The following is a 57,671-nucleotide window of genomic DNA, read 5'->3' as shown; positions in this document are numbered from 1 at the left end:
CCGGGACGCAGCTCGTGTTTCAGCCATTCGCTCTGCGGATTGACGAATCCCTGTTTATCTTTTCGCCAGGTAATTTCGGGGGGTAGAAACGGCGCCATGGCCTGGCGAAAAATATACTTGGTCCAGCCGTGCCGTAGTTTGTAGCGGGGCGGCAGAGGGATTATTTTCTCTATCAGGCGGTAATCAAGGAAAGGCTCCCGTAATTCGCGGGCCCAAGCCATGGACATGCGATCCTCAAAGTGGGTGAGGATTGGTATGGAAAATCGCTGGTAGTCAAGGGCCTGCCGTTCCTGCAGGGTCATATTGTTTGACAGTCCGAGTATTTCCGGTTGAAAGTCTTTTAATTTCTCCCCGGCAATATTCAGTTCCTGGGGCCGCAGGAAAGAGGGGAGGTACCTTTTGGCCTCCATTATGGAGAACTGCCCGAGAACCGTATCCTGACGCCAGAAAGACCAGAAGGTCTTCAAAGCCGTGGGAATATGTCCCTGGCGTAATAAAGATTGGATATAGAAACCGAGGTATTTCTTATAGCCGCACAGCAGTTCATCGCCGCCCTGGCCGCTCAAGACGACGGTTATGCCCAACTCTTTGGCTTTTTGCATAAGGAGATACTGGGACACCACGGCAAAGCTATAGACCGGTTCGTCGTTAAACCAGCACACTTTTTCGAGATAATCAAAAGCCTGGGAGGGCTGGAAGTCCAGCATGACCTTATGTACCGGCTGATCCAAACGTCGGGCGACGATATCGATATATTGCGACTCATCAAACCGGTGGTCCCGGCTGACCGCCGACAGCAGATTCAGGTTCGCCCCCGGGCCCAAAACCTGCTGCATGGCTACTGCAATGGCCGAAGAATCCACCCCGCCGGAGAGGAGGATCCCCAAAGGTACATCACTGCGCAACCGCAGGCGCACCGCGTCAAAGAACAGGTCTTGCACCTCCTTTAGGATTCCCTCTCCGGCATCGTTCGGAGGTTCTGCGAAATGCAGCCGCCAATATGGTTTAAAAGTAAGGGAGAGGGAGGGGGAGGCAAGGTCGATTTCAACCAGATGCGCGGCCGGAACTTTTGCGATACCGGCAAAAAAAGTCTGATTATCCGTCTCCAGGAGTGATTGCAGGAGGTATTTGCCAATGACTTGATAATTGAGGGAGAACCTACCCCCGACCATGGTTAGAATAGTTTTTATTTCGGAAGCGAAATACAGTTGCCGTTCCGAGAAGAAATAGTAGAGCGGTTTCACTCCGACACGATCACGGGACAGGATCAGCCGGTTGTGGGGTCCATCGAGATAGGCAAAGGCCCACATGCCATTGAATTTGGGCAAGGCCTTTTCCGGCCCCCAGTACTGCAGGGCCGCCAAAATGACCTCTGTGTCGGAAGTGCTGTGGAATTGAAGCCCCGCCTGCTCCAACTCGGCGCGAATTTCCAGATAATTATAGACTTCGCCGTTATAAATGATCCAGGACTGTCCGTCGGCGGCAGCCATGGGTTGATTGCCGGCGTCGGATAAGTCTATGATTGACAACCGCTGATGGGCCAAGCCGATATGCCAGTCGCCGACCTGGAGATACAGGCACCCACTGGCATCCGGTCCCCGATGTTTTTGAATTGACTCGGCTTGGGACAATTCCAAGTTGTTATTATTATTTGAGATAAATCCAGCAATTCCACACATTAACATAGCCCTGTCTGATAATCGGCGAAAATAGAAAATTGAATCCTTAATCAATTAGCTGATTGTTTTAAATTATTTCCATACTTCAATAATTTTGAAATACCCAACAATGCGACCGGATGGTCTCGATTAATGTTTTTTATATGGTTTGTTAAATAATTAAAACCAATATTAAATACTTCCGGATTAACGGTACTTAAATCAAGCCATCTTGCTGATGTTAAACTATAATCTGGTTTATCCCCCTCACCGGAAACATAGGTTGAGAATCTGCCATTTTTATACATATTTATGTAGGTATGTGAAAATAGTTTAATATCATCGATATTAAAAACAATATCAGCATTGTAGGCATCGTAAGCAAAGGTTATATCGGTTCCACCATGAGAAATATCTTCATAAACTTTAGAAAGTCCCTGATCTTCTGCATACCTATATTTCCATATATAATAATTACCTTTAACAACGAGTTGCTTTTTAAATTTATTTGCCAATGCTTTAGCTTTTAGATAATATTCTGTATTATTTGTAACCTGATATAATATTATAAAAACTTTTCCCAATGCCAAGTCACTATTTATAGACGATCTATATTCTTTAGTAATTTTATTTTCAGGCAAACCCGATGTCGGGTTACCATATACTGGTTCATTGTCAAATACATAATATCCTTCCTGTAAGTTATCGTTATATCTCCATTTGTAATTAAATTCTTGCATTGCTTTTTCTACAAATGAAACTATCTTATCAGATTCCCTACTATATTTATTCGGTAAATTATCATATTTTGCCAACAGGCTAAATTTTATTAAAGGGTAGCAAATCATTCCGGAATGGACCCAAAATACAACGCGTGGTTTGTTAACTAAAGTTAAATCTATTTTATTCCCCGGTTTCCAGCCAATTGGGTGAACGGGCCTTTGGGCGCTCCAGCCGTATAAGCTTCTACCTTTATAATCTTTAATCCCTCTGGCATAATCGTTAGAGTTAAGCACGCGTTTGGCATGATTAAGAAATTTATCCAGCCATAAGAAATTACCCGTTGCCTGGTACATCTCAATATAGGCTTCAAGCAGGTGACTTTCCGCCCAAGCAAGTTTTCCTTCCTCATTAGTATCTTTGCTAAATCCCTCACCATTATTTAAAGCCAAATCCAGTTCAGTAAATTTTGCAATTAACCAAGACCTGTCGAAGTTTTCACAATAGCCTTTTTGCGGAAGAAATACCCAATAAATATTTAATAGTATTATTGGGATTGATATGGATAAATAAATACTTTTGATTGGTATCATTAAGTGGTCAACTATATTGGAACTTTATGCATATTATTTAACCATGCAAGTGTTTTTTATTATTTAACAAATCGTAATAGAAATTAAGAAATTTCTGCTCTTCTAGTTCCCAACAGTATTTTTCCAAAAAGGCTTTCCTGCCTTTATTTCCCATCAGGTCGGCTTCTCCGGGATGGTCGAGTAAATAAGTTATAGTATTAGCCACTTGGAAATTGTTGGTGGTGTCTACCAATATGCCGCATCCTTCTTTTTGCACGATGAGCCCGATTTCCCCTAAAGTTGGCGCGATAATTGGAATGCCGGCCTGCATATAAGTGATAAACTTACGGCCCGTGCCGCACGAAACGTATTGATAATTTCGGCCCGGTTGGTGAAGGGCTATACCTATCAGGCTATGCGCCAGATAAGCCAACATTTTACGATAAGGCAACCAATTTATAAAGCGGGTGTTATTCTCAAGCTCAAAGCGTTGTACCAAAGAATTTATCTCGTCCGGGTCGTCTTGCATCGAACCAATAAACAAAAACAGGGCATCGGGATGTTTTTGCTTTGCCAGAGCAGCGACCTCTAGAGCGGCCCTCAAACCCTTGTCGCGTGCCAATCCACCAACGTAGGTGATGACTTTTTTCCCAAAAAATTCATCTCTAAGGGAATTCACTTCACCAAGGTCGGGTTCGTCTATTTTAGATGGTACATTCCAAATAACCTGTACCCGATCATTCCATTTTTTATAAAAATTTTCCAGCCAGCTTTGCCGAGAATCCAAAGTATAAACGCCGTCAAATTTCTTCACCAACAAACCTTCAAGAGTTTGCCAGAATGGCAATACTTTCTGAGCATGGGCTCCAAAATAAAAGGACATTTCCAAGGCATACATTTCATAGGCGTCATAGATTTTGGTGCCTGATAATATAAATACCAGGGGTAATAAGAAAATATGGGTAAGAATAGAAACTTGAGGTTTCCCTAAGGATTTATAGGCTTGCCAGACCCTGGCATAAAAATGCGGGAGCTTGGGAATTAATTTGAACCCCCAATCCTTGACCGGGAGGTGGATCCAGATCCATCGATCAATTATATCGTTGTATTCTTTGGGACTAGCAGCATTTCCTTTCCTGTCCCAGGCAATGACTGATATTTGCCAGCCTCGAGCTTTAAGCGATTTCAACATTAAAACATGCCGGGGCGCCAATAAAGGAGCGAAGATTATCAGAAGTACCTGTTTATCGAGCAAACCCATTATATTAAAAACCCCTTATACATAAAACAAATATATGAGCATCCGGTAATAGATTATTTCAATGTTATTTTTGCAATTTCTAACTCCCCGTCCATTCATCAATTTTTTTGCCTTGGCAGACATCGACGATACGTTTGGCTGCTTTGCCGTCGCCGTATGGGTTAAGCCAATCTTTTTTCTTGCTAAGACTCTGCTGGACCGCTGCCAATACATGATCACTGCCAGTGCCAGCAATGATGTTCGAACCGACGGCAATGGTCTCCTGGCGTTCAGTGTTTTCTCTTAACGTGATACAAGGGACTTTCAAAACGCAACTTTCTTCCTGGATGCCGCCGCTGTCTGTCATAACAAAACTGGCGTTATTTAACAATGACAAAAAGTCTAGATAGCCGAATGGGTCGGTTAATCGCAGGCTTGGAGAAGAATTTATTTTTAACCATAGATCGAAGTGTTGTAAACGATTTTTCGTCCTTGGATGCACCGGAAATATTAATGGCATTTTGATGTCTTGGGCTGTTAATAGGAGGCTCTCGATGATATTATTCATATTCGCCAGGTCATCAACGTTCTCTTCACGATGGCAGGTAATTACCCCATAATTATTTTCCTGAATATTTAATTCCTGCAAGATATTACTTTTGCGTCGGGCTAGGTCAATATGCTCGCTGAGGGCATCGACAATAGTATTGCCGGTTATGTAGATACTTCCTTTCACATTATCTTGTATAAGATTATCCTTGGTCTGTTTGGTCGGAGCAAACAGATATTCAGAAATATGGTCGATAATAATTCGATTATGTTCCTCTGGCATCCTCCAGTCATTACTACGCAATCCCGATTCTACATGCCCCACTTCGATTTGGAGTTTGCGGGCGGCCAGGGCCCCTGCAAGGTTCGTGTTGGCGTCTCCGCAAACGAGAACAATTTTTGGTTTTTCTTGTACTAGGACCGCTTCAATTCCCTTGAGCATATGTGCTGTTTGCTCACCATGGAGGCTACCCGGAGGAGATGAGGTCAGGTGGTGACGCGGTTGAGATAACTCCAAATCCTCGAAAAATTTTCGATCCATCTCATAGGAGTAATGTTGACCGGTGTGAATAGTAAATCCTGGGATGTTTTGCTTTTCTATTTCTTTAATTATAGGGCTCATTTTTATAATTCCCGGTCTAGTGCCGACAATCACACAGATCTCGTCAGTTAAATTTCTTTTCGATAAAATTTTTAATTTGTTATTAGACATTATTTAACCTCCGAATATTTTCTATGACCGTATACAGCCAGGCTTTGATAAAAATAGTTCGCATCCGAATCACCTGCACATCAGCGGTTTTTATTCTTAAGGTAGTTAAGGGTATTAACATTATAATATCGATAGATTACTCGCCATGCTTAGAATGGCAACCGGGAGAAATTTTAATTTTACAAGAGTCTCACCTTATCAGGTTATTCTAGATACTTGTAACACTTATCAGGATCAAAAAAATAATATCTTTAAAAATATATTTTTTCAGTTGAAATAACACCAAGTCGATTACCAGCTTATTATTGGGACCAATACATTTTTCGCCTTAACAATCATCAAAACCCTCTTCCACCAAACTGGAAGAGGTCTCTTAATTGCACTCTACTTTATGTCCGTGATAATAATTCTTTATTATAAATAATACTTTTCCTCTATGTTCTTATTTTAATATAATGTCCAATATATAAAATTATGTAACAAGAGAATACAAACAATATAATGGATATTATTTGAAATAATCCATAATATATACTTCCTCGAAATAAGTAAACTAAGTACATTCCAGAAGTTGCACCAGCGATAATTTCTATTATCTTATTTGTTTTTCCTGCTAAATATAATATTCCATAAATTATACCCCATATAAATGCAGGAATAAAAAAGAAATATCCAAAATTTATATAACAATCGCCAGGAAAGGAAGGATGCATACTTATTCTATCAATATATGAATTAGTTATACCTAAAACTGCATCTGCAAAATAATAAATGGTATCAATTTTAAAACCGGGTAATGTTCCTGAAGGCAGCCAGAAAAATAATATATTAATATAAGTATTTCCGTAAAGCCAATCATAACTTGCCGGGTACAGGTTTACTGCATTATATAATGAAAAAACATAGTTGTTTATTTCAGAAACTGGATAAGACATAAACAATTCAAAATCTAATTTACTTAATACATCAAAAAGAGATTTAATATTTCTTACTTCTGAATACCTCCATTGTCTTATAATTTCCGAAACAAAAGGGGCAAAGATGAAAAAACCAAATAATAAAAACAATTGATTATTAGTTAATTTATAATTTTTAATGTAATAATAGAAAAATGGACCTAAAAAAAATAAAAAATAACTCCTAGTTCCTGTCGAGGCTATAATGGCAAATACTAAAAAAACCCCGATAATGAAATATATTCTTCTTTTTTCATACAAAGATATGTAATTGTACACCATAAGAAAAGATAATAATTGTGCACCTAATACAGCCCCAATCCAGGATTCCGGGATTTTATGTTGCATACGCATCTTTGCAGAAAATAGGGTGCTTACTTCTGAAAAAGAAACTCCTTTAGCTGAAAATAATAAGACAAAGCCAATAATTGCAAAGAATAGAGAGAGCCATTTAAGAATCGAAATAAATTTGATATTGTATGAAAAAGCAAAATTGGGCATTTTTATGCCAAATATATTTCGCTTAACCATCAATTGTTCGCCAAAATAAAAAGATAATAGTACTATAATATTTATAATATTTGCAAATATCCTTGTATTTATATCAAATACATAATAAGTTATTCCTGAGGATAAAAACCATTTATAATCTATATTAAAATAATCTGAAAAAAGATTTGGGATTCCGAGGAAAAATAAATTTAGACCGTAATATAAGAAAGTTATATTACCCTGCCTGACCCGTTTCAGGGCAAAGTATGCACTGAGCACACAATTTAAAATAATAATCAATAAATCAAAAAATAACATAAACATTAGGTAAATTAAGTTACTTATTTAATGATAGATGTAAAAAATATTATTAAAAAATAGATTACAAAACCCATTAGACTAGATACCCCGGCGCCGTTTAAACCGAAAGAAGGAACTAAAAAAAAGATTCCAAAGACCATGACAATCACACCTACGAGAGATGCAAAAACAAATATTAAAGTATCTTTTTCAAATTCAAAGCGTTTTCCCAATAGTTGTGCCAATCCTGAAAAAAAGCCCATACCAATACTAAATAATAGTAAATGAGAATGAGAAGTGTACTGTATATCTGCTTTGATATATTCGTAAAAATATGGGAGACAAAATGATATTAATAGCAAAAAGGGACCCAGTATAAATATATATATCAATGACATAAATCTTACATAGGAATTAGTTTTAGATGGTTTTGTATGGTATATTTGGAAAAGACGTGGATTAATAATCATAAAAATAAATCCATATAGGCTTCTGCTAATTTGTAATCCAATACTCATCCAAAAAGAATAAATACCAATATCCTTTAAGCTTAGTAATGCTGATAAGATATATCTATCACCACTTTGCAAGAACAATATTATGAAATATGATAGCGATAGTGGGATACCATAATTAAAACTTTTATTTATTAAAGTTCGTTTGGTAATTGATATGTTATTAATATTATTGTAATAGGATAACTTTATTAAATTATAATATTGCCATATTATTAAAGGTAAATGACTTAAAGCAAGTATGATAAATGTTATTTTAAGTCGATTGTTGAAAAATTGGAATAAAATTACTAATAATATTAATTTAATAGATATTAAAAAAAAAGCGTTTGTACTATATATGACTTGATTGAATAATCCGCGCAAAATTCCTTGGAAAAGCTGATATAAAGATGAAAGGCACAGGAGCAATGCTGTCCAAAATAAATAATTAAATTGAAAATAGTCTCTCAATAGAATTAATGTAATGGGAATTATAACCAAACACATAAATCCTAATAATATAATAGTGCTTAAAGAGATGTTGATAAAATATCTTAGATAATATGGATTTTCCGGAAGAAAGCGGATGATGGAGTTTAGTAACCACCCGGTTGATAGAGCTGATATCTGGGTTTGGGCAATCCATAACAATGTGTATATACCCATAGACTCTGGAGATAAATATTTCACCAATAATGTGGAAAGAATAAAACCGCCGAGTAATTCAGATAGTATACCTGGAAATAAGCGATAGAAATCGCTTAATATTAATTTATTAAAAGATAAATGTGGCTTAGTATATAAAGAGGTCATTTTTAGAGCAAAAGGTAAACCATTAAAGTCCGGCGGACATTATTTATAAAACGGCTGGATATACCTTAAAATCACGGCGTGCGCTTATGGGGATATTATATATATATATATATATATATAAAACTATTATTCATATTATAATAGTTGATAAAAAACCACTAATTCCATTTAACACCTCTAAATATTGTATCAACATTTATGGCATTTTGATAATTTGAAACTATATTAAACAAATCAATCAACACCTCCTCGGTAAGATAATGCGGCTCTAAACCTATCTCTAATAATCCGGTATATGTAGGATTATAATAGTGTTTTTCTTTTTCGACTCTCGGGTTTTCGATGTGGGCAATTTCAACATTATAGCCCAATGTTAACCCCGTATTTTTTACTTTATCAGCCAACTGGTTGATTGAAAAGGTTTCGGTCACCTGGTTGAAGATTCTCAGTTCACCGCTTGCCGCAGGATTGGCGGCCGCCAGATAGACGCACTGCATGGTATCCTTGATATTGATAAAACCTCGGATCTGTTCGCCTTTGCCGAAAACAGTGAGGGGATACCCGGCAATGGCCTGGACGATAAATCTGTTTAAAACAGTTCCAAAAACTTCGTCGTAGTTAAAAATGGTCAGCAGATTTTCATCAAGCTCGCTCTCTTCAGTCTTGATGCCGTAGACGGGGCCCTGCATGAGATCGGTGACCCGGAGACCCCAGGTTCGGACGTAAAACCATAAGAGATCGGTGTCTTGAATTTTGGTAGTGTGATACAGGGAGCTGGCCTGCCGGGGGAAAAGAAACCTGTCCTTTCGCCCTTTGTGTTCAATCTCTAGCCATCCTTCTTCGATATCGATGTCGGGGGTGCCGTATTCCCCCATGGTCCCGATTTTGATCAGATGGCAATCGAGGTTGACTGCCTTAATGGCATAAGCGATATTCAGGGTGCTGATGAGGTTATTCTGGACTGTGAACACCGCCTTCTCGTGATCGATCATGGAGTAGGGAGCGGAGGGCTGCTCGGCGTAATGGATAACGACGTCCGGGGTATACTGGCGCATCAGAGACAGTAGAAAGGGATAATGCGTTACATCGCCAATCTGTATATCTATCTTTTTACCGGTGAGTTCCTGCCAGATTTTGGCCCGGCGGTTTAGATTGGGGGTGGGGATCAAGGATTCGCAATCCAATTCCATGCCAGCCTGGCGGCGGAAATAATTATCAACGCCGATAACCTCGTGGTTGCGCTGAGAAAAGTACATACAGGTGGGCCATCCCAGATAGCCATCCGCACCCAAGATCAATACTTTCATATCGTCCCCCGATACAATCCTGATTCGACCGCTTCCAGAACCTGATTAGTGACCAGATAATCTTTTATCGCCTCTTTTATTAAGGCTGATTCACCGGATGAGGCATATGGCTTGCGGACCTGCGGCGATATGGTATCCGGATACTCAAAGGTAATCTGATACACGGATTTAAAGGCCGGAGTAACCACGAACATGTCTTTCAGCTCCAGGGAGCGGTGCATTTCTTCTTCGCTCATAAGCTCTTCATATAATTTTTCACCGGGTTTGATGCCTATTTCGATGATTTTAATGTCTTCAGGGGCATAACCGTATTTCGGGGCCAGGAGTTCGATTAGGACTTCGGCCAGGTCAGGGATACGGGCTACCGGCATCTTGGTAACGAATACCTCGCCGCCGCGGGCCAGGGTAAGGGATTGCAGGACTAAGTTGGCGGACTCGGCCACGGTCATAATAAACCGGGTCATGCGCTTATCGGTAAGGGTGACCGGCCCCCCCTGCCGTATCTGTTTCATAAAAAGCGGCACCACCGAGCCGCGGGAGCCCAGGACATTGCCAAACCTGGTGCTGGAGAACACAGCCGTCCTGGGGGAATCGAAGGCATTGGCGGCGGTGATGAGGCGTTCGCCCATGAGCTTGGAAGTTCCCATGACATTGGTAGGATTGACCGCCTTATCGCTGCTGGTAAACAGGACGTATTTGACTTTTCTGGCCGAGGCGGCCTTGATAATATTCTGCACGCCCATAATATTCGTCTGCACGGCATCGAAGGGGTTTATTTCGGAGAGAATGACGTGTTTAAAGGCGGCCGTATGAATGATGATATCGACGTCTTTGGCCAACTTTTCGATTTTATCGCGGTCTCGAATGTCGCCCAGGAAGCAGAAGATATTTGAGGTTCGGTATTCCTCCATGAGGAAGAACATTTCCGATTCATTGTTATCCATCAGTCTGAGTTCGCCAGGCTGGTAGTTGATCAACTGCCTGATAAGCTCGCGGCCCACGGTGCCGGCGGCGCCGGTGATAAGAATATTCTTATTTTTATAGAAATCCGCAATGTTCATGGGTTTAACCTAAAAAGTTTTTTCGGGGTTGTGGATAGCCGCCTTAATGGGGGAAAAAGTTTCCGGCTTCAGGTGTTTAGTCAGAAAACACATTCCGCCCAGGTTAGAAAGCCTGTGCTGCACTAGAAATCATGTGCTGCCGGCAAATGATTGTCGGATTTTGCTGGTGACTTAGCTGGACGATGTTTCGCATTGCAATCCGGGCAGGACGACGTCTTTCATCTGTAAAAATTCTTCTGAGGCCTGGGCGTAGTCGTCGTGTCGGCCGATATCCATCCAGTAGCCCTGGAAAGGGTAGGATTTTATGGGCAGGCCGGCTTTGAGGAGCGTTTTGACCAAGTCGGGGAAATCCAGGTAGCCTTTTCCCCGGATGAAATCGAGGACCCGGGGTTCAAAAATATAGACACCCATACTAACTTGATAATCGGTGGTGGGTTTCTCGATGTAATCCTGGATAGTGTGTAAGCCGTTGGTAACAATTACCCCGAGGTCGATTTTTACATGCTTTTTATTGGTGCCGATGGTAGCAATTCCGCCATGGGACCGGTGGAAATTGATTAAATCGAGATAATCGAGGGAGGTGAGCACGTCTGCGTTCATCACCAGGAAGGTCTCGTTAAGGTCGTCGATGAGGGCCAGGGGGCCGGCGGTGCCGAGGGGAGTAGCTTCCCGGGAGTAAGTGATTGACACTCCCCACTTTGATCCATCTTGGAAATAGGCCTGGATTAAATCGGCCAGATAGCCTACGGCCAGGGTTATCCGGGTAAATCCATGGAATTTTAGCTGCCGGATGACAATTTCCATGATGGGCATGCCGCCGACGGGTACCAAAGGCTTGGGAAAAACTTCGGTTAAAGGGGCCAACCGGATGCCTTTGCCGCCGGCCAGGATAACTGCACGCATAGTCTCTCCTTTGTTTCTATGACTTACTTGCGGTTGCCAGACGGTCGAAAGAAGGAACAGCACGAGTAAAGGTATTATTATGATTGACGATGAAGAAATCGGGTTTGGCGACCACCTTGGCATCGAGTCGAAACCACCTGGTTTTTAATCCGAGATTTTGGCAGGTGGCGTAAATCCGCTGTAGTTCGTAAGGATCAGCGGCGTAGATGGCGACGATGACCTCCTGGACCTGATACAATTGTCGTAGGATATCTAGGTGATGGCGGTCTCCCAATACGGGGACTCCTCGGATTTTTTTGCCCCTTTTCTTGAGATCGTCATCAATAAAACCAACGATGTCATAGGTGGGATTGATTTCATTTAAAAGATAGCGCAGGCACAGTTCCCCGGCATCCCCGGCGCCCCAGATTAGAATATGTTTCCGGTTATTGCCGGAGGCCTCGCTTTTGGCCTTATTTCCCTGATATAACATCTTTAGCAGCAGTCTGTAAGCGATCATCAGGGTGGTGAGACAGAACCAGTCGATGAGAAAGACACCGCGGGCGTAACCGTTGTTGGCCAGTCCGGCGAAGAACGCAAACGTCGCCAGCAGGATGCTGGAGACAACCAGGCCGGTAAAGACTTTTTTCAGATCAAAAATGGTCAAATACCTGACCAGGGTATGGTAAAAACCGAAATAGATAAATACCGGCAGGCGCAGGACAACTACCCAGGGAAGGAGTTTTAGGAGTTGGTTGTAGTTGCTGCCGAGGGAAAAACCTTCATAGCGCAAAAGATGAGCCAGAAAGAAAGAGCAGAGGCAGAGGCAGACGTCGGTAATCAACATGCAGAGCTGGCAGCGATTGTCAGCCAGATGTTGGCGCCGGAGAGCTCCGGTCATGGTTGCCATGAGCCCGAGAAAGATATATTTCAGGTCCTTGAAAAAGGATTTATCATTAATGTACTGCAGATCCAGAGGAAGTTTCTTAGGCAAAATATGGTCGATATAATACCGCTTATGGTCCACGCCGGGAGGATACCACTCTTCCTCATTGCGCCCCAGTATCTGGTTTGGCCCCACCAGACCAGGTTTTACCGAAAATATTTTTCTGGCCTCCCTCGGATAGGCCTCTGCCAGATCCGGGGATTCCGGACGGGGGCCAACCAAGGTCATTTCCCCTTTGAAGACATTAATGAATTGAGGGAACTCATTTAATTTGAGGCGGCGGAGAATTCGCCCCACGGTCGTGACCCGGGGATCGCCGTGGGCGGATACGCTCGGCCCCAATTGTACCGGAGTTTCATGCATGGTGCGAAACTTGAACATCTTGAATATCTTGCCGTCTTTCCCGACCCGGTTACAGAGATAGAAGACCGGACCCGGGGTATCAAGTTTGATCATAATCGCCAACCACGGCAGCATCAGCAGCAGCAGCAGGATGCCTACCAAAGACAGGATAATATCTAAACATCTGGTCATCATATGCGTGCCCATTATCTCTTGATCCGTAAAAATGACAAAATCCGGTTTACTTTCTGCCGCCAGGGTTGAAGACAGGAAGATAACTCATGCAGGCGGGCAGATTCCATCTGTGAAGCCTTTTGCCAATATTCTCTTCCAAAAGCCACGAACACCATGATGATAAATGTGATAATGCCGACCAAGATTGAAGTCAGCAACCTTTTGGGTTTGGATTTCAGGTCGGGTGGTTTGGCTCGGTCGACGAAATGGACGGTGCTCACCACGGTGTTGCGGGCGGCGTCCATGCGGGCCAATTCCACCATTTTGGAGAACATTTGATAGAGGGCTTCCTGGTATTTTACCTCTCGATAGAGTCGGAAGTATTCCAGGCCCAGGTTCGGCATCTTGCCGGCGGTGATGCAGATATCCCCCTCGCATTTTTTTTCGGCGTTGATTTCGGCAGCCCGTAGTTTTTCCTTCAACCCCGCCAACTCGGTTTCCAAACGGATCAGATCATAATTGGATGGGGTCGCACTCTGGCGGACGACTTGAATCTGGACTTCTTTGGCATCGATAGCCGCCCGTAATTGGGTGATATATTCGATGACGCCCTTGGCCTGGGTATCTATCTGGACGATACTGGAGCTTTCGCTGAAGGTCCGGAGCTCCTCCTCGGCGCGAGTCAGATTGAGACTGGCCTGGACCCTTTCCTTTTCCAGGAAGGCAAATTGATTTCGGGCGTCGTTGATAGACATTTCCTGCTGCAACTTATCCAATTCCTCAACAAAGGCGTTGGCCATTTCAGCGGCTTTTTGGGGACTTTCGTCGGTAGCGCTGATGGTAATGAGGCCTTCTTTGCCGGCTTTGATATCCGTCCGGGCCGCCAATTGTCTTCTGGTACCCTCGATATATTTCTGTTCGTACACTTCTCTGAGATTAAACCTGGCAATGATCCGGTCGCTAATGGTAAGGCCCTTTAACATGCCGACATACAGATCACCAGGTGATTTAAGGCCTAAAATGGCGCTCATGCGGCCGAAGCCTCCAACCGCACTGGCCGGGTTACTAGAAATCCCCAAACTGTCCAAGACATGGGCACTGAGGGTGGAATTCTGTTGAGGCGGAAGGATAGTAGCCGTCGCAGTATATTGATTGGGCTGAGTTAACAGATACCCCAAGGTGAGGATAGACATGATGGCGCTGGTATAGATGATCATGCGGCTGTATTTAGCCAGCACAATAATATAATCCAATAAATGTACTTCTTCATCGGCATTTGGGGGATTTTTGATTAATTCATTCATGGAATTTAGTTTCGAGTTTCAAATTTGAGTTTTGAGATTAACTGAGCCTCTAACAAAATCTGCCGGGGTCGCAGCAAACAGTGACCTGCTAGAGGCGATCTTCGCGGTTCGCAGGTACTTTTGAAAACAAGACAATCAGTTATCCGATAGATATGGATGACGCTAATGTTTTTCTAAACCAGGATGAAAAACTTTTAAATATATTAAATTAAAAAATTATAATAATAAATAAAACATCATTATATATGGAGCTTTTCTTAATAAATGTCAATTTTAATCTATAAAATTCCAACACCTAATGGGCTGGCAAAAAGTCATTTCCCGGAATTTAAGGAAGACGCCGGGAAGATTAGCAAGCATGTTTTCCGGACCATACTGACATACAGGCAAGGACCTTTTTGCCTGCGTCGCCATTTCCATAGGGTTGGTAATGTTGATCAAGATTGCGAGGTTTCAAGGCCAGGGAAACAATCATCTCGGTATCCGCTCCAGCCAAGACATTAAACCCGCCCGTGACGGTTTCCAGCCATTCTGTTTCCGGCCGCAGGGTGATGCAAGGGACGCGGGCAAAGAAAGCTTCTTTTTGGACGCCGCCGGAATCGGTCAGGATGGCTCGGGCGTGGCGCTCCAAGTTGAGCATCTCAAAGTAGCCTAAAGGTTTGATGAGGTGTAAACGGGAAAATTGTTTATTTATATCATTCAGGCCCGATTCAAGCAAGGACTTCTTCGTGCGTGGATGAACCGGCCAGATTACCGGAAAATGTTGGCTCAGGATGCAGAAGGCATTAATAATATGTTCCAACAAGGTGGGGTCGTCAGTATTTTCCGCCCGATGGACTGTAGCCAGGAAGTACTCCTGCGGAATGAGGTCAAATTGCTCCAGAGCATTGTCGTGTTGGGCAGCGATCTCCCGGCAGAGAAGATAGGCATCGTACATAACGTCCCCGGTATTGGCGACTGCGGGGGCAGCAGGTATCGAGGCGCCGTTCGGGAAAGAAGCGGGAATAAGGTGCCCCTCATTGATAATATTGGTAAATCCTTCCGCCCTCAGGTTGTTTACTGCCGTTTCGGTAGGGCAGGAAAGCAGGGTCGAGATATGATCGGTAAGCAGACGATTAATCTCTTCGGGCATGCGCCGGTTGAAACTGCGCAGCCCGGCCTCTATATGGATCAGGGGAAGATGGAGTTTGACTGCCGCCAGGGAACCGGCCAGGGTCGAGTTGGTGTCTCCATAGACCAGGACCCAGTCCGGTTTCTCCTGAATGAGGACAGCTTCAGTGCGTTTCAGTATTTCGCCGGTTTGGCTCCCGTGACTGCCTGATCCTACCCCCAGATGGTAGGCCGGTTCGGGCAGGCCCAGTTCATCAAAGAAGATCTTGGACATCTCATAATCATAGTGTTGTCCGGTATGTACCAGTTGATGATTGAGCCCCGTTTGAGCGAGGACGGGCACCAGAGGTGCGACTTTGATAAACTGGGGACGGGCGCCGATGATAGAAATCAATTTCACGGGATTTGATCCACTTTATTAACAAATGAACTTGTATAAAAACAGAATGTATTTGTAGGGTGGGCAATGCCTACCCTACGCCTCTACGCCTCTACGTCTCTGTTTTTGTGCTTCGTTGTGTTCGGGAGAACATGTGAACTCGTAAAAAAAGTCCGTCTCCCCCCTCGCCTTGAGTCTCTCCCCTCAAGACGGGGGGATTTGCAGGGTAATGCTAGCATGATATACATTAATGGTAGAGTGAACTCATCGCAAGACCTTGGAATTTATGTCTTGTGCGAATCTTTCATCCTTTAAAGGCCGAAATGATCCGGTCCTGAATGGTATCGCTCAGGTAGGGGTGCATGGGCAGACTGAAGATCAATCTGGAGGATTCTTCACTTACCGGAAAATCGCCGGGCTGACATCCGAGATGGGCAAAGGCGCCTTGTAAATGCAGGGGCAAAGGGTAATAGACGGCGGTAGGCACGCCGGCGTCTTTGAGTTTTTGCTGTAACTGGGCCTTGCGATCGCTCAAGACCGAGTACTGAGCCCAGACCGAGGTACACTCAGGCGCCACAAAGGGAACTTTTACTATATCTTGAAGCAACCGGCTATATCGTTCGGCCACTTTCTGGCGGTCGATTACTTCCTGCGCGAATACTTCCATCTTTGCCAGGACAATAGCGGCCTGCAGGGTATCCATCCGGCCATTGAGACCGATGCGGATATTGTCATACTTATCCTTGCCTTTGCCGTGCACCCTAATGGAACGCAGGGTATCGGCGAGCTCAGCACTATCAGTAAAGACCACACCGCCATCGCCATAGCAGCCCAGGGGCTTGGCCGGGAAAAAGGAGGTTGCCGCACAGTCCGCCAGGGAGCACGCTTTTCGGCCCTTATAGGTAGCACCGAAAGATTGGGCGGCGTCTTCGAGGACAAAGAGGCCGTGTTGCCGGGCGATGGCATTTATCTGGTCATAATCGGCAGGCTGGCCGAAGAGATCCACCGGCATGACGCCTTTGGGTTTGAGATGGGCGGTTCCGGGGTTCTTTGCCAGGTTCGCGATAGCCTGGGCCAATAACTCAGGATTCATATTAAAGGTTCGGGGATCGATATCAACAAAAACCGGGGTGGCCCCGAGTATCTGAATGACTTCGGCGGTAGCGATAAAGGTAAAAGGTGAGGTAAAAATCGCATCACCCGGCCCCACACCATAAGCCATGAGGGGCATTAGCAGGGCATCGGTGCCGGAGGAACAGGTAACGGCATGCTTGACTCCCACATAGGCCGCCAGCTTCTCTTCCAATTCCTTGATCTCGGGGCCCATGATATACTGGCCATGTTCCAGGACCCGCTGAATCCGGTTCATTAAAGAGGGATAGATCTTCTGTTGTTGGGTCTTCAGGTCGATAAAGTCAATTTTATCTGACATAGTCTCACAAAACTCCTTGTGCCTATATAGTTGTGGGTTTCAAGTTTCGAGAAGAAATTAGATTGCCAAGAAGTTAAGATACTTCACGGCATTCAAGATGACAGCAGCCGCTATCCGGTAAAACCTCATTTCAGCCTCGCTCCCTGAAACTCTCGTTGGTATAGATTTAGCGCCACCAAGTTTAGACCGGGTTGCCCTCCTCCTCAAGGTTATCCGGTGTATCTTGAGATAGCCAAGCGTTGGCGCCTAAAAGCCACGTTATCCGTTGACAAGGACACAAACAATGGCACCCTGGTTGTCTTTCCTGGCGTCGGTTCTTAAATGAATAAACACACCTTGAAAAACAGAGTATCTTTCCTAGTTATTCTGAGCTGATTAATATATGGGGGGAATCAACGGCTTGCTTTATTTGAGTGTAATTATAATCTCCAATCCTGTCTGTGTCAATATCAGGACGTCATCCTTCTGATTTGAGAAGTTCAAGGATTGCCCTGGTGGCCGGACTGCGATATCATTTCTGCCCGACTGCTTATTAAAATAGGACGCCGAAGCGTCCTTTGGCAGTGTTTGGATTTTAGATCCGTTAGCAGGCTTTTTTACACTTGCACAGACCGCGGGCAGATTTGGCCACTTTTATGATCTTCATGATCTTTTCTCCTTCTTGGAGTATTTGAGGTTAAAAAGCCGGTAACTGTTACTTCGTGCAACAGATTGCCTATATGATAAGGTTTCGTAAAGGCCCTGTCAAGATATTTTGGACTAATCCGAGGGATAGAATTCTTGGGCTATTCCGGTTCGTACACGCAATCCTCCACCTGTTCTTCCCACAGGTCATAATGAGGCATTTCGTTGCTGAGGATGATAAAGGGAATGCCATCCGGGAACGCTTTGCAGGTCATGGTGTCCATCTCAAGGGTATGCTTATGGAAATTCTTACAAAAAACACATAAGGGGATATTAATCATAACGGCCTCGACGCGGCAGAGAGTTCCACCGCCAGGATGATCGTATGCCAGGATTGCAGCGATAGTTAAGTATAACATTTTCGTTATTGACTTTTCATGTTCTTTTAGGTTTATAATCCCCTTTTAATGAAGATGTATTCAATCAATGATTATGACTATCATCTGCCACCGCAGCTCATCGCCCAAGAGCCCTTGCCGCAGCGGGATCAGGCCCGGATGCTGGTGCTGGAGCGGGCTGCCGGGGTTATCCGGCACTGCCGCTTTACACAATTGCCCGAATTTTTGAGCGACCGGGACGTCCTGGTGGTCAACAATACCCAGGTCTTTCCGGCCCGTCTGCGGGGTTGCAAGGCCAGCGGCGGCCGGGTGGAGGTTCTGTTATTACAGCCGCCAACTCCTGAGGGTAATGGGGATGTTCCCCGGCAGGCCCGGGTGCCGGCCTGGTACCGCGCTTCCAAACCGCCTAAGGTCGGGCAGATGTTGAACTTCGGCCTGGAACTGGAGGGGGAGATCACTGCTGTAGGTCCTGCCGGAGAAATCACCCTATTGCTCCAGAGCCAGGGCCGGGATATTCGCCAGGTCGTAGCCGAGGCGGGTGCTATGCCCTTGCCGCCGTATATCCGACGGTTGGCGGGGCCAGAGGATACTCTGAGGTATCAGACCATCTTCGCGCATCGGCTCGGGGCGATAGCGGCTCCCACCGCCGGTCTGCATTTTACTCCGGCGCTGTTGCACCAGCTTGAGGCTGGCGGGGTGGAAGTCGTTTCTCTGACGTTGCATGTCGGCCCCGGCACTTTTCAGCCGGTCCGGGAAGAGGATTATTCCCGCCACCGATTGGCCCCGGAATATTTTCTCCTGTCGGCCGAGAGCGCTGCGGCTATCAACCGGGCGCGAGCGGGCGGAAAACATATTGTTGCCGTGGGTACCACCACCGTTCGGGTCTTGGAGTCGCAATATTGTCAAGGCCAGGTGTTTGCCGGAGAAGGATACTGCGACCTGTTTATTTATCCGAGATACCGATTTAACGTGGTCGACCGGCTTATCACCAATTTTCATCTGCCGAAATCCACCCTGCTGCTTTTGGTGAGCGCCTTTGCCGGGCGGGAATTTGTCCTGCGGGCATACCAGGAGGCGATTGCGGCGCGCTATCGTTTCTACAGTTACGGCGATTGTATGTTGATCATTTGAATCGCAGGAGGTTTTGGCAAAAGAGCTGGCTTGCCAGGGCTGGACGCCGGGACTGAAGCGATATCTTTGTTTTATATTGCCTTTATGCCCCCGATACCGGATGAATATTAACTTTGAGATATTAGCGACGGACCCGCACTGCGGCGCCAGGCGGGGTCGACTTAGCCTTCCGCGCGGCGAGGTGGAAACCCCGGTATTTATGCCGGTAGGCACCCAGGCCACGGTCAAGACCATGACCCCGGAGGAGCTTCAGAGCTTAGGGGTTAGTATCATCCTGGCCAACGCCTATCACCTCTACTTGCGTCCCGGGGCTGAGATTGTCCAGGCCATGGGCGGTTTGCACCAGTTCATGAACTGGGATCGGCCGATCCTGACCGACTCCGGCGGTTTTCAAATCTTCAGTCTGGCGGCACTGCGCCACCTCAGCGACGAAGGGGTCACTTTCCGGTCGCATCTCAACGGCGCCACTCACTTTTTAACGCCGGAGAAGGTTATTGCTTTACAAGAGACCCTGGACGCTGATATCCTTATATGTCTTGATGAATGTCCGGCGTATGGGGTCAGCGAAGAGTATGTTGTACGTTCCGGGGAGTTGACCTGGCGGTGGGCCAGGCGTTGTCAGCAGGCCCGCAGCCGCTGGGATAAGCCCTTGTTTGCCGTGGTTCAGGGCGGCATGTGGTCTAAGCGGCGCCGGGAGCAGGCCCAGGCCCTCGTAGCGGAAGGGTTTGACGGCTATGCCATCGGCGGCCTGAGCGTCGGTGAGGACAAGGCAACCCGCGAGGCTATGCTGGAGGTTACGGTTCCGGAACTGCCGCACCACCAGCCCCGTTATCTGATGGGTGTCGGGACGCCGGAGGATCTGGTGGAAGGGGTGGCTCGCGGCATCGACATGTTCGACTGTGTCCTGCCTACCCGCAACGCCCGTAACGGGATGGCCCTGACCCGGTTCGGGCGGGTGGTGATTAAGAATGCCGAACACGCCAGGAGTTCCCGGCCGCTGGATGAGGCCTGCGGTTGTTATACTTGCAGGAATTATACCCGAGCCTATCTCCGGCATCTCTACGTGGCCCGGGAGATCTTGGCTTATCGTCTCCTGACGATGCACAATTTGTATTATTATCTGGAGCTAATGGCTGGTATGCGGCAGTCATTGGCCCAGGGGAATTTTCAGGAATTTCGCCAGGCTTTTTATAGCCAGAGAGAATATGGAGGTGCATACAGTGGTTGATCTTGCCTATGCCATGGCCGGAGCGTCCGGCGAGGCCGGGGGGAGCAGCGGTCTTTTGACGATTCTACCCCTGATTTTGATGTTTGGTATTTTCTATGTCCTGCTCATCCGTCCGCAGCAAAAAAAGGCCAAAGAACATCGCAGTTTTCTGGAAAACTTGAAAAAAGGTGATAAAGTGGTTACGGCTGGCGGACTCTATGGGGAAATTACCGGCATGACCGATCAGTCTGTAACCCTGGAAATCGCCGACCGGATCAGGGTCAAAGTGGGACGGGGCTATATTGCCAATTTCGCCCCGAAAGAATGAGTCGAAGGTGCTGCTGGCAACTGTTCGTTAAATCAATAGACAATTCCTCAACCTCAGGTGCGGAAAGCTGACCGTGCACGATCCCCGAACAATTGATGTGAAGACAAACCTTAGCGGCCAGGTCGAGGTGTTGAGCGCGCTCATCCTGGAGTTGGCCGCTCTTTTCCCCGGCGGTACCCAGCAGGCGGAACATTGGCGCCGGATTCTGGAGAATCTGCAGACTCATTTCAGCGAAGACCGTTGCCGAGTGGCGGTGGTGGGGACGGTCAAATCGGGGAAGAGCACATTGATCAATTCCCTGCTGGGTCGGGACCTGCTCAAGCGAGGAGCGGGCATCGTCACGGCGATGATCACCCGGGTCGAATCGGGCAGCCGTCTCCAGGCCTTGCTGCTCTTCAAGAATTGGGAGGAGGTTAATGGCGAACTCAACAGCGCCCTGAGCTTCTTTCCCAGCCCTATGCTGCTGGAGAGAAAGGGGGCTTTCGATATCCGACGTCAGGCGGACCGGGAACTGTTGGTCGGCGTCCTGGCCCAGGTCAATCAAGACCAGCTCCTCAGCCAGGATATGATGGATAAGAATTATGTCCTGGTGCAATCTTTTCTGGAAGGCTATTCCTCTATCCAGGAATTTTTGGATGAAGGCAGACAGAGGCTGGAGCTCAGCGAAGACCAGGTGGTTAGGCACCAGCAGATGGTGGCCCACGAAGCTTTAGCGGTGTATCTCCGGGATGCCCGCCTGACGGCGCCATTTCCCTGGCCGGCCCAGGGAATGGAGTTGGGAGATTGTCAGGGCAGCGACTCCCCGATCCCCCAGCATTTGGCCCAGGTGCAGAACTATCTCATCGGCGCTGACCTGGTCATTTACGTCATCAGCTCGCGGGTGGGGCTGCGTCAGGCGGATTACAAGTTCCTGACCGACTTGAAGCGGATGCGTTTGTGGGATAACTGTGTTTTTGTGATCAACCTGGACCTGAACGAACTGGAAGATGCAACGGCGGCTCAGAAGTTGGTTCAGCGCTGGCAGCGGGAACTGGCGGCCTTTCAAGCCGAACCGCCAGTCTTTGCTTTTTCTGCTTTGGATAATCTGTTAAATCGCCTGAAGCAACAGGGTGTATCCCTCACTCCCAAGGACTTGGGCAAGCTCCTGACCTGGGAAAGCGACGCCGCTAGCACGGAATTTTCCCGGAACGAGGCGGCCCGATTTGAAGGGTATCTTCGGGAGATGTTGGCCAACCGGCAGACGAGGCTGCTCCTCTCCGGCAGTCTGGGACAACTGCAAACCGTCTCCCAAGGAGTGAGAGAATGGATTGCGCTGCAGAATGCTTTTCTCAGTGACAACGTCGCCGCCTTCCAGACGGCCCGTGAGCGCCTGGAACGGCGGCGGTGGCCACTGGAAAGCCTGATGTCCAGCCTGGGATCAGCGATGCAGGGGGGGGTGCAAGAACTTAAACTTGAGCTGCGGCAGCGGTTGGATAGATTTTTTGACTTCCGGCATGGGGATATTGGTCCTATTATAACCCGTTTTATTGAGAACTATGAGGGCAGCCTGGAGACCCTGGAGATCGGTGAGCAGGTTTCCGCCTTTATGTCCGGGGTTTATCTGGTTTATCAAACTTTTCAGCAGCGCTTGCTATTGTTTTTGACGGAAGAGATTAACCTGAAAATCCTGGATTTTATCAGATTGCAAGAAGAGTGGCTGCAAAAGCGGCTGACCCAGGTTTTGGAGCCGCTCTTGAGTCCCCTGCAAGACGCCCTCAACCTCTATTATCAGGAGATCGAGGGCTTGGGCATCCCGGCCACGGCTCCGCGAGTTGCAACAAGTCCGTGGACCAAACCCGAAGCCCTCCAGCCCAAGTTGTTTTCTCTGGAGATCAGCCTCAGTTGGCGGATCCGCAGCGAAGCCCTGCTGCGCTTCGGGATCAACCTGGTGGGCGAAGCCCTCGGGCGTCTGAAAAAACTCTGGCGCAAGCAGGCGTCCAAACCGAAGCCGGACCGCCTCCGGGCCTCTCTGGCGGATGCGCTGCAAACCATCAAAACTCAGACCCTGGGGGAAATGGCAGCCAGCCTCCTGGATTATAACGAGGGATTAAAATTCCGCTACTTCTTTCCCTTGCTGGAGCATCTGGCCCAGAGTCAGGAAAGTGCCCTGAAATCATCGCTGACGGCGCTGTTGTTGGATTTTGAGGGTTTCCAGGAGGCTCTCACGGAACAAAGCCATCAGAAAGCGGAGCGGCGTCAGCAGTTAGTTGATCTAGCCCGGCGCCTGGAGCAGCTTGAAACTGCCAGCGCCGCCCTGGCGGCTGCCGCCTCTCAGGTCGGTTGACTATGGTGGAACCGGCCAGCACGGTAATCTGGATGGCCCTCCGTTCCATACCAGGACTAGGGGTAGTGATCTTTCACCGCCTGCTCAAGCGCTTTACTTCCCCGGACCTGGTGTTTCAAGCGCCTTATGAGGAGCTGATTCAGGTCAAGGGGGTCAGTCCGGCCATAGCTCAGGCCATTTGCGACTTCAACGATTGGCCTCGCTGGGATGCCGCCCTGGAGCACTTGGTCAGATTGGGCGGGGAGGTAATAACCTTTTCGGACGTGCGGTTTCCGGTGCTGCTGCGGGATATTCCTTATGCCCCGCCGTTTATTTACGTCAGAGGGTCTCTCAGCCCGGCCGATGAGACAGGCATAGCCATCATCGGCAGCCGCAAACCGAGTTATTATGGCCGCCGCACCAGCCATCGGCTGGCTGTTGAACTCAGCCGACATCAGGTTACCATTGTCAGCGGTCTGGCTCGGGGGATCGATACTGCCGCCCATCAGGGGGCTTTAGACTCCGGCGGCCGCACGCTGGCGGTTTTGGGCTGTGGTTTAGACGTTATTTATCCACAAGAAAATAAAGCATTATATCAGCAGATTAGCGAGAACGGGGCTTTGGTTAGCGAATTTCCTCTGGGGGCGGCGCCCGAAGGGAGAAATTTTCCGATTCGCAACCGGATCATCAGCGGCCTGTCTCGCGGCGTGGTGGTGGTGGAGGCCGGCAGCCAGAGCGGTGCTCATATTACGGCTCATTATGCGCTGGAACAGGGACGAGAGGTCTTTGCCGTTCCGGGTCCCATCGACTCGCCGGGGAGTATCGGACCGCATCGTTGGATTCAACAGGGCGCCAAATTAGTTCAGTCGGCAGCGGATATCCTTGATGAGTTTACTACCTTGCACCGGAGCAGCCCTATGATGGCCGAGGCCAAGGTCCCGACCCCGTCCGCCCGGATTGAAGACCCGATCATTGCCCACTTAAGCAACGCTCCGGTGCAGTTGGATGACCTTATTCGAACCTCGGGGCTGGCCGCCGGAGAGGTTATGAGCCGCCTGACCCTGTTGGAACTTCAGGGATTGGTGCGGGAACTGCCCGGGAAGTTTTTTCTCCTGGCCGACTAAGAGCCATATAATCCGCCGTTTTCGGTTAAATAATAGTGGAGGCATCCGGGCGTCGGGATACCGGCGGGAGCACCGGTGCTTCATAAATGTTTAAAATTTAAGTGATACTATATGACCAAATCATTACTCATCGTTGAATCCCCGGCCAAGGCCAGGACTCTGCAGAAATATCTAGGCAAAGACTTCGAGGTGCGCGCTTCGGTGGGACACATCAAGGACCTGCCCAAAAAAGAGCTGGGCGTGGATGTGGAGAAAAATTTTATTCCCAAGTACGTCACCATTGACGGGAAGACTAAGACGATTCAGGATTTAAAGCGAGCGGCGCATGATGTTGAAGATATCTACTTAGGGCCGGACCCCGACCGTGAGGGTGAGGCTATCGCCTGGCACATTGCCGAGGTATTAAAAAGCGGCAAACATCGATTCCACCGAGTCTTGTTCTATGAGTTGACCCCCAGGGCCATTCAGGAGGCCCTGGCCAAGCCGATGGAGCTCAATCGGCCCCGGTATGAAGCCCAACAGGCCCGCCGCATCCTGGATCGATTGGTAGGCTATCAGATTTCACCCCTGCTGTGGGAGAAGGTCAAGCGGGGATTGAGCGCCGGCCGCGTGCAATCCGTGGCCCTGCGGTTGATCTGTGACCGGGAGCGGGAGATTTTGGCCTTCGTTTCGCAGGAATACTGGTCTCTGACGGCCCATCTCAAGGCCGAGCAGCCGCCTCCGTTCCAGGCTAAGCTTATTAGGTACAAGGGCAAGAAGCTTGAACTGGCCAAAGCCGAACAGACCCAAGCGGTGGTAGCCGCCCTCGAGGGAGCGCAGTACACGGTAACCGCCGTCGAACAGAAGGAGCGCCAGAAAAAACCCTTGCCGCCTTTTATTACCAGCACCATGCAACAGGAGGCCAGCCGCAAGCTGCGGTTTGCGGCCAAGAAGACCATGCAGGTGGCGCAACGGTTGTATGAAGGGAAGGATTTAGGTGCGGCCGGACCGGTGGGTCTGATCACGTATATGCGCACCGATTCCACCCGGGTGGCGGGTGAGGCTGTTGCCGCAGTGCGGGATTTTATCCGGCAGGAATTCGGTCCGGATTATCTTCCGGCCAAACCCAATGCTTACAAGAGTCGGAAGACGGCGCAAGAGGCCCATGAGGCCATCCGCCCCACCGATGTCAGCCGCACGCCGGCTGCGGTGGCGCCGTTTTTGGAGAAAGACGAACTGCGACTCTACGAACTCATCTGGAAGCGGTTCGTCGCCAGTCAGATGGAGCCGGCCCGGCTGCTGGTTACTACTGCCGACATTTCGGCAAATCATTACACTTTTCGGGCCACCGGCACCGTCGTAAAGTTCCCCGGCTTCACCGTGCTCTATGAGGAAACTCCTGACGCGGCGGGAGAAGAAGAAGATATCAAACTGCCGCCCTTGAAAGTCGGCGAGCTGTTGGAATTGCTACAACTCGAACCAAAACAGCATTTTACCCAACCGCCGCCGCGCTATACTGAAGCTACCCTGATTAAGGAGCTGGAAAAACAAGGGATCGGCCGACCCAGCACTTATGCTACGATCCTCAGCGTTATTCTGGGGCGGCTCTATGTCGCCAAGATCAAGGCTGGGTTTAAGCCTACGGAACTCGGTTTAATGATTAACGACCTGTTGGTGGCCAGTTTTCCGAAGATTATGAATGTCGGTTTTACCGCCAATCTGGAGGACCGCCTGGACGCCGTTGCTGAGGGGGAGGTTATCTGGCAGGAGGTCCTGCGGGATTTTTATGGCTCCTTTTCCCAGGAGTTGCAGGAGGCCAAACAGGTCATGCCTCGGGTCAAGAGCCTGGCCACCGGCCTGACATGTCCGCAATGCGGCGCCGAGCTGCTGATCAAGTGGGGCAAGACGGGAGAATTCCTGGGATGTTCAGGGTACCCGGAATGCCGCTACACCCGGAATTTCAGTCGTGATGAGCAGGGGCGGATTGTTCCGGAAGAAAAAAATAACGTCCCCGCCCCCGATCTGCCGGAGATAACCGAGGTCTGTCCGAAATGCGGGCAGACCCTGGTGGCCAAGCAGGGCCGCTTCGGCCCGTTCCTGGCCTGTCCGGGGTATCCCAAATGCCGTTATACCCGCAGTTTACAGGAGGAGGAAGGAGAGGTGGAGGCAGTTCCCTGTCCGCAACCGGATTGTACCGGAGTCCTGCGGGCCAGGAAATCTAAGCGGGGAGTCTTTTACGGTTGCAGCAACTATCCGGAATGTACCTATGCCCTCAATTACCCCCCGGTGGCCAAGGCCTGCCCGCAATGTGGCTTTCCGGTCATGGTTCGCAAGGAATTAAAAAAACAGGGCAAGATCCTGGCCTGTCCACAGAAGAGCTGTGGCTACACGGAGCCGGACCTTGACGAACCCGGCACTGATTAATATTGTCGGCGGAGGCCTGGCGGGGGCGGAAGCGGCCTGGCAGGCGCAGCGTCAGGGTGTACGGGTGTGCCTGTTCGAGATGAAGCCGGAGAGATTTTCTCCGGCACATCAGTCACCCCTGTTGGGTGAGCTGGTCTGCAGCAACTCCCTGCGCTCGGAGGCACCTGACAGCGCCATCGGTCTGTTGAAAAATGAACTGCGCCGCTTGGGTTCGCTGATCATGGGGGCAGCAGCGGCGAGTCGGGTGCCGGCAGGCAAGGCCCTGGCCGTGGATCGGCAGGCCTTTGCCAGATTCATTACCGAGGCATTGGCAGAACAGCCGGACGTTGAGATTGTCCGGCAGGAAGTTACGGCCCTGAATTTTTCCGAACCGGCGGTTATCGCTACCGGTCCGCTCACGACCGATTCCATGGCGGAGTCATTGAGGGAGCTGACCGGCAGGGAACAGTTGCATTTCTATGACGCCATCTCTCCCATTGTCTTTGCTGATTCCATCAACCACGACATAGTCTTCCGGGCCTCCCGCTATGGGGCGGGGGACGATTATCTCAACTGTCCCCTGACGGAAGCGGATTATCAGACTTTTTATCAGGCCTTGACTACGGCTGAGCTGATGCCGCTGCGGACATTCGAAGAGGCCCGTTTTTTTGAGGGGTGTCTGCCTATCGAAGTCATGGCGGCTCGGGGATATCAGACCCTGCTCTTCGGACCCATGAAACCGGTGGGTTTGATGGACCCCCACACCGGTCGGCAGCCTTTTGCGGTAGTGCAGCTTCGCCAGGAAAACCGGGAAGGAGAACTCTATAATCTGGTAGGGTTTCAGACGCGTCTGAAATACGGGGAACAGCGGCGGGTGCTGCGGCTCCTGCCGGGATTGGAGCAGGCAGAATTTGCCCGTTTGGGGAGCGTGCACCGCAATACCTTTATCCACTCCCCTGGACTACTCACCCGCTTCCTGAATTTTGCTGCCAGACCGCAGCTCTTCCTGGGGGGGCAGATAACCGGCGTAGAGGGGTATCTGGAGTCCACCGCTATGGGCTGGCTGGCCGGGGTCAACGCCGCCCGCCTAGCCCGGCAGCAGCCGCTGCTCAGCCCGCCGCCGGAAACGGCCATGGGGGCCTTGGTGCGCCATATTACAAATACTGAGGTCAGGGATTTTCAGCCGATGAATGTGAATTTCGGCTTATTCCCTGCGTTGCCGGGCCGGGTGCCGAAGAAGGGGCGCGGCGCGGCGTATGCCCAACGGGCCCTGGAGGCCCTGGAGGCGTGGCTGGCGAGGCTTTGAGGGGTGTGGTAAGCTGGGTTTTTGGGGCAATTATTTGGTTTCGAAGTTATTGCCTGTCTCTGATTTGACCACCCGAAGCTGGGGTTTTTCGATTTTGTGGCGGACAATCTCCCCCTTGGCCAGGTAAATCACTTCTTCGGCGATATTGGTGGCGTGATCGGCGATGCGCTCCAGTTCGCTGGAGATGGCAGGAAGCTGAATCAGACAGTCCACTCTCTCGGGGTACAGGCGGATACGCTCCTGGACTTTTGAGTAAGCCTCCCGGTTCATCACGTCGACCTCATCATCTTCCTCACACACTTCCCGTCCGAGTTCGGGGTTCATCTGCACCAGGGCATCAAGGCTTTTTTTCACCATGAGCAGAACTTTTTCGGCCATACTGGTATAGTCGAACGGGATATCGATGTTGGCGCAGGAAGCCAGAGACATGGCTCGTTCGGCGATGTTGACGGCCAGATCACCGATACGCTCCAAGTCGTTGTTGATATTGAAGACGGCAATGATGAAGCGCAGGTCTCTGGCCACCGGTTGATGCAAGGCCAGGGTCTTCAGACATTCTTCTTCGATTTCCACTTCCAGGGCATCGATTTCCTCATCCGCATCAATCACTTTAGCAGCCAGGTCAGTATCGCGTTTTACCAGGGCCTTGACGGCGTCGCGGACGTTTTCTTCCACAATGGTGCAGACGGAGAGGATTTTCTTTTTCAAAAAGTTAATTTCTAGTTCGAGTGTCCTGGTCATAAGGATAATCCTTAGCTGAGGCGGGCGTCTACGGCTTTCCCTGGCCCTGCCGTGCAGATCAAGGTCAGGCTGATCATCATAACCGCTTAAAACAGCAGGCTTACGAGGTCAGATCGGGCTTTCCGCCAAGATTTTATTCTGCTGATTGTGAAAATGCAACCATTATTGTGCTGACTAAAAAACGGACTGTTTTTGGCAGCCGTTACCGGTTTTGGGGTCGGTGAGCGACCATTAGGCCTGATGTTATCCGAAGCGGCCGGTAATGTATTCTTCCGTCTGTTTGTTGGCCGGATTGGTAAAGATCTGTTTGGTGGCGCCGAATTCGATGATCCTGCCGGAGAAGAAAAATGCGGTATAGTCAGAAACACGGGCCGCCTGCTGCATATTGTGAGTGACAATCGCAATGGTGTAAATGGTTTTGAGCTCATGGATGAGTTCTTCAATTTTGTTGGTGGCAATGGGGTCGATGGCCGAACAGGGTTCATCCATGAGCAAGACTTCAGGTTCCACCACGATAGCCCGGGCAATACAGAGTCGCTGCTGCTGACCGCCGGAGAGGGCAGTTCCGGGTTTGTGCAGGGAATCTTTTACTTCATCCCAGATAGCGGCCTTGCGCAGGGCGTCCTCGACTCGGTCGGCAGTCTCGCTCCGACTCAGTTTGTAATGCAGCTTTAGGCCGAAGGCGATGTTATCGATGATACTCATGGGGAAGGGCGTCGGTTTTTGAAAGATCATACCTACCCGACGGCGCAGTTCAAGGACGTCGGTATCCGGCGCCAGGATATTTTTGCCATCGAGAATGACCTCGCCGACCGCCCGTTGGTCCCGATAGAGTTCAAAGATACGGTTATAAATTCTGATATGGGTCGATTTGCCGCAACCTGAAGGCCCGATAATGGCGGTCACCCGATTTTTGGCGATATCCAGGTTATTGTCAAAGAGGGCTTGATTGTCGCCATAGAAGAAGTTAAGAACGCGGGCCGAAATCTTGGCCCCGGTATGCGGCGCTGCCTCTCGAATGACTTCGGCGATCTCGGCGTTTTTTATGAGAGAACGTTTGTTTGGTTGTTCTTTCGGTCGGGTGGCGGTCATCGCTTTTTTTCTCCAAAAGTGAGGCGGGCCAGCAGGTTCAGGACCAGAATGGAGGCGGTGATTAAGAGGGAGGCACCCCAGGCCAGCCTCTGCCAGTCTTCATACGGAGACATGGCATAATTGAAGATAGTAACAGTCAGGTTGGGGGTTGGCTGCATTAAAGAACTTATCATGTAGGGGCTGTTGAGGGCGGTGAACAGGAGTGGTGCGGTCTCGCCGCTGACCCGCGCCACGCCAAGCAGCACCCCGGTCATAATGCCGGAGCGGGCGGCGCGGAAGACAATGGCCAGGGTTACCCGCCAACGGGGGCAGCCCATGGCTAGCGCCGATTCCCGCAGCGGATCAGGTACCAGACGGAGCATGTCCTCGGTAGTGCGAGCCACGACGGGAAGCATGATAATCGCCAGGGCCACGGCTCCGGCAAATCCCGAAAAATTGCCGGTCGTCAGGACCAACAAACCGTAGACAAACACCCCAACGATGATCGAGGGCATGCCGGTTAAGACATTGGAGGCGAAGCGGCAGACCTCGGCCAATTTGGAGTGTTGCCCAAATTCGCCCAGACAGACCCCGGCTAAAAGACCGATGGGCACGGCCATCACGGTGGCCAAAAAAGTCAACAGCAGGGTCCCGAGGATGGCATTGGCCAGACCTCCGCCGGCTACCATGGGCGGGGTGGGGTTTTTGCTAAAAAAATCCAGGTTGAGCGCCGGCAGTCCCTTATAGGCCAACATCAGCGTGATCCACAGAAGGATAAAGATACCTAGACAGGCGGCGATAGCGGCTATCATGCTGATCAGCAGATTAACGAGGCGACGTCCGGTAGCCGGCCGAGAAATCATATTTTGATACTCCACGTGCGGTACAAACGCCGCAGCATGAGTTGCGATATCATCTGAACAATAAAGGTGAAAACAAAGAGCACCAGACCTAAGGCGATGAGGGAGCTGATATAGATCGGTTCGGTGGCTTCGGCAAATTCATTGGCCAGCGAAGAGGCGATGCTGTTGCCAGGGGCAAAGAGAGAAAGGGCAATCCTGTGAGTGTTGCCGATGACGAAGGTCACGGCCATGGTTTCACCCAGCGCCCTTCCCAGACCCAGGAAGAGCGCCCCCAGGACCCCGACGGCGCCGTAGGGAATAGTAATCTTGTAGGTCACCTCCCAAGTAGTGGCGCCGACGCCGTAGCCGGATTCCTTCATTACGGCCGGCACCAAAGCGAAGACGTCCCGGCAGATGGCAGTGATAAATGGCAGGATCATAAAGGCCAGGATGATCCCGGCGGTAAGCATGCCGATCCCCATGGGTGGCCCTTCGAATAAAGGCAGGAAACCGAGGGTGCGGCCTAAAAAGGGCTGCACATAGTTGGCCATGAAGGGGGCGAAGATAAACAGCCCCCACATGCCGTAGATAATGCTGGGGATGGCCGCCAGCAATTCAATCAGGGTGCTCACCACTTTACTGACCCGAGGCGGGGCGAGTTCCACCAGAAACAGAGCGATGACGATGCTCATCGGCGCCGCCAGGGCCATGGCAATGAGGGTAGAGACTACCGTACCGTAAATACTGCTGGCAGCCCCAAAGGTCTGGGTCACCGGGTTCCAGGTTTCGGTGATGAAAAAGCGCCAGGAAAAGGTCTTGAGCGCCAGCCAGGAAAGACTGAAAAGTTCCCAAAAAATACCCGCCATGATTAAAGGGATAACCAGGGTGGCGATTACGGTTATCCACTTAAAGACGGCATCGGCGTTCACCCTTAAAGGGGTTTTTTCCTGCGCGGCTCTGGTCATCTCCAGAGGTCGAGACATATACACGATACCTTTTTGAAATCCACGGGAACGTAGTTTGGTATTCAAGGCGTAGGGGCACGGTGCACCGCGCCCCCTTTCAGACTTCTCACCCTGATTCCCAAAGGCGAGAGGATATCCATTGAACCCATGAATGGTAGATGATGCTTAGTCCCTCAAGGAGGTCCAAGAAAACATAAAGGACAAAAGTTTGAGCAATCGGTATTTGTGGCAGACTATGGCCATACAGGTTTATTGCCAGACTTAATCTCCTTGGTCCAGGCCTCTGCAATGATGCCCACGACGCTATCGGGCATAGGAACATAATGCAGTTCTTCGGCGATGGCGTCTCCATGTTTATAACACCACTCGAAGAATTTGAGCATGGTCTTGGCCTTATCGGGATCAGGCTGTTCGTTTTGCACCAGGATGAAGGTGGCGCCGACGATGGGCCAGGTCTTTTCGCCCGGCAAATCCGTGAGTACCATATAAAAACCGGGAGCTGTCTTCCAATCGGCGGCGGCTGCGGCAGCGCTAAAGCTCTCTGTTCCCGGAGCCACGGCTTTGCCGGAACGGTTGATGAGGTTGGCATGCGGAATCTTGTTGATGGTGGCATAAGCGTACTCAACGTAGCCGATGCCGCCTTCCACCTGCTTGACGTTGTTGGCGACGCCTTCATTGCCTTTGGCGCCGACGCCAGTGGGCCAGGATACGGACTTAGCGTTGCCGACCTTCTCTTTCCACTCCTTGGAGACCTTGCTCAGATAATTGGTAAAAATCCAGGTAGTTCCGGAACCATCGGCCCGATGTACGACGGTAATGGCCTGATTGGGCAATTTGACTTTGGGGTTCAGCTTGACGATAGCCGGGTCATTCCAGTTTTTGATCTTGGCGAGAAAGATATCAGCCAAGACTTCGGAAGACAGGGTAATCTGTCCGGCGTCCACTCCCTTAAGATTGATGATCGGCACCACGCCGCCCATTAAAGTGGGGAACTGCACCAGATTATCCTTCTGGAGATTTTCAGGTTTCAAAGGATCATCAGAACCGCCAAAATCCACGGTCTTGGCCTTAATCTGGGCGATGCCGCCGCCCGAACCGATCGACTGATAATTTATCTTAACTTTATTCAACTCGTAATACTTGTGCGCCCATTTGGCATAGACCGGATATGGGAAGGATGCCCCGGCGCCATTAATCGTGACCTCGGCCTGGGCTAAGAGCGGCAACCCCAGGCAGGCCAATATTGTCAGTAAACCGACCACTTTCTTCATGTACAGACTCCTCCTTTTGTTTTAGTTTGTTTTATTTTTGTTAGATTACTGTTAGCTATTCATTAATTATTGGTGATGATGGCCTGGTCTTGGAATTTTGGGTTTCGAGTTTCGAGATTAAAGGTTCAAGATTGATATGAAAGGAAATCCATTCAGGACTCGGTACACGAAACTTTGATCTTTGAATAGCTAGATTAAGGAATGGATATTTAAACGTCGTGAGCTGGGGATTAGAATTCTGTCAGAAAAATGGAGGGGTAAGACTGTCATCGTCATTCGGTTTAGGCCGACAGGGGGAGGTGCAGGGTGAAGACACTCCCCTGGCCTAAGGTGCTGTCCACCGTGACCCAGCCGTCATGGGCCTGGGCGATGTGTTTGACGATGGCAAGGCCGAGGCCGGTGCCGCCTACTTTGCGGCTGCGGCTGGTGTCGACGCGGTAAAACCGTTCAAACAGGCGGGGGAGGTGTTCTAGGGCGATGCCTCGACCCTGATCCCGCACCCGGATGAGGACTTTTTCGGTGGCCGGTTCGGCCGTTACGGCAACGGCGGTTTCCGGCGGGCTGTATTTTATGGCATTATCGATCAGATTGACCACCGCTTCCTCCAGCAACGGGGGATTGATGCGGGCCTGCAGATTGTCGGGGCAGGAGAGAGAGATGGTGATCTGCTTTTCGGCGGCTCTGACCTCGCATACCTGGATAGCCGCCTGCAGAACGGTTTTCAGCGGTTTCCAGGTTAGAGTGACTTTGCCCTCTTCCTCTTCCTGTTCGATGCGAGAGAGCGTGAGCAGGTCTTCGATAATTTGATTCAAGCGATCGGCCTGTCGCGCCATGATATTTAAAAAGTGGACGGCGTTGTCAGGTTCATAAATGGCGCCGGATTGCAAGGTTTCGACAAAGCCCTTGATAGAGGTGATCGGGGTTCGCAGTTCATGTGAGACATTGGCCACGAAATCTCGCCGGATCCGTTCCAAACGCCGCATTTTGGTGACGTCGTTCATGACCAACAGGACGCCGATGACCTTGCCCTGGGCGTCCAAGAGTTTACTGCCATGTAATTGAATAATGCGCTCACTCAGACCGTTGAGCGTTAACTCTCCTTCCACCGGTATGGTGGCGGTGCGTGTCTGCTGCAAAAACCTTTGGAGTTCCTGATTGCGGATGATTTCCTGGATGCTTTGCCCCTTGGCTACTTCAGGGTTGACCATAAGGAGGCGGCTGCCGGCCTTATTGAGGGTGATGAGGCGGTCATTCATGTCCACTGCCACGACGCCCTCGACCATGCTGGCGAGAATGGCCTCCTGTTCCTGACGCTGCCGCAGGATGGTGCGAAAGCGGTCGTCCAGCTGCGCCGCCATATTATTTAAGGCCTCGGCCAGACTGGCCAGCTCCGCGGCTTCGGGCACCGGCACCTTGCTGCTCAGGTCACCCCGGGCGAACCTTTCGGCCCCGCGGTTGATTTCGGTCAGGGGGCGGCTCAAACGCCGAGTGATGCTGTAAATAACGATTGCGGCCACTAGAATGATAACCAGGCCGCCAGCGATGATTTTTAGATAGATCTCGCGGAGAATTTTGTCCACATAGGTGACCGGCAGAGCGGCCCGCATGATGCCGGTGATGCGGTCCTTGACCCTGATGGGGAGGGCGGCATAGATCATGCGCTCCTCCAGGGTGTAGCTCTGCCGGACGGAGATGCCGACGGCGCCTTTGCGGGCCTCCTGAAATTCCGGCCGGTCGGCGTGATTTTCCATCTTTGCGGGGTCGTAAGCGGAGTCGCCTACGACTTTCCCGTCCGGGAGCATCACCGTAAACCGGATGCCGGTCTGTTGGCCCAGGTATTTAGCCGATTCATCCAGAGATGAGTACTCGTAAGCATTGAGGAGGGGATTGATCTGGGCCTCGGCCAATCGGGCCTGTTTGACCAAGTCGGTGGTAAGCTGTTCCTGATAAAGCTGGCGCCAGAACCTGGTGACGTAGACGGTGGTCACCAATAGAGATATCAGGGTAATGCCTAAAAAAGGCGGGTAGAGATGCCAGATGATTTTCTTGCGGCGCACAGGATTATTCTTTAAAGCGGTAGCCGACGCCCCGCACCGTTTCGATGTAATCTCCCAGGGCGCCTAATTTTTTTCTCAGACCGACTACCTGGACATCCACGGAGCGGTCGGAAACGGGATAATCATCGCCGTGAACGGTATTGACGATCTGGGACCGGGTAAACACCCACCCGGGACGGCGGGCCAGCATGTGGAGCAGGCGGAATTCAGTGACGGTCAAATCCACCTGTTGCCCCTGGATCAATACTTCATGTCGGCCGGGATGAATTACCAGATCATGGATGGTAAGAGGGGCGCTTTCGGACAGGGGTTCGGCCGACCGGCGCCTGAGGACCGCCCGCAGCCGGGCAATCAGGACGCGGGGACTGAAAGGTTTGGTGACGTAGTCGGCGGCACCTAACTCCAGGCCGGTGACAATATCCGCCTCCTCGCCCTTGGCGCTCAGCATAATGATCGGCACGTGGCTGGTCTTGGGGTCTTGCTTCAACTTCCGACAGACCTCCAGGCCATCTACTCCCGGCAGCATTAAATCCAGCAGGATGAGCTCTGGGTGGATCGAGTGGGCTGTTCTTAATGCCTCTTCACCGGTAGCGACGGCGGTCACCCGATAACCTTCTTTGGTGAGATTATAGCGGACCAACTCGAGGATGTCCTCTTCGTCGTCCACCACGAGAATATGTTCTTTGGCCATTAACTGCCTCCCGACAAAAAACAAGCGAAATATTAATAGTATGGCATGCGAATGTTAGGAGACAACAATTTCTTTGTTAGGATTGCACTTTTATCGTTCACGGTTTTCGGCTAAAAAATAGAGTGAAAATAAAAAGCCAGTAATACCTCAGCCATCTGAGAGCATAGACCAAGGAAGGGGTGGCCGGTGCCCACTCTAGCAGCACTGCAGCACCGACAGGCCCATCCGTAGGGGCGAATCTTATCTTCGCCCCAAACAACTGGGGTGTTACAGAAGCTTTAACCCCCCGTTGGTTGCGGTACAGGTCAGCCACGGTATTATATCCGGTAACAGGGAAGAATGGTAGAGGAATTGGCAGAAGGGAGATAGTTTGGAGCGCCGGTAAACAAATCTCACGGTTTGTGGCTGACGCAATTATAAGGATAATTGCATTGGTTTATTGTTAGATTAATGTTAGCATAATATAATATAAATCTGCTCGGGGAACGTCGTTTCCCGGTAAACATCTTCATGGCGAGGAGGATGATCTCGTCTTGCCGCGAGAACATGTCAGCCGCAAATTTGAAAATGACCTCCAAACTTTGCGAAGCAAAATTTTGAGTTTGGGGGAGATGGTAGCCAATGCCATCGCTCAGGCCTGCATCAGTCTGGAGACCTGGGAAGAAGGGCCGGCCCTGGCGACCATTGAAGGGGATCAGCAGATCAACTCTTTGGAGGTAGATATCGACGAGAGCTGTTTGACCATGATCGCCCTGTATCAGCCGGCAGCCACCGACCTGCGTTTTATCACTACCGCCATGAAGATCATCACTACTTTGGAGCGGATCGGCGATCTGGCCGGCAACATCAGCCGCTATGCCCTGGACCTGATTGCCGCTATGGAAAACTCCATCGATTTAACCCCTCAGCTCAGCATGGCAGTTAAGGTTCAAGAACTGTTAGAGAACAGTCTCAGGGCCTTTATCAATTGGGACGCGGAGCTGGCTCTGCAGACGGCCCGGAGGGATCAGGCGATAGACCGGATCTACCAGGACAGCCTTTGGGAGGCGGTGAAACGGATGCAAGGAAGGGATCTGCAGTCAATGCACAACATCATGCGGACCTTTATGATTTCTAAATTCCTGGAGCGCATTGGCGACCATGCGGTGCATATCTGTGAGATGGTGGTCTTTATGGTAAAGGGTCGAATTATCCGTCATCAGAAGGCGACGTTGGATTATCTGGATGAGGAGTTCCATTGATCGAGGGGGGGGGCGGCCTAAACCTTTGTTGGGAAGCAGGTATTGAGTTCCGAGTTGGAGGAAAATAACTTCTGCATCGGCTGGAAGCCGGTCCACCGGCTGTTGCTCCTTATGAATCGCGGGTGATTGATAGGTCGTGAATATTATCAGGAATAAGCTATTGATATCGTTTCTGCTGCTGGCCGGTCTGATCTTAGGCTGCGGCCGCAGCGAAAGACAGGGGCAAACGCTGACCATTGCCGGGTCTACTTCGGTGCAGCCCTTCGCCGAAAAGCTGGCGGAGGTCTATATGCAAAAGTGTGCCGGCTGCCTTATCAATGTTCAGGGAGGGGGGTCTAGCGCCGGCATCATGGCAGTGCAGCAGCGTGCGGCAGACATCGGGGCCTCATCTCGGGAGTTAACTCCGGCGGAAAAAAAACTCTGGGAGACAGTCATTGCTTTTGACGGCATCGCCGTTATCGTCCATCCCACCTCGGGATTGACCGACCTCTCTTTAGAGGATCTGCGGCGCATCTTTACCAGCAGCTTGCACAATTGGTCGGCCTTGGGTTTGCCGGCCCACGGCATCCATGTAATCACGCGAGAAGAAGGGTCCGGTACCCGCACTGCCTTTGAAGAGTTGGTTATGGGTAAAACCGAGATCACCCCTTCGGCCCTGGTGCAGGATTCCAATGGCGCCGTCCGGGAGATTGTGGCTACGGATCCCTATGCCATCGGTTATATCTCCTGCGGTCTCGTGAATCACCAGGTAAAGGCGTTGGCCATTGACGGGGTCAGCCCCACGAGCCAGAACATCAAGAAGGGTGAGTATAAACTTACCCGGCGGTTTCTCTTTGTGACCTTGGATCGGCCGACCGGCATTGCCAAGGAATTTAATGATTATGTTTTAAGCCGCAAAGGGCAGTTGATTTTGGAAAATGAAGGTCTGGTCAGCATCGGCGAGCAGTGAGCCAAGAATGGGTAACGAAAAACTGATCGAAAAAGTTCTCCTGCTTTTGGCTATGTCGGCCATCGGGTCCTTATTGCTCATCACTATTTTTATCTTTTTGGAAGGGATGCCGGTAATCGTTACAACCGGGATTCACAATTTTGTCTTAGGGGCTCACTGGGCGCCCACCAAAGGTCATTTCGGCATTTTGGCCATGATCCTGTCTTCCCTGTACGTGACCCTCGGGGCCATGATCTTTGGGGTGCCGCTGGCCCTGGCCTGCGCCATTGTATTGGCGGAGTTTTCACCGCCGTCTCTGACCAGGATCCTCAAACCCACGATAGAACTCTTGGCAGGCATACCGTCGGTGGTTTATGGCTTCCTGGGGGTGGTGCTGCTGGTGCCGCTTATCCGTAATTATCTGGGGGGGCCGGGCTTGTCGCTGCTGGCGGCGGCGTTGATCCTCGGGATTATGATCCTACCGACGGTGATCAGTATCTCCATTGACGCTATCAATGCGGTACCGGCCATCTATCGTGAAGGTTCTATTGCGCTGGGGGCCACCCAATGGCAGACGGTACGCAAGCTGGTGTTGCCAGCCGCCCGTTCCGGCATCATCACCGCCATTATTTTGGGCATGGGGAGAGCCATCGGCGAGACGATGGCAGTGATTATGGTGGCCGGCAACGCCTTGAAGATTCCTACCTCCATCCTGGACCCGGTGCGCACTCTGACCAGCAATATCGCTCTGGAACTGGGCTACGCCTCCGGCGCCCACCGCGAAGGGCTCTTTGCCACCGGCATCATCCTGTTTATCATTATCATGATCCTGAATACGGCAGCAACGCTCATTGCCGGGCGGAAATAAGGCCAAACCATGCGGATTGACCCGTTTCTGACGCAGCGGCTGATGAAAAGCCTGCTCTGGAGCCTCACCGGACTGACCCTCTTTTTCCTGATATTTATCATCGCCTTTATCTCAGTCAAAGGCCTACCCCAGGTCACGTTTCACTTTTTGTTCCATGATATCGAAGACATGGGACGGGCCGGGGGGATCTTCCCGACCATTGTTACTACCATCTACTTGACCTTGGTAGCCCTGGCGGTGGCCTCGCCGCTGGGAGTGGGAACCGCTATTTATCTGACGGAATACACGCGGGAAGGCTGGGTTACCCGCCTGATCCGATTTGGGGCGGAGTGTCTGGCGGGAGTACCGTCGATAATCTTGGGCCTCTTTGGTTTTGTGCTCTTTGTCATCAAGCTAAACTTGGGCTGGTCGATGTTGTCCGGGGGACTGAGTCTGGCTATTATGGTGCTGCCGACGATTATTCGCACCAGTGAGGAGGCTCTGAAGGCCGTGCCCCGAGAGTATCACGATGTCTGCTATTCTTTAGGAATAGGGAAGTGGCGGACCATCACCCGGGTGGTGCTGCCCTGCGCCCTGCCGGGAATTATGACCGGCATTGTGTTAAGTATCGGCCGGTCGATCGGGGAGACCGCCGTGGTGTTGTTTACTGCGGGGGCTTCGTTGCGGTTGCCGGCCACGCTCTTTGATTCGGGGCGTTCCATGGCGGTGCACTTTTATATTCTGGCCCGGGAGGGGTTGTCCATGCCTAATGCTTACGGGACCGCGGCCATCTTGATCATCTCCATCCTCCTGATCAACATCAGCGCCTATAGCCTGATGCAGCGGTTCATTCGCAGATATAGTTAATGATATGCTAAAAGATTCTACCTGGCCGATTAAAATTCAGGTACGCGACCTAAACTTTTATTATGGCCAGCGTCAAGCCATAGAGGACCTCCGGTTGGACATCCGGCAGGGCGAGATTCTCGGATTGATGGGTCCGTCCAAGAGCGGCAAGACAACATTTTTACGGGTGCTCAACCGGATGAGTGATCTGGTGAGCGGCGCCAGGGTAGAAGGCAGTGTCCACCTGGACGGCGAAGATATCCTCGCCAGAGATTGTAACGTCGATGAACTGCGCCGGCGGGTGGGTATGGTCTTCGCCAAGCCGACGCCTCTACCCCGTTCTATTTACGAGAACCTGGCCTTCGCCCCCCGGATGCATGGCAAAAGATCGAAAGCGGTCTTGGATGAACTGGTAGAGTTCAGTCTGAAAGCGGCGCAATTATGGCCGGAAGTTAAAGACCGTCTGCACGATTCGGCCCTGAAACTTTCGGGGGGTCAGCAGCAGCGACTCTGTCTGGCGCGGACACTGGCCATGCAACCGGAAGTGATTCTCTTGGACGAGCCGACCAGTGGCCTGGATCCGATCTCCACGGCTCGCATCGAGGAGACGCTGACAGAGTTGAAGAAAGATTTTACCATCATCCTGGTGAGCAACAACACCAAACAGATCGCCCGATGTTCGGACAAAGTGGCCTTCTTGCTGATGAGCCGCCTCATCGAATACGGCGTTACCCCGGAAGTCTTCATGGCCCCCAAAGACAAACGGACTGATGATTATATATCGGGGCGGTTTGGATAAGAAGAACGGGAAGAGGGTAGAGGGAAAAGGGAAAGCAGTGCTTATTTTTAGGCCGTTGCTGAAAAAATAATGATGAGTATGCCGAACGACATTATCACTATCCGCCACTTGGATTTATATTACGGCAGTTTTCATGCCCTGAAGAATATCGATGCCTCTTTCGTGCGGCAGAGGATTACGGCGTTGATCGGGCCGTCCGGTTGCGGCAAATCGACCCTGCTCCGGGTGTTAAACCGGATGAATGATCTGATCGATGGCGTATCGATTACCGGCCAGGTGCTGATTGACGGCGATAACATCTATCGTCGGGACACCAACCTGATCCAGTTGCGCAAGAAGGTGGGGATGGTCTTTCAGCGGCCCAACCCCTTTCCGCTCTCCATTTACGATAATATCGTCTATGGGCCGACGCTGCATGGACGGCCGCATAAGAAGGAATTGGAAGAGATCCTGGTGCGGTCGCTGGAGGCGGTGCATTTGTGGCAGGAATTACGGGACCGGTTGCAGCAATCGGCTCTGTCCCTTACCGAAGAGCAGCAGCAGCGCCTCTGTATAGCCCGTCTGCTGGCCGTAGAGCCAGAAATTTTGCTGATGGACGAACCCTGTTCGGCCCTGGACCCCCTGGCTACCCTGCAACTTGAGGAATTAATGCAGGAATTGGTCAAGGAGTATACGATTATCATCGTCACCCACAACATGCAGCAGGCGGCCCGGGTCTCCACCGATACCGGGTTCATGCTGCTGGGCGACCTGGTGGAGTTCGGCCCTACCTCCGCCATCTTCACCCGCCCCAAGGACAGCCGCACCGAGGATTACGTTTCCGGGAAGTACGGCTAGTGCCGATTTCGACCTGCCTGCAACCTGCCCGGACCACAGCCAGCTCATATTAGGATACTATTAAACCGGAAACGGTGTAAATTGCGCGCGCTAGATACTATCTGCCGGGGGCAATGGTTTCTGGCGCCAGATTCTGCAATAGTTCGATCTCTTGTTTGCGGAGTTTTCTGGCGTGTGCGGCAAGGTTATGGAGTTCTGCGGTGCTGAGTTTTTTTACTCCCGCCGCCGAAAGCAGCCAGAGATCGATCGGCCCGCCGATGCCGTAGGCCCCCACTTCGATGGCTTCCTCCACTACTTTATAGGCCAGGAGGGTGGCCTGCTCCAGTTTGAGATGCTGGGGTTGATACTTGCTAAGCAGGGCATAGGCGAAGAGATCGCCGTTGCCGGCTACAAAAGGCCGCTGAGTGATCCACTCCGGCGAACCGAAGACGCTCAGATGCAGCAGTTCGGGTTTTCTGCTGTATTCGGCAAAAATAAATTCGGCATTATGCAACTGGATCAGGCGGTCTTGATCCAGGGTCAGAAATTGGGAACGGAAGTCCATCTGTAGCAGTTCCGAAACGCAGTTTTTGATCAGCTCGCCGATCTGGTCCCTAAGATTGGCCAGGGAGGCGTCCAAAGGCAGGGCCGTCAGGCGCTCCTGCACCCTCTGAATGAGTGATAATTCCCCGGCCGCTGCCCAGAGGATACTGTTGCTTAAAGGAAAGATCTTTTTCCCCGGCGAACGCACTTCTCCCGTTGTCACCTGGCCATCGGAAGCCAGGACAATGCCGTCCACTGCCGCCAGACCCAAGATAAGCGTCATGACCCCTCCCTTCTGCAGCCCGTGATGCCTTGCAGGAAAGATGGTGGCGCCACCTTTCCAGCCGGCGCGCCCAGACACAGGCTAGAGAGCCTGTGCACCTGATTTTTTAAGCTTCGTTGTGATTGCTGAACATGAAACTTATGCGATAGTATAACGCCCGGTGCTCGTTTTTGCCCGTTTTCTTTCCCCCTGGGGCGAGATTACCATAGTACCGGTTAGCATTTTAAAAAATTATTGGAATGTAGGGGCGAACCTTGTGTTCGCCCACCGCATAGGGTCGAATACGAAGGGCAAATACAAGATTCGCCCCTACAGTGGGGATATACAAGTTCACATGTTCTCAAGAACACAACGAAGCATAAAAGAATCATTGGTGGCCTAGGCCTCCTGGCCGGTGCATCAGCGTGCCGGCTGAAAAGCTGGCACCACCTTCATTCGTACAAGATTGACCCCAAAACAAAAAACTGCATTTGACGGTGATTTGATATTAATGCTATATTTTCATTCATAAATCACTAGACCACTCCATGCCTTTCTGCAATCCGAAAAGGCCTATGGTCTTTTGATCCTCCACTGGTTCCAAACGGCGCCGCGCGCGACGAAGGCAGCCTCATGAACAAAATGAATATCCTCCTCACCTTTACCGGCTTCCATGATCCTTACACCTTGGGCCTTATTGGCGGCGAGGAGGTGCCCGGGCCCATTCTGTCCCTGCTGGCAGTCCGAAACTTTGATGAGGTCATTCTCTTTGACACGCCGAACACCCGGCAAAACACCCGACTCACTACCACGGCATTAAAAGAACAGTATCCCAATATTCGCCTGGAAGTGAGAGATCTACCGCTCAACGATCCCACGGACTACCTGGCGATCCTGACCGGCTTGCGCCGTCATTTCCAGGAGATCAGTTCGGCGCATCCCCGGGCCACCTATTTCATCTCGGTGGCCTCGGGCACCCCGCAGATGCACGCCTGCTGGCTGCTGCTGGCCGCGGCGGGGGAACTGCCGGCCACGCTGCTGCATATCCGGCCGCCGAAATTTGTCACGGCCGAGAGGCCCCTCCTGGAGGAGGTGGACCTGACCCAGCCCGGCTTTCCGGTGGTGCGCAGTTGCCTGGCGGCACCTGAGATTGCGGACGTAAAACCGCTGGACCTGGAGACGGCCATCAGGCAGAGCGGCATTGTGGGCGATCATCCGAGCGTCGTCAAGGCCCTGGAAACCGGGGCGCTGCTGGCCCCATCGGACGTTCCGGTCCTGATCCTGGGGGAGACCGGCACGGGCAAGGAGCTCTTTGCCCGGTTTCTCCACCGGCTCAGCGGCCGTCCCGCCGACCGGTTCATTGCCATCAATTTCTGTGGGATCGTGGCAACAGCTAAAGATGAACGACTGAGGGTAATTATATATAATTGAGCCGATTGCAATTACCGGGAGAAAAGTTTAGAGTTTGGAGGAGATGAGCATGATCTTTCATGTAACATTAGAGCAAGTTGAAGACGGCTGGATAGTGGCGTAATGCCCCACATTGCCGGGGTGTGTTTCCCAGGGGCGTGATGAAAAAGAAGCCCGGGACGATATCAAAGAGGCGATTACGGCGTGACTGTGGGCGGAGGTTCAGAAAGCCGGGCAGAGTTTGACAACTAATCAAGGACAATTGCCGTTTATGGTCTCTGTATGAAAATATGGTTAAATGGAGTTTAAATGTATGGAAAATGCCATGAGCTTTGGTGACCTATTAGAAGCAGTTGCTCAGTTAAGCCGAGAGGATCAAGAGGCCCTTATTGACCTCCTGAACCGTCGGCTTGCAGAACAGCGGCGGGACGAAATCGCCCGGGAAATTCAGGTGGCGAAGCAAGAATTTGCAGGTGGGAAATGTCAGGAAGTCACTCCGGATGAATTAATAAGGGAAATTTTATCGTGAAACGCCCGCTCCTTCGTTCTCCGGCTTTCGTGCGGGCGGCTCAAAAATTAGTTAAAAAGAACCCTGATATCATTAGGGAATTTCATTCAACCCTCGAGCTATTGGCTGAAAATGCTTTTCATCCCAAGCTGAAAACCCATAAGTTAAAGGGCAAATTAGAGGGCTCTTGGGCCTGCAGCGTCGATTACGATCTAAGGATACTATTTGATTTTGTTACTTTCCAGGGAAAAGAAGCAATACTATTGTTAACGCTGGGAACCCATAAAGAGGTCTATTGAGCCTGAGCGTGAATATTCTAAATACTCCTAAGAACTTCATCGCCCTCTACTTCCAGGATAAACTGACCATTGTCAATCCCGCCGGGACCATCGCCGTGCTCACCCTATGGTCCAAGGTGGACTACTTTATGGAACGCTTCCGCCAGGCCGGGGTTAACCTTGATCCTGGCTCCTCCCCAATTTCTGCGGCACCCTCTATAGCACAGACTGACGACATAAAACTCCTGGGGAAAGAGCGCAACAAAATCCGCTGGCAGCAGTATGCCGGCGATAATCCGGCTTTCGAACCGGCGGGTGAGCCGATTGCAATTACCGGGAGAAAAGTTTAGAGTCCGAGGAGATGAGCATGATCTTTCATGGAGAGTTGAATAAACTCATCAACGAAATCATCCAGAAGCTGACCGGGCAGATCGATCTGGAAAAAATTGTCCTGTTCGGGTCGCAGGTGACCGGCAGAACGGATGAGTATAGTGATATTGATATCCTGATCATTGCCCCTTCCCGGGAGCGGCCTTTGGACCGGCGTTTAAAAGTCAGGCGGTTGTTGCACGACCTGGATAAAAATATTGGTCTGGATATCCTCTTCTACACTCCAGAGGAGGTGGAACGATTCAAGGATCATCCCTCATCTTTTCTCCATCATATTTTGGCCACCGGCGTCACTGTCTATGACCGAAAACCTTCATGAAAATTGGCTGCAATTTGCCTTTGATGACTTGCGGAGCGCTGAAATTCTGCTGGCGGCTGGAATATTCACGATGACTTGCTTTCACGCCCAGCAATGTGCCGAAAAAGCCTTAAAAGCTGTCCTGGCGGCACGCCGTCAGCCAATCCCCCGGAGCCACAATCTAATCCGGCTGCGACAAAAGGCAGAAGAGGCCTTAGGATTCGGTATCGATATGGATGCCGAAGCGCTCAGGTTTTTAAACGATATCTATCTTGACAGCCGCTACCCGCAAGAAATAGGATTATTACCCGAAGGTATGCCCGGTTTGGCCGAAGCCCAAAAGGCCTTGACTGAGGCTGGAAAAATCTATTCGGAACTCAAAGCTTTGATTGATCGTAAAATAGACTCGTGAACTTCATCCCCCTCTACTTCCAGGACAAACTTACCATCGTCAATCCCGCCGGGACCATCGGCGTCCTTACCCTGTGGTCGAAGGTGGATTATGTCAGGGAGCGTTTTCGGCAGGCCGGGGTTGACCTCGATGCGGCCACTTCGCCCATTGCGGTCTTCGGCACCCTGTATGGCAATGGCCTGCGGGAGCTGCTGCGGAATCTGTTATATAATCCCCAGATTCAGACCCTGGTGGTCTGCGGCCGGAACCGGTCAGGTTCGCTGGAAGAATTGCAGAAGTTTTTTGCCGAGGGGTTGGAATATGGGGCCTCACCGCTGGTCTCCTATGAGCCCCTGACCTCCGGGGAACAAGTTTCGACGTGCCGGATAGTCGGCACGAACCGCCTGATAGACAGCCTCGTGCGAAGTGAACATTTCCTGGCAACGCCGCGCGTGTGTTGGCTGGGGGAGCCCAAGGACGACGGGACGCTCGCCCGGATACGGGAGTTTTTTAATGGCTGGCGGCCAGAGAAGCAGGCGCCGGTTACAGAAAAGGACCGGCAGGAAATTGCTTTGCCCCGGGTGAGCATTTCGCATTTTCCCAGTTGCCCCCAGGCCCATACCATCGTGCGGGACACTTTTCTGGAGGCCTGGCAGGAGCTGCTTTTTATCATCAGCCGTTTTGCCCACCCCGTCCGTCTGGCCAAAGGGGAGCGGTTGGAGCTGCAGAATGTCAAGGTGGTGATTCAGCGGCCGGTCTTTGACCCGGAGGAGGCCCTAAGGGAATTTCACTTTGATCCGGAGAAGCTGCGGACGTATCAGCGGGATTTTCTGCGGGGGGAGAAAGGGGCCGACGAAACCTACAGCTACGGCAATCGGTTGCGGGCCTATTTCGGGGCTGATAATCTTAAAGCCTGTTTGGAGCGCCTCCGAGCAGACCCAGAGGACCGCAAGGCCTACCTCACCTTGTGGGACAACAACCGTGACCTGATAAATCCTAAGGGCCAGCCTTGCTTTGTATCTTCATTTTTTCGCCGCTTTGACGAAAAGCTTACCCTCACGGCCACCTTCCGGACCCACAACGCCCTGGATGCCTGGCTGCCCAACGTCTACGGTCTCATGGCATTGCAGCAATGGGTGGCCCTAAGATTAGGTATGCCCATTGGCCCGATTACCGTGGTGAGCCATTCCATCAGCATCGATCGCAAAGAGTTGGACCGGGCCCTGGCCGTGGTCGGCCGCCGACCTTTTGGCATCCGGGAAGACCCTTGCGGTTATTTCAGGATCAGTCTGGATGAGGGCGAGATCCTGGTGGAGCATCGCTACGGCGATGTCACCTTGAAAGAATACCGTGACAGAAAGGCGGTCCGATTGCAGCATCAATTGGCTCGGGACCTGGCCCTCTCGGATCTGAATCATGCCATCTACTTGGGCCGGCAGTTGACGCGGGCGGAGGAGTGTTTGCGGACCGGCCGGGAATTTGAACAGGAATGAGTTGTTTGGGCAAATACAAGATCCTCCCCTACAGACAGATATCTGAGCTGGATAGCGTCTTGCTATGATACCGTTATACGGAAAATAACTCCTGAACAGGCTTGCAAGCCGGCGCCGCCGGTAAACCGTTTTCATGGTTCGTAGGTGGCTGATAGGTTATGACAACTGATAAGAAAGGGTTGGCTAATAATGGAAATTGTCCAGGTGAAACATCATCCCGAGATTGAACTCATCGCCCGACTGCGGCGGGTGCCGTTGCAGGAGCAGCCCGAGGTATTAATCTATCAGCCCGCCCTCATCTCCCTGGAGCAGATACATACCAACTATCTGCACCCGCCGCAGAACTATATCTGGTTGACGGAATTGCGCAAGGTGCAGGAACTGCGCTGGAGTCTCCGGGAGCACGGGATGGATATGTTTCAACTGAACGGTTTTGTTACCTATACGGTCAGAGAAAAAAATGGCGACCTGGTGGATTACGATCTGTATCCCCCGGTTGTCGAGGAGTCTTTCGAAGCCGACGGCTCGCTGGCGCATCTCATCAATGACGGTATGCACCGGGTGTATCTGGCCCGCTCGGAATGGGTGATCCCGCAGGTGGCGTATGTGCGCGGCATCCCGAAGGCATATCCTTATTATGCCTTTCCCCGCCCGCAAGGTTGGGAGGGTCTGGATTTATTGCCGGACAACCCCGATAAGAACCGCTATCTCAAGAAGTGTCACCGCATCAGGTATAATAAGAGTCTGTATCGCAACTTTCAGGCTGTGTTTAAAAACGTGGGCGGTTCTCGCAGCGCCATGCGACAGGAATAAGGTGAAACAGTAGTCAAGCATTATGACCAGGTATGGCGAGCGTAACGGCTCGGTTGTCGGAAGTCTGAAAAATATCGGTTTCGTTGTTTTATTCTTGACTAAATTAATTCTAACCTTATTATATGGGGTGAAGGGGCGTTTGGACCTAGATGATGATATTTAACAAGGAGGTAATTATGCGGCGCTTCATAAAAATCTTTTCAGTTTTAGCATTCATCGGTTTTATCGGGGTCGCTCTGGTCGCTCCGGCGGCGGCGCAGCCCCGGCAGATGGGGGATGATATCTTTACTCCGCTGTTTCAGGGGTATGAATTTATGTCCAAGGGCAAGTATGACGCTGCCCAGGTGGAATTCGAAAAAGTCATCAAGGCTGATTTTTACAACCCATATGCCAACAATAATATGGCCGTCCTGATGGAAAAACAGGGGAAGATGCAGGATGCCATGACCTATCTGACCAATGCCGAGAAATACGCCGATCAGTATTTATACAAAGTGGATCAGGTATGTCTCATCGGCGGCCTCTGTTCAGCAGTGAAACCTGAGAAGACCACTACCCCAAAAAGCACGATTTCAGGTGTGATTGCCGACAACAAAAAGAAACTGGCCGCCAAAATGGGCCCCAAACCCGCGGATATTCCCAAAGACGTGCCCAAAATGAAGTAAGAAAAACCTGTATTAGGGAGTACAGGTTTTATAGTGGTAAAGATGTAGATCCGGATTGCTTCCGCCCCTTTATAAGGACATCCTGTAAATCTTATTGCTCTTTACCGATGTTAGAGGCCGGGAAGTTAACAACTGCCGGCCTCTTATTTATTTCAGCCGGTGTTGGGAGCAATATCGGATTCGCATTACAGCGACGGTTTGCTAACCAACACTATAATTAATATCAATCAGTTATGTAAATTTTGATTCCATTTTTCAATGAACTGGTATAATATAGCATCGCCGCAGTAGTAACTCTATTTCTCTTACCACGAGCACATGCATGAACCTGTTAGATTTAGGTATTGTTGTAATCTTGCTACTCGTAGGACTCCGGGGATATTACCGGGGGCTGCTGCAGGAGATGGCCGTTATCATCGGTTTGGTGACGGGGTTGATTGTTGCTGCCAATTACTACCTGAGACTGGCCCGGCTGATCTCCCAGTGGGTACATACGCCACTCTACAGCCGGATAATCAGTTTTTTGATCATTTTTATCTTGGTGTATTGGCTGGTCAGGATTATGGGTCATCTGCTGCATCGGTTTCTGGCCTACCTCTATCTGGGACCGGTTGACCGTTTGTTGGGAGGGGTTTTCGGGCTTCTAAAAGGGGCCGTGATCCTGGGGTTTCTCTTGACGGTAATTGCTTTGATGGTCCCCAAGGACTCAAAATTATTGCAGGACTCGGTATCAGCGCCTTATTTAAAAGGTATGTACAACCAGACTCTGAAACTGTTGCCGGAAGAGTTTAAGCAGAAGGTAAAAGAGCGGGCCTTACAGTTTGAGCGGGATTGGGGTGGCAGAAAGAAATCCGGGGCCCCGGCAGAGGAGACGTAAGATGTCTGTACCACTTCCCCATGGGCTAGAAAAACAGGTAACTCCGGCGGCGGCGCTCAGCGCTTTGGTAGAGGTCATCCGCCGCTTGCGGGGACCGGGGGGCTGTCCCTGGGATGCCAAACAGACTCCGGATACCTTAAAAACCTATATGCTGGAAGAGGCCTATGAGCTGGTAGAGGCCCTGGATTCCCGCGAGCCGGATAAAATTCAGGAAGAACTGGGAGACGTCCTGCTGCACATTGTCATGCTGAGTGAAATGTATCGGGAGCACGGTGATTTTTCCCTTACCGAAGTTATTGAGGGGATTCGGGGCAAGATGATCCATCGTCATCCTCACGTCTTTGGTCAGGAAAAGGCCGAGACCCTGGAGGACTTGCGCTCCATCTGGCAGCGGGCCAAGGCGGCCGAGGGGAAAGCCGAGGCAAAATCCCTGCTGGCCGAAGTATCTCCGGGACAACCGGCCCTCAGGCAGGCCCAGCGTTTGGGCGAAGCGGCAGCCCGGGTAGGATTCGACTGGCCCGATATCCACGGGGTGCTCGACAAATTTGAAGAGGAGCTGGCTGAATTTCGCGAGGCGCTCCAGGCAGCCGATTCGGACCATCAGGAAGAAGAGCTGGGAGATCTACTATTCTGTCTGGTCAACGTAGCCCGGTTCTTGCACATTGATTCCGAGGGAGCGTTACGCCGCACCATTCACAAATTTATTAAGCGGTTTCACCTTGTGGAAAGGGCCCTGCTGAAACAGGGGAAGACACCCGAAACCGCCAGCCTGGAGGAGATGGATACCGTCTGGGAAGAGGTAAAGAACCGATTACGAGGGCGGTGAAAACGCCTCTACATCGCTCTCAGGTCTTCAGTTCTAGAGCGTCTGCCAACCGGTCGGCAAATTCCATGATCCAATGCCGCTGCGTCTCGGTAGCATAACCGATGCACGCGCAACGCATAGTACGGCGGCTGCGGATGAGAAACTCGAATTTAACAAAGTTCCGGCCTAATTCCACCGCAAAACAGTGAGGTTGACAATCCGGGTGAGCTTTCTGGATTTTACTGAGCTGCTCCTCACTCAATTCCACCCACCAGATGCCTTCCAGGCCGGAGGGCTGAGCATGTTCGTCCAGATAGGTTTTGATCCGAGAGATGTCCGGGCGGCTGATCTCATCCAAGACGTATTGTTTCATGCTGATTCCTCCAGGATACTAAAAACTTAGCGGGGATGATCAAATTTACGGGGCGCCGGCAGATATTCGACGGCTGGCTGCTGCCGGACGGGTTGGGGAAAGAGTTCCATGAGTTCCAGGACTTCTTTGGGCATGTCGCTCATTACCGGCAACCCTAAATGCCCGGCCTCCTCAAAGGAGATGGGGTGGTCATGGGTCCAGGTGCCTTCGGACATCAACCGCGCCAATTCATCGGCTTTTTCCGGAGCCATGGTATCGGAGAGGAACTTGCGGACATCTTCCCGGATCTGCCAGATGGCCTTTTCGGCCTGATCTGCCAGGATCAAGGTATTATCATCGATAGCGTGCAGGGGTTTGCGGGCTACGGCGCGCAACAGCGAGGCGGCCGGGAATTGGCCTAATTGAGGATCGACCGGCCCCAGAACCGCATCCTCGCACATAACGATCTCGTCAGCCGCCAGGGCGATGAGCGTCCCGCCGGACATGGCGTAATGCGGCACAAAGACGGTGGTTTTGCCGGGATGGCGGTGGATGGCCCGGGCAATCTGCATAGAGGCCAGGACCAATCCGCCTGGAGTATGCATGATGATGTCGAGAGGCACTTCAGGGTCGGTGAGATGTATGGCCCGCAGTACCTGTTCGGAATCGTTGACGTCGATATAGCGAAAGATGGGCACGCCCAAAAAACTCATGGTCTCCTGCCGATGGACCAGGAGGATAACCCGCGAACCTCGCGTTTTTTCCAGACGGGCAATCAGGCGCTGACGGGCAGAGTTGAGAATTTTCTGCCGGAGCATCGGTTGCAAGGCTATAATAATCAGGAACAGCCAGAAAATTTCGGTCAAGCTCGTCATTTAATCCTCCTGGGATGGCCTTCCCTGCCGCCCGGCATCAAAAATGCTGTAGAGCCAGGTGGCCAAGAGCAGCCCAAACGTGAAAAGGATGAAGGGATGCGTCATGACCCTGACCAGCATCTGCCGCAGTTGCGTTTCCGCCACGGCTTCCGGAGAGGCGGTCTGGGCCAAGATCTCGGCATAATGGTAACTGGAGATAATAAAAAACCCCAGAACCACGGCGCCCAACAATAGGGATGACGCCAGGATCAGGAACACGCCTTTCTTTACTTCATGTTTGTAGACCTGACCCAACCCCGGAAAGACAAAAGCAGACAGGAGAAGGGCAATTTTTGAGCTGCGCATAACTCACCCCTGTGTTAACTTATAGAAAACTCAATTAACGGTCAAGATTTCCCTGACGTAAAAGCTTAAAGGTGAACAGTCTAAGGTCATTAGCTGACAGTGGCAACGGTTGCTAACCAAAGGCTGGCGTTTTTTCTCCGCAGGGGATATCTTTTCCCTGATACATTGTGTAAAATAAGACTATTACGAGTGGGGAGCGACACAATCGAGATGTTTACCGGACTGGTAGAAGGGATCGGCGAAATCACCGCGATTGCCAGAGAGGCTGAAGGCCTGCGTCTCAGTCTTACTGCGCCCTTCAATCTGACCGAAGTCAAGCCGGGCGACTCGATCGCGGTCAGTGGCCCGTGTTTGACGGTAGTTGAATTGACAGCTCGAACTTTTACGGTTGAGGTCTCCCCTGAAACCGTGCGTCGGACCAGTCTGGCGGCCAAGAGAGTTGGCGACCGGGTCAATATCGAGAGGGCGCTGCGGGTTGGCGACCGTCTGGGCGGGCATATCGTCAGCGGGCATATCGATTGCGTCGGCCAACTGGTGAAAAAAATGGTCCGCCCGCAACACCTGCAGTGCGTCATCCGCCTGACGGATAATTGGAGCCGTTACGTTATTGAGAAGGGCTCTATTGCCCTGGACGGCGTCAGCCTAACGGTAAATTCCTGTACCGGAGATGAATTCAGCGTCAACATCATTCCTTTCACTGCTCGCCACACCACCCTGATCGAGGTGCGTCCAGGAGACCGGCTGAATGTCGAAACTGATATCATCGGCAAGTACGTCGAAAAACTGCTGTCACCACAGCGCCAGAGCTCGGAAGGCACTGTTACTCACGAACTATTGGCCCGCCACGGTTTTCTCTGAGTGTAAGGATGGGGCGACCCCGCCCTGATAGATTGATTATCTCTGGAAATCGAACGTTTGGAAGAGGTTGCCACTTTTGTGCGAGCCGCTTTGGCATTTTAAATTCCATGATTAGAGGTAAAGGTAATGCCGATCTCACCGATCGAAGAAGTTATTACAGATATTCAACAGGGTAAAATGATCATACTAGTGGATGACGAGGACCGGGAAAATGAGGGTGACCTCACGATGGCAGCGGAAAAGGTTACCCCCGAAGCGATAAACTTCATGGCCCGTTTTGGCCGCGGCCTCATCTGTTTGGCTTTAAATCAGGAGATTATTGAGCGGCTGCGGATTCCCATGATGGTCAGTCAGAATACCTCCCCCTTTAAGACTGCTTTTACAGTCTCTATCGAAGCCAAGCGGGGCGTTACGACCGGCATCTCCGCGGCAGACCGGGCCACTACTATTCTGACGGCGGTGAGAGACAATGCCAAACCCGAGGACATTGTCAGTCCCGGCCATGTCTTCCCGTTGCGGGCGCGCAAGGGCGGCGTGTTGGTACGCACCGGTCAGACCGAGGGCTCAGTGGACCTGGCGCGGTTGGGAGGTCTGAAAGAAGCTGCGGTCATCTGCGAAATCATGAAAGACGATGGGACGATGGCCCGCATGCCTGATCTCGAAGTTTTTGCCGCCGAACACAACCTGAAAATTGCAACGATTGCCGATCTGGTAGCCTACCGGCTGCGCCATGAATCCTTCGTGCGGCGTCGGGCCACGGCCAAGCTCCCTACCTATCACGGGGAATTCACCGTGATTGCCTATGAAAACGATGTGGATGCGGAACAGCACGTGGCCCTGGTCAAAGGCGAGATCAAACCTGAGATGCCGGTCCTGGTGCGGGTCCATTCCGAGTGTCTGACCGGTGATGTCCTGGGCTCTCTGCGGTGCGATTGCGGCGACCAATTGATCTCGGCCATGCAAAAAGTTGACGCCGAGGGAACCGGGGTCATCCTGTATATGCGCCAAGAGGGGCGGGGCATCGGTCTGGTTAACAAGCTCAGGGCTTATGAACTCCAGGACCAGGGCGCCGACACCGTTGAGGCGAATGAGGCTTTAGGATTTAAGGCGGATCTGCGAGACTATGGCATCGGGGCGCAAATCCTGCGAGATCTGGGGGTGCGTAAAATGCGTCTCATGACCAACAACCCCAAGAAGATTATCGGTCTGGAGGGATATGGCCTTACGATGGTAGAGCGGGTGCCTTTGGAAGTTCCCCCCAATCCGAAAAATCTGAAATATCTGCGTACCAAGTGCATGAAAATGGGGCACATTCTCGACTTGGTATAACCGTCGCCAAGGAAATACAGTTTCCAGTTAGTCAGAGAAATAAGTGCCGAGTGTCGAGCTGAGAGAAAAAATGCTGCACAGGCTAGAAAGCCTGCGCTAGCGGCAGGCGATTTTCATGGTTTGCGGGTAGCCGATAGGCAATGGCAATTACCCAAATAATAATCGCGGTTCGGGAGAGGAAGTCCGTGCTGCTATTCAGAGGGCGCTGCAGTGGAAAGAGGATGTGGCTATGATTAAGACCGTAGAAGGCAACCTGTTGGCCGAAGGGATGAAGTTCGCGCTGGTGGTCAGCCGTTTTAATGATATTTTTGTCGAGCGGCTTTTGGGAGGAGCGGTAGACAGCCTGATCCGCCGCGGGGCTCAGGAGGAAGATCTGGTGGTCTATAAGGTTCCAGGGGCCTTTGAGATACCTTTGGTAGCCAAACGGCTGGCACAGTCAAAAAAATTTGATGCAGTCATCTGCCTGGGCGCGGTCATTCGCGGTTCCACGCCCCATTTTGATTATGTGGCGGCAGAAGTCAGTAAAGGCATCGCTTCGGTCTCTCTGGATACTGGCGTACCAGTGCTCTTTGGGATCATAACTACCGATACCCTGGATCAGGCCATTGAGCGATCCGGGAGCAAGGCGGGCAATAAGGGTTTTGCCGCGGCTGAAGCTGCCGTGGAAATGGTTCACCTGCTGCGCCAGATCGGAGCTTAGCGCCTGGTGAGCCGCCCTGGAAAAAGTCTGGCTCGGGAACGAGCCCTGCAATGTCTGTATCAGATTGAGATTACCGGACGGGAGGTTGAGGGAGCGGCGGCGCTTTTTTGGGAGCATTTCCATTCGGAGGAACGGAACTCGGCTTATTTCCATCGGCTGGTAGCCGGGGTCAGAGGACATTGCGAAGAGCTGGATGCCTATATTTCCCGTTTTTCACAGCACTGGCGTTTGGAGCGGATGGCCAGCGTCGACCGCAATATCCTGCGTCTGGCGATCTTTGAACTGCTTCACTGTCCAGAGGTGCCGCCCAAAGTGGTAGTCAATGAAGCCGTGGAATTGGGCAAACGTTTCGGGGCGGAGAACTCCGGGGCGTTTATCAACGGTATCTTGGATAGTTTTCTGAAGGCCAGGCAGCCAGACCGAGGTCTGGGCTAGTTTCGCCTCTGAGCCGGATGTTTTACAGTTTTCAGCTGGTAGGGCGGGAAAGCGAAGCACATCCCGCCGCAATGAGAAAAAGACTGCGCACCGGCTGGAAAGCCTAAATTACCGGCGGTTGATTTCTGTGGTTTGCAGGTGCTTTTTGGAGAATGACAATTGGTTGCAGGACAGGCAGAAACTGGTATTCATTTTCTCTGCAGGAGGCGGTCATGAAACGTCAGCTTTTGATTTATACATTGGTCGTGCTTTTTGTGATCACGGGTGCTGGCTGCGCTACGAATGGTCACTATGATCCGGCCCGTTCCACCGGGGCTGGCGCCCTGGGAGGCGCCGCAGTCGGTTCAGCCCTGGGATCAATTATTGGCGCAGCCACTGGGAGCGCTGGCACCGGCGCCTGGGTTGGGGCTGCCACAGGCGCTATTGTAGGCGGCGTGGGTGGATTCCTCTATGCCAAACACAAGGAATCTCAAACCCGGGACGCCCAGATGGCGGCCGAAACCTACAATTATAGCCCGGGACGGGGAGATATCGTCTCCATCGAAAACGTGGAGTTAAAGCCGTCCAGGGTAAAGGCCGGAGACACCATTAATCTGAGCGCTACGTATACCCTGCTCTCCGGTTCTGGCCAACCCAATAACGTTACCCTCATTCGTGAGGTGCAATCGGGCAGTCAACGCGTCCTCAATCCTGACCAGGTCCGCCTGACCAAACCGAACGGCACCTTCGTTGATCAGGTAAGTCTCGCAATTCCTAAGGAATTTCCCCGAGGAGACTATTCGGTGGTTACCAAGGTGTTGACCGATCGGGCCATGGATGAGCGGGCGAGTTCCTTCACCGTGGAATGATCATTTTAGGCACTGCTGGGCGGTAAGGGGAATTTCTCCGCTAAAGATGGTCGCTAACGGTCCAGGCAGCAACTGTACAAAGGATGAAGGAGAAAAGGAATGCATCAATGCAGCATAGCGGTAACGTCTGGGAGGTATCAATGCTAAAAAGCAGGCGCCTCTGGTGCGATCCCTGGCATCTTATGATGATATTCACGCTGGTTGGGGTCGGCTGTTCCGAGACGATGCCTGCTCCTACGAGGACTCGCTCTCAGCCGGTTATGCCGGCGGCCATCGGTCGGGTGAATGTCGGCTCGGCCATGGGCGCCATCATCAGCTCTACCTGCAGCCCCTCACCGAATTTGGCTATCAAGTGTCCTTTGTACATTGATCACCAGGAATCTTTCGTCCGGAACGGACCGGAGGCCGCGCAGGAATACAGCTATACGAAAGACCGGGGAGAATTGGTCTATCTGGAAAAGGCTGCGATCAATCCGGTACGGGTCCGGCAGGGTGGACAGATCACTCTTAGTGCTACTTATACTATTTTATCTCCTCGGGACCAGGTGAACAGCCTCACTATCATCCGGGAAGTCAAATTTAGCGGCAAGCCAGCTCTGCCGGCCAGCCAGATAATGCTCAACAAACCGAATGGTACGTTTGGCGACCGCGTTACCCTTACCTTGCCCAGCCCTCTGCTGGCCGGGGTTTACACCGTGTGGACCAAAATTCTGGGAGAAAAAGCGATGGATTCGCAGGATCATAGTTTCATCCTGGAATGACCGGCAGTAGTGCCCCAAGGTCTCATACCAATTTTACCGCATTGGTATAAGAAGCGAAAAGTAATATATTTTGATGCTAAATCTTGACATTAGCCCCCTTTTTTATTTAAAATTATAACTTTGCTCCTTGCTCTGGTTTTCATCCAGGGCTAAAAATCCATAAGGAGGACAGATGAATCGGTACGAAACGATTTTTATTATCAACCCTGATCTTGGCGATGACGAGACCCATAGTGTCATCGATAAGTTTACGGGGATAGTCGGCGCTCAAAACGGCGTCCAACTCAAGTTGGAAGATTGGGGCCGACGTCGCCTGGCTTACAAGATCAAAAAATTTCACCAGGGATACTACGTTTTGCTTGATTTTGCCGGGGTGCCGGCGGGGTTGGCGGAATTCGAGCGCAACCTCAAGATCGATGATCGCATCCTCCGTTTTCTTTCCGTGAAAACCGGGGAAAATGTTGACGTTGAGGCCTTGAAGGCGGAAATAGCCGCTAAGGTCAAACCGCAGGCGGAAGCCGGGCCCACTCCTGAAGTACCTGAAGAAGCGCCAGCTCAAGAATCTGTCGCTGCCTCCCCGGCGGTTGCCGAGGAGATTCCGGTTGCGGTCGAACCTGAGACATCGGAGGAATAACAGATGGCCATCGTTCCGAAAAGAAAACGCCGCCCCATTTTTCACCGGCGGAAAGTATGCCGTTTCTGTGTGGACAGCAAACTCGTTATCGACCATAAGGACGTGAATACCTTGCGACATTTTATCACTGAGCGGGGCAAGATTATTCCCCGCCGCATATCGGGCAATTGCGCTCGCCATCAACGTAAGGTCACCCTTGCCATAAAGCGGGCCAGACATTTAGCCTTAATGCCGTATGCGGCCAGTATGATTCAAGGGTAGACAGAGCCCGGCCGTATTGCACTGGAGGCGAGACATTGTGGAGGCCTTGCGGGTCCCGATTATCATCGTCGTCAATGGTCTTTTGGCACTTCTCCTATTGTATTACGCCTCCATCCAGCTCCCCATCGCCGGCCTGATGATCGGCGCCCTGATGCCTTTGCCGACGATCCTGGTAAT

57 protein-coding genes (2 of these 57 cut by a window edge) are annotated in these 57,671 nt (G+C 51.0%); 33 read left to right on the top strand and 24 right to left on the bottom strand.

Going from position 1 to position 57,671, the window contains the following annotated elements; all coding sequences use genetic code 11:
• The 13 genes from asnB to DESAC_RS13190 form a co-directional block, all read right to left on the bottom strand.
• Nucleotides 1-1,679: the 5' portion of an asparagine synthase (glutamine-hydrolyzing) gene (gene asnB / locus DESAC_RS13250; protein ID WP_013707588.1), read on the bottom strand. The gene continues 193 nt to the left of window position 1, outside the view; only the first 1,679 of its 1,872 coding nucleotides appear in the window; it begins with the start codon at nucleotides 1,677-1,679; the stop codon falls past the left edge of the window.
• A 50-nt stretch (nucleotides 1,680-1,729) separates the two neighbouring features.
• Nucleotides 1,730-2,971 carry a hypothetical protein gene (locus tag DESAC_RS13245; RefSeq protein ID WP_013707587.1) on the bottom strand — a complete coding sequence of 414 codons (1,242 nt, stop codon included), beginning with the start codon at nucleotides 2,969-2,971 and terminating at the stop codon, nucleotides 1,730-1,732.
• 37 nt (nucleotides 2,972-3,008) lie between these two features.
• Nucleotides 3,009-4,211, bottom strand: a complete 1,203-nt coding sequence (locus DESAC_RS13240; protein ID WP_013707586.1) for a glycosyltransferase — start codon at nucleotides 4,209-4,211, stop codon at nucleotides 3,009-3,011.
• Between the two features lie 79 nt (nucleotides 4,212-4,290).
• Entirely contained in the window at nucleotides 4,291-5,451 is a 1,161-nt protein-coding gene (wecB, locus tag DESAC_RS13235; RefSeq protein ID WP_013707585.1) for a non-hydrolyzing UDP-N-acetylglucosamine 2-epimerase, read from the bottom strand.
• A gap of 434 nt (nucleotides 5,452-5,885) precedes the next feature.
• Nucleotides 5,886-7,217, bottom strand: coding sequence for an O-antigen polymerase (locus tag DESAC_RS13230; RefSeq protein ID WP_013707584.1), 1,332 nt, complete (start codon nucleotides 7,215-7,217; stop codon nucleotides 5,886-5,888).
• Nucleotides 7,218-7,240: 23 nt separating this feature from the next.
• Nucleotides 7,241-8,509, bottom strand: coding sequence for an oligosaccharide flippase family protein (locus tag DESAC_RS17050; protein ID WP_013707583.1), 1,269 nt, complete (start codon nucleotides 8,507-8,509; stop codon nucleotides 7,241-7,243).
• Nucleotides 8,510-8,667: 158 nt separating this feature from the next.
• A complete protein-coding gene (locus DESAC_RS13220; protein WP_013707582.1) occupies nucleotides 8,668-9,816 on the bottom strand; it encodes an NAD-dependent epimerase/dehydratase family protein in 1,149 nt (382 codons plus the stop codon).
• Entirely contained in the window at nucleotides 9,813-10,877 is a 1,065-nt protein-coding gene (locus tag DESAC_RS13215; RefSeq protein WP_013707581.1) for an SDR family NAD(P)-dependent oxidoreductase, read from the bottom strand. The genes DESAC_RS13220 and DESAC_RS13215 overlap by 4 nt, the downstream gene beginning before the upstream one ends.
• A 171-nt stretch (nucleotides 10,878-11,048) precedes the next feature.
• Complete coding sequence (locus DESAC_RS13210) at nucleotides 11,049-11,780, bottom strand: sugar phosphate nucleotidyltransferase (RefSeq protein WP_013707580.1); 732 nt, start codon at nucleotides 11,778-11,780, stop codon at nucleotides 11,049-11,051.
• Nucleotides 11,781-11,796: 16 nt separating this feature from the next.
• Nucleotides 11,797-13,242, bottom strand: coding sequence for a sugar transferase (locus tag DESAC_RS15455; protein WP_169311545.1), 1,446 nt, complete (start codon nucleotides 13,240-13,242; stop codon nucleotides 11,797-11,799).
• Between the two features lie 11 nt (nucleotides 13,243-13,253).
• Nucleotides 13,254-14,525: a GumC family protein gene (locus DESAC_RS13200; RefSeq protein ID WP_013707578.1), complete on the bottom strand. Its 1,272-nt coding sequence runs from the start codon at nucleotides 14,523-14,525 to the stop codon at nucleotides 13,254-13,256.
• A gap of 349 nt (nucleotides 14,526-14,874) precedes the next feature.
• Entirely contained in the window at nucleotides 14,875-16,035 is a 1,161-nt protein-coding gene (locus DESAC_RS13195; RefSeq protein WP_013707577.1) for a UDP-N-acetyl glucosamine 2-epimerase, read from the bottom strand.
• 283 nt (nucleotides 16,036-16,318) lie between these two features.
• Complete coding sequence (locus tag DESAC_RS13190) at nucleotides 16,319-17,446, bottom strand: DegT/DnrJ/EryC1/StrS family aminotransferase (RefSeq protein WP_013707575.1); 1,128 nt, start codon at nucleotides 17,444-17,446, stop codon at nucleotides 16,319-16,321.
• A gap of 1,091 nt (nucleotides 17,447-18,537) precedes the next feature.
• Here DESAC_RS13190 and queA point away from each other — a divergent pair.
• The 7 genes from queA to trmFO all read left to right on the top strand — a co-directional run bounded on the left by queA (nucleotide 18,538) and on the right by trmFO (nucleotide 28,248).
• Nucleotides 18,538-19,599 carry a tRNA preQ1(34) S-adenosylmethionine ribosyltransferase-isomerase QueA gene (gene queA, locus DESAC_RS13180; RefSeq protein ID WP_013707573.1) on the top strand — a complete coding sequence of 354 codons (1,062 nt, stop codon included), beginning with the start codon at nucleotides 18,538-18,540 and terminating at the stop codon, nucleotides 19,597-19,599.
• A gap of 100 nt (nucleotides 19,600-19,699) precedes the next feature.
• Entirely contained in the window at nucleotides 19,700-20,827 is a 1,128-nt protein-coding gene (gene tgt / locus DESAC_RS13175; RefSeq protein WP_013707572.1) for a tRNA guanosine(34) transglycosylase Tgt, read from the top strand.
• Nucleotides 20,805-21,134 (top strand): preprotein translocase subunit YajC, encoded by a 330-nt coding sequence (gene yajC, locus DESAC_RS13170; protein ID WP_013707571.1) that lies wholly within the window; start codon nucleotides 20,805-20,807, stop codon nucleotides 21,132-21,134. The genes tgt and yajC overlap by 23 nt, the downstream gene beginning before the upstream one ends.
• Nucleotides 21,135-21,231: 97 nt before the next feature.
• The gene (locus tag DESAC_RS13165) at nucleotides 21,232-23,457 is read left to right on the top strand and encodes a dynamin family protein (RefSeq protein WP_169311544.1); all 2,226 of its coding nucleotides are present in this window, start codon (nucleotides 21,232-21,234) and stop codon (nucleotides 23,455-23,457) included.
• A 2-nt stretch (nucleotides 23,458-23,459) separates the two neighbouring features.
• The gene (gene dprA, locus DESAC_RS13160) at nucleotides 23,460-24,560 is read left to right on the top strand and encodes a DNA-processing protein DprA (RefSeq protein WP_013707569.1); all 1,101 of its coding nucleotides are present in this window, start codon (nucleotides 23,460-23,462) and stop codon (nucleotides 24,558-24,560) included.
• 111 nt (nucleotides 24,561-24,671) lie between these two features.
• The gene (gene topA / locus DESAC_RS13155) at nucleotides 24,672-26,963 is read left to right on the top strand and encodes a type I DNA topoisomerase (protein ID WP_013707568.1); all 2,292 of its coding nucleotides are present in this window, start codon (nucleotides 24,672-24,674) and stop codon (nucleotides 26,961-26,963) included.
• Nucleotides 26,941-28,248, top strand: a complete 1,308-nt coding sequence (gene trmFO, locus DESAC_RS13150) for a methylenetetrahydrofolate--tRNA-(uracil(54)-C(5))-methyltransferase (FADH(2)-oxidizing) TrmFO (protein WP_013707567.1) — start codon at nucleotides 26,941-26,943, stop codon at nucleotides 28,246-28,248. The genes topA and trmFO overlap by 23 nt, the downstream gene beginning before the upstream one ends.
• 30 nt (nucleotides 28,249-28,278) lie before the next feature.
• On the opposite strand, the gene phoU (DESAC_RS13145) is transcribed toward trmFO, so the two are convergent.
• The 7 genes from phoU (DESAC_RS13145) to DESAC_RS13115 all read right to left on the bottom strand — a co-directional run bounded on the left by phoU (DESAC_RS13145) (nucleotide 28,279) and on the right by DESAC_RS13115 (nucleotide 35,886).
• Nucleotides 28,279-28,989 carry a phosphate signaling complex protein PhoU gene (phoU, locus tag DESAC_RS13145; protein ID WP_013707566.1) on the bottom strand — a complete coding sequence of 237 codons (711 nt, stop codon included), beginning with the start codon at nucleotides 28,987-28,989 and terminating at the stop codon, nucleotides 28,279-28,281.
• Nucleotides 28,990-29,232: 243 nt separating this feature from the next.
• Nucleotides 29,233-30,081: a phosphate ABC transporter ATP-binding protein PstB gene (gene pstB, locus DESAC_RS13140; protein WP_013707565.1), complete on the bottom strand. Its 849-nt coding sequence runs from the start codon at nucleotides 30,079-30,081 to the stop codon at nucleotides 29,233-29,235.
• Nucleotides 30,078-30,923, bottom strand: coding sequence for a phosphate ABC transporter permease PstA (gene pstA / locus DESAC_RS13135; protein WP_013707564.1), 846 nt, complete (start codon nucleotides 30,921-30,923; stop codon nucleotides 30,078-30,080). Before pstA (DESAC_RS13135) ends, pstB (DESAC_RS13140) begins: the two co-directional genes overlap by 4 nt.
• Complete coding sequence (gene pstC / locus DESAC_RS13130) at nucleotides 30,920-31,885, bottom strand: phosphate ABC transporter permease subunit PstC (protein ID WP_013707563.1); 966 nt, start codon at nucleotides 31,883-31,885, stop codon at nucleotides 30,920-30,922. Before pstC (DESAC_RS13130) ends, pstA (DESAC_RS13135) begins: the two co-directional genes overlap by 4 nt.
• Nucleotides 31,886-32,100: 215 nt before the next feature.
• The gene (gene pstS / locus DESAC_RS13125) at nucleotides 32,101-33,138 is read right to left on the bottom strand and encodes a phosphate ABC transporter substrate-binding protein PstS (protein WP_013707562.1); all 1,038 of its coding nucleotides are present in this window, start codon (nucleotides 33,136-33,138) and stop codon (nucleotides 32,101-32,103) included.
• Between the two features lie 281 nt (nucleotides 33,139-33,419).
• The gene (locus DESAC_RS13120) at nucleotides 33,420-35,195 is read right to left on the bottom strand and encodes an ATP-binding protein (protein ID WP_013707561.1); all 1,776 of its coding nucleotides are present in this window, start codon (nucleotides 35,193-35,195) and stop codon (nucleotides 33,420-33,422) included.
• Between the two features lie 4 nt (nucleotides 35,196-35,199).
• A complete protein-coding gene (locus tag DESAC_RS13115) occupies nucleotides 35,200-35,886 on the bottom strand; it encodes a response regulator (RefSeq protein WP_013707560.1) in 687 nt (228 codons plus the stop codon).
• 533 nt (nucleotides 35,887-36,419) lie between these two features.
• On the opposite strand from DESAC_RS13115, the gene phoU (DESAC_RS13110) reads away from it, so the two are divergent.
• The 6 genes from phoU (DESAC_RS13110) (at nucleotide 36,420) to pstB (DESAC_RS13085) (ending at nucleotide 41,384) form a co-directional block, all read left to right on the top strand.
• Nucleotides 36,420-37,127, top strand: coding sequence for a phosphate signaling complex protein PhoU (gene phoU / locus DESAC_RS13110; RefSeq protein ID WP_013707559.1), 708 nt, complete (start codon nucleotides 36,420-36,422; stop codon nucleotides 37,125-37,127).
• A 160-nt stretch (nucleotides 37,128-37,287) separates the two neighbouring features.
• Nucleotides 37,288-38,076 (top strand): phosphate ABC transporter substrate-binding protein, encoded by a 789-nt coding sequence (locus DESAC_RS13105; protein ID WP_013707558.1) that lies wholly within the window; start codon nucleotides 37,288-37,290, stop codon nucleotides 38,074-38,076.
• A gap of 7 nt (nucleotides 38,077-38,083) precedes the next feature.
• Complete coding sequence (gene pstC / locus DESAC_RS13100; RefSeq protein WP_013707557.1) at nucleotides 38,084-38,923, top strand: phosphate ABC transporter permease subunit PstC; 840 nt, start codon at nucleotides 38,084-38,086, stop codon at nucleotides 38,921-38,923.
• Between the two features lie 9 nt (nucleotides 38,924-38,932).
• Nucleotides 38,933-39,769: a phosphate ABC transporter permease PstA gene (gene pstA / locus DESAC_RS13095; RefSeq protein WP_013707556.1), complete on the top strand. Its 837-nt coding sequence runs from the start codon at nucleotides 38,933-38,935 to the stop codon at nucleotides 39,767-39,769.
• A gap of 4 nt (nucleotides 39,770-39,773) precedes the next feature.
• Nucleotides 39,774-40,547 (top strand): phosphate ABC transporter ATP-binding protein PstB, encoded by a 774-nt coding sequence (pstB, locus tag DESAC_RS13090; protein WP_013707555.1) that lies wholly within the window; start codon nucleotides 39,774-39,776, stop codon nucleotides 40,545-40,547.
• A gap of 78 nt (nucleotides 40,548-40,625) precedes the next feature.
• Nucleotides 40,626-41,384: a phosphate ABC transporter ATP-binding protein PstB gene (pstB, locus tag DESAC_RS13085; RefSeq protein WP_041284610.1), complete on the top strand. Its 759-nt coding sequence runs from the start codon at nucleotides 40,626-40,628 to the stop codon at nucleotides 41,382-41,384.
• 97 nt (nucleotides 41,385-41,481) lie between these two features.
• Here pstB (DESAC_RS13085) and DESAC_RS13080 read toward each other — a convergent pair whose 3' ends face one another.
• Complete coding sequence (locus tag DESAC_RS13080) at nucleotides 41,482-42,189, bottom strand: Ntn hydrolase family protein (RefSeq protein WP_013707553.1); 708 nt, start codon at nucleotides 42,187-42,189, stop codon at nucleotides 41,482-41,484.
• Nucleotides 42,190-42,801: 612 nt separating this feature from the next.
• Between DESAC_RS13080 and DESAC_RS16885 the strand changes: the two genes are divergently transcribed.
• The 11 genes from DESAC_RS16885 (at nucleotide 42,802) to mazG (ending at nucleotide 50,117) form a co-directional block, all read left to right on the top strand.
• A complete protein-coding gene (locus DESAC_RS16885) occupies nucleotides 42,802-43,599 on the top strand; it encodes an RNA repair transcriptional activator RtcR family protein (protein ID WP_041283982.1) in 798 nt (265 codons plus the stop codon).
• A gap of 292 nt (nucleotides 43,600-43,891) precedes the next feature.
• Nucleotides 43,892-44,107 (top strand): hypothetical protein, encoded by a 216-nt coding sequence (locus DESAC_RS13070; RefSeq protein WP_013707552.1) that lies wholly within the window; start codon nucleotides 43,892-43,894, stop codon nucleotides 44,105-44,107.
• Complete coding sequence (locus DESAC_RS13065; protein ID WP_013707551.1) at nucleotides 44,104-44,385, top strand: type II toxin-antitoxin system RelE/ParE family toxin; 282 nt, start codon at nucleotides 44,104-44,106, stop codon at nucleotides 44,383-44,385. The genes DESAC_RS13070 and DESAC_RS13065 overlap by 4 nt, the downstream gene beginning before the upstream one ends.
• An 8-nt stretch (nucleotides 44,386-44,393) precedes the next feature.
• Nucleotides 44,394-44,714, top strand: a complete 321-nt coding sequence (locus tag DESAC_RS13060; RefSeq protein ID WP_013707550.1) for a hypothetical protein — start codon at nucleotides 44,394-44,396, stop codon at nucleotides 44,712-44,714.
• A 17-nt stretch (nucleotides 44,715-44,731) separates the two neighbouring features.
• Complete coding sequence (locus tag DESAC_RS13055) at nucleotides 44,732-45,073, top strand: nucleotidyltransferase domain-containing protein (RefSeq protein WP_013707549.1); 342 nt, start codon at nucleotides 44,732-44,734, stop codon at nucleotides 45,071-45,073.
• Nucleotides 45,054-45,464 (top strand): HEPN domain-containing protein, encoded by a 411-nt coding sequence (locus DESAC_RS13050; protein ID WP_013707548.1) that lies wholly within the window; start codon nucleotides 45,054-45,056, stop codon nucleotides 45,462-45,464. The genes DESAC_RS13055 and DESAC_RS13050 overlap by 20 nt, the downstream gene beginning before the upstream one ends.
• Entirely contained in the window at nucleotides 45,461-46,936 is a 1,476-nt protein-coding gene (locus tag DESAC_RS13045) for a thymidylate synthase (RefSeq protein WP_013707547.1), read from the top strand. The genes DESAC_RS13050 and DESAC_RS13045 overlap by 4 nt, the downstream gene beginning before the upstream one ends.
• Before the next feature lie 189 nt (nucleotides 46,937-47,125).
• Nucleotides 47,126-47,749: a hypothetical protein gene (locus DESAC_RS13040; protein ID WP_013707546.1), complete on the top strand. Its 624-nt coding sequence runs from the start codon at nucleotides 47,126-47,128 to the stop codon at nucleotides 47,747-47,749.
• Between the two features lie 176 nt (nucleotides 47,750-47,925).
• On the top strand, nucleotides 47,926-48,414 hold the full coding sequence (locus DESAC_RS13035; protein WP_013707545.1) for a tetratricopeptide repeat protein: 489 nt from the start codon (nucleotides 47,926-47,928) through the stop codon (nucleotides 48,412-48,414).
• A gap of 322 nt (nucleotides 48,415-48,736) precedes the next feature.
• Complete coding sequence (locus DESAC_RS15450; RefSeq protein WP_013707544.1) at nucleotides 48,737-49,291, top strand: CvpA family protein; 555 nt, start codon at nucleotides 48,737-48,739, stop codon at nucleotides 49,289-49,291.
• 1 nt (nucleotide 49,292) lies between these two features.
• Entirely contained in the window at nucleotides 49,293-50,117 is an 825-nt protein-coding gene (gene mazG / locus DESAC_RS13025; RefSeq protein ID WP_013707543.1) for a nucleoside triphosphate pyrophosphohydrolase, read from the top strand.
• A gap of 19 nt (nucleotides 50,118-50,136) precedes the next feature.
• Here mazG and DESAC_RS13020 read toward each other — a convergent pair whose 3' ends face one another.
• The 3 genes from DESAC_RS13020 to DESAC_RS13010 are packed head-to-tail and all read right to left on the bottom strand — an operon-like array spanning nucleotide 50,137 to nucleotide 51,668.
• Nucleotides 50,137-50,469, bottom strand: coding sequence for a hypothetical protein (locus DESAC_RS13020; RefSeq protein WP_013707542.1), 333 nt, complete (start codon nucleotides 50,467-50,469; stop codon nucleotides 50,137-50,139).
• 26 nt (nucleotides 50,470-50,495) lie between these two features.
• Nucleotides 50,496-51,323, bottom strand: a complete 828-nt coding sequence (locus DESAC_RS13015; protein ID WP_013707541.1) for an SDH family Clp fold serine proteinase — start codon at nucleotides 51,321-51,323, stop codon at nucleotides 50,496-50,498.
• Nucleotides 51,324-51,668, bottom strand: coding sequence for a hypothetical protein (locus tag DESAC_RS13010; RefSeq protein WP_013707540.1), 345 nt, complete (start codon nucleotides 51,666-51,668; stop codon nucleotides 51,324-51,326).
• Between the two features lie 189 nt (nucleotides 51,669-51,857).
• On the opposite strand from DESAC_RS13010, the gene DESAC_RS13005 reads away from it, so the two are divergent.
• From DESAC_RS13005 to DESAC_RS12965, 9 genes are all read left to right on the top strand, one after another.
• On the top strand, nucleotides 51,858-52,526 hold the full coding sequence (locus DESAC_RS13005) for a riboflavin synthase (RefSeq protein ID WP_218915681.1): 669 nt from the start codon (nucleotides 51,858-51,860) through the stop codon (nucleotides 52,524-52,526).
• Nucleotides 52,527-52,652: 126 nt separating this feature from the next.
• Nucleotides 52,653-53,855 (top strand): bifunctional 3,4-dihydroxy-2-butanone-4-phosphate synthase/GTP cyclohydrolase II, encoded by a 1,203-nt coding sequence (locus DESAC_RS13000; protein WP_013707538.1) that lies wholly within the window; start codon nucleotides 52,653-52,655, stop codon nucleotides 53,853-53,855.
• Between the two features lie 229 nt (nucleotides 53,856-54,084).
• Nucleotides 54,085-54,555 (top strand): 6,7-dimethyl-8-ribityllumazine synthase, encoded by a 471-nt coding sequence (ribH, locus tag DESAC_RS12995; RefSeq protein ID WP_013707537.1) that lies wholly within the window; start codon nucleotides 54,085-54,087, stop codon nucleotides 54,553-54,555.
• A gap of 3 nt (nucleotides 54,556-54,558) precedes the next feature.
• Nucleotides 54,559-54,990 carry a transcription antitermination factor NusB gene (gene nusB / locus DESAC_RS12990; protein ID WP_041283979.1) on the top strand — a complete coding sequence of 144 codons (432 nt, stop codon included), beginning with the start codon at nucleotides 54,559-54,561 and terminating at the stop codon, nucleotides 54,988-54,990.
• A gap of 212 nt (nucleotides 54,991-55,202) precedes the next feature.
• On the top strand, nucleotides 55,203-55,838 hold the full coding sequence (locus DESAC_RS16405; RefSeq protein WP_013707535.1) for a YMGG-like glycine zipper-containing protein: 636 nt from the start codon (nucleotides 55,203-55,205) through the stop codon (nucleotides 55,836-55,838).
• A 140-nt stretch (nucleotides 55,839-55,978) separates the two neighbouring features.
• A complete protein-coding gene (locus tag DESAC_RS12980) occupies nucleotides 55,979-56,599 on the top strand; it encodes a hypothetical protein (RefSeq protein WP_013707534.1) in 621 nt (206 codons plus the stop codon).
• 172 nt (nucleotides 56,600-56,771) lie between these two features.
• Nucleotides 56,772-57,233 (top strand): 30S ribosomal protein S6, encoded by a 462-nt coding sequence (gene rpsF / locus DESAC_RS16120; protein WP_013707533.1) that lies wholly within the window; start codon nucleotides 56,772-56,774, stop codon nucleotides 57,231-57,233.
• A gap of 3 nt (nucleotides 57,234-57,236) precedes the next feature.
• The gene (rpsR, locus tag DESAC_RS16115) at nucleotides 57,237-57,494 is read left to right on the top strand and encodes a 30S ribosomal protein S18 (RefSeq protein ID WP_013707532.1); all 258 of its coding nucleotides are present in this window, start codon (nucleotides 57,237-57,239) and stop codon (nucleotides 57,492-57,494) included.
• Nucleotides 57,495-57,531: 37 nt separating this feature from the next.
• A protein-coding gene (locus tag DESAC_RS12965) for a DUF2232 domain-containing protein (RefSeq protein WP_013707531.1) crosses the window boundary here: on the top strand, nucleotides 57,532-57,671 show its 5' portion. 814 nt of this gene lie beyond the right edge of the window; 140 of the gene's 954 nt are visible here — the first part of the coding sequence; it begins with the start codon at nucleotides 57,532-57,534; its stop codon lies beyond the right edge, outside the window.

Source organism: Desulfobacca acetoxidans DSM 11109 (assembly GCF_000195295.1).
GTDB classification, from domain to species: Bacteria; Desulfobacterota; Desulfobaccia; order Desulfobaccales; family Desulfobaccaceae; genus Desulfobacca; species Desulfobacca acetoxidans.
Note: the sequence above shows the minus strand (reverse complement) of the source record. Positions and strands in the feature narration are given on the sequence as shown.

Bases quoted from the DNA above. Each gene is read 5' to 3' on its own strand.
- DESAC_RS13245 (WP_013707587.1), bottom strand. From the start codon at position 2,971: ATGATACCAATCAAAAGTATTTATTTATCCATATCAATCCCAATAATA.
- DESAC_RS13240 (WP_013707586.1), bottom strand. From the start codon at position 4,211: ATGGGTTTGCTCGATAAACAGGTACTTCTGATAATCTTCGCTCCTTTA.
- wecB (WP_013707585.1), bottom strand. From the start codon at position 5,451: ATGTCTAATAACAAATTAAAAATTTTATCGAAAAGAAATTTAACTGAC.
- DESAC_RS13230 (WP_013707584.1), bottom strand. From the start codon at position 7,217: ATGTTATTTTTTGATTTATTGATTATTATTTTAAATTGTGTGCTCAGT.
- DESAC_RS17050 (WP_013707583.1), bottom strand. From the start codon at position 8,509: ATGACCTCTTTATATACTAAGCCACATTTATCTTTTAATAAATTAATA.
- DESAC_RS13220 (WP_013707582.1), bottom strand. From the start codon at position 9,816: ATGAAAGTATTGATCTTGGGTGCGGATGGCTATCTGGGATGGCCCACC.
- DESAC_RS13215 (WP_013707581.1), bottom strand. From the start codon at position 10,877: ATGAACATTGCGGATTTCTATAAAAATAAGAATATTCTTATCACCGGC.
- DESAC_RS13210 (WP_013707580.1), bottom strand. From the start codon at position 11,780: ATGCGTGCAGTTATCCTGGCCGGCGGCAAAGGCATCCGGTTGGCCCCT.
- DESAC_RS15455 (WP_169311545.1), bottom strand. From the start codon at position 13,242: ATGATGACCAGATGTTTAGATATTATCCTGTCTTTGGTAGGCATCCTG.
- DESAC_RS13200 (WP_013707578.1), bottom strand. From the start codon at position 14,525: ATGAATGAATTAATCAAAAATCCCCCAAATGCCGATGAAGAAGTACAT.
- DESAC_RS13190 (WP_013707575.1), bottom strand. From the start codon at position 17,446: ATGTCAGATAAAATTGACTTTATCGACCTGAAGACCCAACAACAGAAG.
- queA (WP_013707573.1), top strand. From the start codon at position 18,538: ATGAAGATGTATTCAATCAATGATTATGACTATCATCTGCCACCGCAG.
- tgt (WP_013707572.1), top strand. From the start codon at position 19,700: ATGAATATTAACTTTGAGATATTAGCGACGGACCCGCACTGCGGCGCC.
- yajC (WP_013707571.1), top strand. From the start codon at position 20,805: ATGGAGGTGCATACAGTGGTTGATCTTGCCTATGCCATGGCCGGAGCG.
- dprA (WP_013707569.1), top strand. From the start codon at position 23,460: ATGGTGGAACCGGCCAGCACGGTAATCTGGATGGCCCTCCGTTCCATA.
- topA (WP_013707568.1), top strand. From the start codon at position 24,672: ATGACCAAATCATTACTCATCGTTGAATCCCCGGCCAAGGCCAGGACT.
- phoU (WP_013707566.1), bottom strand. From the start codon at position 28,989: ATGACCAGGACACTCGAACTAGAAATTAACTTTTTGAAAAAGAAAATC.
- pstB (WP_013707565.1), bottom strand. From the start codon at position 30,081: ATGACCGCCACCCGACCGAAAGAACAACCAAACAAACGTTCTCTCATA.
- pstA (WP_013707564.1), bottom strand. From the start codon at position 30,923: ATGATTTCTCGGCCGGCTACCGGACGTCGCCTCGTTAATCTGCTGATC.
- pstC (WP_013707563.1), bottom strand. From the start codon at position 31,885: ATGTCTCGACCTCTGGAGATGACCAGAGCCGCGCAGGAAAAAACCCCT.
- pstS (WP_013707562.1), bottom strand. From the start codon at position 33,138: ATGAAGAAAGTGGTCGGTTTACTGACAATATTGGCCTGCCTGGGGTTG.
- DESAC_RS13115 (WP_013707560.1), bottom strand. From the start codon at position 35,886: ATGGCCAAAGAACATATTCTCGTGGTGGACGACGAAGAGGACATCCTC.
- pstC (WP_013707557.1), top strand. From the start codon at position 38,084: ATGGGTAACGAAAAACTGATCGAAAAAGTTCTCCTGCTTTTGGCTATG.
- pstA (WP_013707556.1), top strand. From the start codon at position 38,933: ATGCGGATTGACCCGTTTCTGACGCAGCGGCTGATGAAAAGCCTGCTC.
- pstB (WP_013707555.1), top strand. From the start codon at position 39,774: ATGCTAAAAGATTCTACCTGGCCGATTAAAATTCAGGTACGCGACCTA.
- pstB (WP_041284610.1), top strand. From the start codon at position 40,626: ATGCCGAACGACATTATCACTATCCGCCACTTGGATTTATATTACGGC.
- DESAC_RS13080 (WP_013707553.1), bottom strand. From the start codon at position 42,189: ATGACGCTTATCTTGGGTCTGGCGGCAGTGGACGGCATTGTCCTGGCT.
- DESAC_RS16885 (WP_041283982.1), top strand. From the start codon at position 42,802: ATGAACAAAATGAATATCCTCCTCACCTTTACCGGCTTCCATGATCCT.
- DESAC_RS13070 (WP_013707552.1), top strand. From the start codon at position 43,892: ATGGAAAATGCCATGAGCTTTGGTGACCTATTAGAAGCAGTTGCTCAG.
- DESAC_RS13055 (WP_013707549.1), top strand. From the start codon at position 44,732: ATGATCTTTCATGGAGAGTTGAATAAACTCATCAACGAAATCATCCAG.
- DESAC_RS13050 (WP_013707548.1), top strand. From the start codon at position 45,054: ATGACCGAAAACCTTCATGAAAATTGGCTGCAATTTGCCTTTGATGAC.
- DESAC_RS13040 (WP_013707546.1), top strand. From the start codon at position 47,126: ATGGAAATTGTCCAGGTGAAACATCATCCCGAGATTGAACTCATCGCC.
- DESAC_RS13035 (WP_013707545.1), top strand. From the start codon at position 47,926: ATGCGGCGCTTCATAAAAATCTTTTCAGTTTTAGCATTCATCGGTTTT.
- DESAC_RS15450 (WP_013707544.1), top strand. From the start codon at position 48,737: ATGAACCTGTTAGATTTAGGTATTGTTGTAATCTTGCTACTCGTAGGA.
- mazG (WP_013707543.1), top strand. From the start codon at position 49,293: ATGTCTGTACCACTTCCCCATGGGCTAGAAAAACAGGTAACTCCGGCG.
- DESAC_RS13020 (WP_013707542.1), bottom strand. From the start codon at position 50,469: ATGAAACAATACGTCTTGGATGAGATCAGCCGCCCGGACATCTCTCGG.
- DESAC_RS13015 (WP_013707541.1), bottom strand. From the start codon at position 51,323: ATGACGAGCTTGACCGAAATTTTCTGGCTGTTCCTGATTATTATAGCC.
- DESAC_RS13010 (WP_013707540.1), bottom strand. From the start codon at position 51,668: ATGCGCAGCTCAAAAATTGCCCTTCTCCTGTCTGCTTTTGTCTTTCCG.
- DESAC_RS13000 (WP_013707538.1), top strand. From the start codon at position 52,653: ATGCCGATCTCACCGATCGAAGAAGTTATTACAGATATTCAACAGGGT.
- ribH (WP_013707537.1), top strand. From the start codon at position 54,085: ATGATTAAGACCGTAGAAGGCAACCTGTTGGCCGAAGGGATGAAGTTC.
- DESAC_RS16405 (WP_013707535.1), top strand. From the start codon at position 55,203: ATGAAACGTCAGCTTTTGATTTATACATTGGTCGTGCTTTTTGTGATC.
- DESAC_RS12980 (WP_013707534.1), top strand. From the start codon at position 55,979: ATGCTAAAAAGCAGGCGCCTCTGGTGCGATCCCTGGCATCTTATGATG.
- rpsF (WP_013707533.1), top strand. From the start codon at position 56,772: ATGAATCGGTACGAAACGATTTTTATTATCAACCCTGATCTTGGCGAT.
- rpsR (WP_013707532.1), top strand. From the start codon at position 57,237: ATGGCCATCGTTCCGAAAAGAAAACGCCGCCCCATTTTTCACCGGCGG.